56 protein-coding genes and 3 tRNA genes (2 of these 59 only partly in view) are annotated in these 56,726 nt (G+C 69.2%); 23 read left to right on the top strand and 36 right to left on the bottom strand.

Going from position 1 to position 56,726, the window contains the following annotated elements:
- Positions 1–876 carry the 3' portion of an SURF1 family cytochrome oxidase biogenesis protein gene (locus C7H75_RS15190; protein ID WP_106851545.1) on the top strand. Its footprint begins 81 nt before the window's first position, so the window shows 876 of its 957 coding nt (coding positions 82–957); its start codon lies beyond the left edge, outside the window; it ends in the stop codon at positions 874–876.
- A gap of 15 nt (positions 877–891) precedes the next feature.
- Here C7H75_RS15190 and C7H75_RS15195 read toward each other — a convergent pair whose 3' ends face one another.
- Genes C7H75_RS15195 through C7H75_RS15225 form a run of 7 tightly spaced genes read right to left on the bottom strand, consistent with a single transcriptional unit; the run spans position 892 to position 5,759 of the window.
- Complete coding sequence (locus C7H75_RS15195) at positions 892–1,167, bottom strand: putative quinol monooxygenase (protein WP_106851546.1); 276 nt, start codon at positions 1,165–1,167, stop codon at positions 892–894.
- Positions 1,164–2,150 carry a cobalamin biosynthesis protein gene (locus C7H75_RS15200; RefSeq protein WP_106851547.1) on the bottom strand — a complete coding sequence of 329 codons (987 nt, stop codon included), beginning with the start codon at positions 2,148–2,150 and terminating at the stop codon, positions 1,164–1,166. The genes C7H75_RS15195 and C7H75_RS15200 overlap by 4 nt, the downstream gene beginning before the upstream one ends.
- A 46-nt stretch (positions 2,151–2,196) precedes the next feature.
- Entirely contained in the window at positions 2,197–3,762 is a 1,566-nt protein-coding gene (locus C7H75_RS15205) for a polyamine aminopropyltransferase (protein WP_106851548.1), read from the bottom strand.
- Complete coding sequence (locus C7H75_RS15210; protein WP_037085118.1) at positions 3,759–4,229, bottom strand: DUF350 domain-containing protein; 471 nt, start codon at positions 4,227–4,229, stop codon at positions 3,759–3,761. Before C7H75_RS15210 ends, C7H75_RS15205 begins: the two co-directional genes overlap by 4 nt.
- A gap of 32 nt (positions 4,230–4,261) precedes the next feature.
- Complete coding sequence (locus C7H75_RS15215; RefSeq protein WP_005512381.1) at positions 4,262–4,675, bottom strand: DUF4247 domain-containing protein; 414 nt, start codon at positions 4,673–4,675, stop codon at positions 4,262–4,264.
- Entirely contained in the window at positions 4,663–5,166 is a 504-nt protein-coding gene (locus tag C7H75_RS15220) for a DUF2617 family protein (RefSeq protein ID WP_013416441.1), read from the bottom strand. Before C7H75_RS15220 ends, C7H75_RS15215 begins: the two co-directional genes overlap by 13 nt.
- Positions 5,163–5,759: a DUF4178 domain-containing protein gene (locus C7H75_RS15225; RefSeq protein ID WP_005512379.1), complete on the bottom strand. Its 597-nt coding sequence runs from the start codon at positions 5,757–5,759 to the stop codon at positions 5,163–5,165. Before C7H75_RS15225 ends, C7H75_RS15220 begins: the two co-directional genes overlap by 4 nt.
- A 134-nt stretch (positions 5,760–5,893) precedes the next feature.
- Between C7H75_RS15225 and C7H75_RS15230 the strand changes: the two genes are divergently transcribed.
- Positions 5,894–6,640 carry a VIT1/CCC1 transporter family protein gene (locus tag C7H75_RS15230; RefSeq protein ID WP_005512377.1) on the top strand — a complete coding sequence of 249 codons (747 nt, stop codon included), beginning with the start codon at positions 5,894–5,896 and terminating at the stop codon, positions 6,638–6,640.
- Here the strand turns inward: C7H75_RS15230 and C7H75_RS15235 are convergent.
- The 4 genes from C7H75_RS15235 to C7H75_RS15250 form a co-directional block, all read right to left on the bottom strand.
- On the bottom strand, positions 6,617–7,162 hold the full coding sequence (locus tag C7H75_RS15235) for a protein-tyrosine phosphatase family protein (protein WP_069856522.1): 546 nt from the start codon (positions 7,160–7,162) through the stop codon (positions 6,617–6,619). The genes C7H75_RS15230 and C7H75_RS15235 overlap by 24 nt on opposite strands.
- A 110-nt stretch (positions 7,163–7,272) precedes the next feature.
- Positions 7,273–7,344 (bottom strand) — tRNA-Val (locus C7H75_RS15240).
- A 33-nt stretch (positions 7,345–7,377) separates the two neighbouring features.
- Positions 7,378–7,842: a peroxiredoxin gene (locus C7H75_RS15245; RefSeq protein ID WP_022596652.1), complete on the bottom strand. Its 465-nt coding sequence runs from the start codon at positions 7,840–7,842 to the stop codon at positions 7,378–7,380.
- A gap of 85 nt (positions 7,843–7,927) precedes the next feature.
- Positions 7,928–8,350, bottom strand: a complete 423-nt coding sequence (locus C7H75_RS15250) for a DUF3052 domain-containing protein (RefSeq protein ID WP_022596654.1) — start codon at positions 8,348–8,350, stop codon at positions 7,928–7,930.
- A gap of 387 nt (positions 8,351–8,737) precedes the next feature.
- Here C7H75_RS15250 and aceE point away from each other — a divergent pair, with 387 nt between their 5' ends.
- The 6 genes from aceE to C7H75_RS15280 all read left to right on the top strand — a co-directional run bounded on the left by aceE (position 8,738) and on the right by C7H75_RS15280 (position 17,276).
- On the top strand, positions 8,738–11,596 hold the full coding sequence (gene aceE, locus C7H75_RS15255) for a pyruvate dehydrogenase (acetyl-transferring), homodimeric type (protein WP_037085115.1): 2,859 nt from the start codon (positions 8,738–8,740) through the stop codon (positions 11,594–11,596).
- A gap of 98 nt (positions 11,597–11,694) precedes the next feature.
- Positions 11,695–13,044 (top strand): PucR family transcriptional regulator, encoded by a 1,350-nt coding sequence (locus tag C7H75_RS15260; protein ID WP_005512372.1) that lies wholly within the window; start codon positions 11,695–11,697, stop codon positions 13,042–13,044.
- Between the two features lie 127 nt (positions 13,045–13,171).
- Positions 13,172–14,089: an ACP S-malonyltransferase gene (locus C7H75_RS15265; protein ID WP_106851549.1), complete on the top strand. Its 918-nt coding sequence runs from the start codon at positions 13,172–13,174 to the stop codon at positions 14,087–14,089.
- A gap of 90 nt (positions 14,090–14,179) precedes the next feature.
- Positions 14,180–14,491, top strand: a complete 312-nt coding sequence (gene acpM, locus C7H75_RS15270; protein ID WP_005512370.1) for a meromycolate extension acyl carrier protein AcpM — start codon at positions 14,180–14,182, stop codon at positions 14,489–14,491.
- A gap of 7 nt (positions 14,492–14,498) precedes the next feature.
- Complete coding sequence (locus tag C7H75_RS15275; protein ID WP_081181899.1) at positions 14,499–15,746, top strand: KasA/KasB family beta-ketoacyl-ACP synthase; 1,248 nt, start codon at positions 14,499–14,501, stop codon at positions 15,744–15,746.
- 96 nt (positions 15,747–15,842) lie between these two features.
- Positions 15,843–17,276, top strand: coding sequence for an acyl-CoA carboxylase subunit beta (locus C7H75_RS15280; protein WP_005512368.1), 1,434 nt, complete (start codon positions 15,843–15,845; stop codon positions 17,274–17,276).
- 225 nt (positions 17,277–17,501) lie between these two features.
- Here C7H75_RS15280 and C7H75_RS15285 read toward each other — a convergent pair whose 3' ends face one another.
- From C7H75_RS15285 to C7H75_RS15315, 6 genes are all read right to left on the bottom strand, one after another.
- Complete coding sequence (locus tag C7H75_RS15285) at positions 17,502–18,011, bottom strand: DUF3145 domain-containing protein (protein WP_013416449.1); 510 nt, start codon at positions 18,009–18,011, stop codon at positions 17,502–17,504.
- 139 nt (positions 18,012–18,150) lie between these two features.
- Entirely contained in the window at positions 18,151–18,972 is an 822-nt protein-coding gene (locus C7H75_RS15290) for a serine hydrolase domain-containing protein (protein ID WP_064078957.1), read from the bottom strand.
- Between the two features lie 34 nt (positions 18,973–19,006).
- A complete protein-coding gene (locus tag C7H75_RS15295) occupies positions 19,007–20,134 on the bottom strand; it encodes an NDMA-dependent alcohol dehydrogenase (protein ID WP_005512363.1) in 1,128 nt (375 codons plus the stop codon).
- Between the two features lie 195 nt (positions 20,135–20,329).
- A complete protein-coding gene (locus C7H75_RS15300) occupies positions 20,330–21,667 on the bottom strand; it encodes a WS/DGAT domain-containing protein (RefSeq protein ID WP_064078955.1) in 1,338 nt (445 codons plus the stop codon).
- 72 nt (positions 21,668–21,739) lie between these two features.
- On the bottom strand, positions 21,740–22,465 hold the full coding sequence (locus tag C7H75_RS15305; RefSeq protein ID WP_064078954.1) for an MBL fold metallo-hydrolase: 726 nt from the start codon (positions 22,463–22,465) through the stop codon (positions 21,740–21,742).
- 582 nt (positions 22,466–23,047) lie between these two features.
- Positions 23,048–23,121, bottom strand: a tRNA-Ile gene (locus tag C7H75_RS15315).
- 165 nt (positions 23,122–23,286) lie between these two features.
- Between C7H75_RS15315 and C7H75_RS15320 the strand changes: the two genes are divergently transcribed.
- Entirely contained in the window at positions 23,287–23,973 is a 687-nt protein-coding gene (locus C7H75_RS15320) for a 3'-5' exonuclease (protein ID WP_064078953.1), read from the top strand.
- A gap of 68 nt (positions 23,974–24,041) precedes the next feature.
- Here C7H75_RS15320 and C7H75_RS15325 read toward each other — a convergent pair.
- Positions 24,042–24,114, bottom strand: a tRNA-Asn gene (locus C7H75_RS15325).
- 136 nt (positions 24,115–24,250) lie between these two features.
- On the opposite strand from C7H75_RS15325, the gene C7H75_RS15330 reads away from it, so the two are divergent.
- Entirely contained in the window at positions 24,251–24,499 is a 249-nt protein-coding gene (locus C7H75_RS15330) for a hypothetical protein (protein ID WP_005512358.1), read from the top strand.
- A gap of 19 nt (positions 24,500–24,518) precedes the next feature.
- Here the strand turns inward: C7H75_RS15330 and dnaG are convergent, their stop codons facing one another.
- The 3 genes from dnaG to C7H75_RS15345 form a co-directional block, all read right to left on the bottom strand.
- Positions 24,519–26,447 carry a DNA primase gene (gene dnaG / locus C7H75_RS15335; RefSeq protein ID WP_084844327.1) on the bottom strand — a complete coding sequence of 643 codons (1,929 nt, stop codon included), beginning with the start codon at positions 26,445–26,447 and terminating at the stop codon, positions 24,519–24,521.
- 81 nt (positions 26,448–26,528) lie between these two features.
- Positions 26,529–27,818 carry a deoxyguanosinetriphosphate triphosphohydrolase gene (locus C7H75_RS15340; RefSeq protein WP_106851550.1) on the bottom strand — a complete coding sequence of 430 codons (1,290 nt, stop codon included), beginning with the start codon at positions 27,816–27,818 and terminating at the stop codon, positions 26,529–26,531.
- Positions 27,815–28,510, bottom strand: coding sequence for a YdcF family protein (locus tag C7H75_RS15345; protein WP_106852022.1), 696 nt, complete (start codon positions 28,508–28,510; stop codon positions 27,815–27,817). The genes C7H75_RS15340 and C7H75_RS15345 overlap by 4 nt, the downstream gene beginning before the upstream one ends.
- A gap of 67 nt (positions 28,511–28,577) precedes the next feature.
- On the opposite strand from C7H75_RS15345, the gene C7H75_RS15350 reads away from it, so the two are divergent.
- Positions 28,578–30,629, top strand: coding sequence for a TPM domain-containing protein (locus C7H75_RS15350; protein ID WP_106851551.1), 2,052 nt, complete (start codon positions 28,578–28,580; stop codon positions 30,627–30,629).
- A gap of 82 nt (positions 30,630–30,711) precedes the next feature.
- On the opposite strand, the gene C7H75_RS15355 is transcribed toward C7H75_RS15350, so the two are convergent.
- Positions 30,712–32,103, bottom strand: a complete 1,392-nt coding sequence (locus C7H75_RS15355) for a glycine--tRNA ligase (protein ID WP_013416457.1) — start codon at positions 32,101–32,103, stop codon at positions 30,712–30,714.
- A gap of 198 nt (positions 32,104–32,301) precedes the next feature.
- On the opposite strand from C7H75_RS15355, the gene C7H75_RS15360 reads away from it, so the two are divergent.
- The 7 genes from C7H75_RS15360 (at position 32,302) to C7H75_RS15390 (ending at position 37,574) form a co-directional block, all read left to right on the top strand.
- The gene (locus tag C7H75_RS15360; protein WP_037085107.1) at positions 32,302–32,667 is read left to right on the top strand and encodes an ArsR/SmtB family transcription factor; all 366 of its coding nucleotides are present in this window, start codon (positions 32,302–32,304) and stop codon (positions 32,665–32,667) included.
- A complete protein-coding gene (locus tag C7H75_RS15365) occupies positions 32,664–33,110 on the top strand; it encodes a Fur family transcriptional regulator (protein WP_013416459.1) in 447 nt (148 codons plus the stop codon). The genes C7H75_RS15360 and C7H75_RS15365 overlap by 4 nt, the downstream gene beginning before the upstream one ends.
- Before the next feature lie 224 nt (positions 33,111–33,334).
- Entirely contained in the window at positions 33,335–33,898 is a 564-nt protein-coding gene (locus C7H75_RS15370) for an alternate-type signal peptide domain-containing protein (protein ID WP_081120477.1), read from the top strand.
- Positions 33,899–33,928: 30 nt separating this feature from the next.
- On the top strand, positions 33,929–34,489 hold the full coding sequence (locus C7H75_RS15375) for a hypothetical protein (RefSeq protein WP_084923008.1): 561 nt from the start codon (positions 33,929–33,931) through the stop codon (positions 34,487–34,489).
- Positions 34,486–35,034, top strand: a complete 549-nt coding sequence (locus tag C7H75_RS15380; protein WP_005512345.1) for a signal peptidase I — start codon at positions 34,486–34,488, stop codon at positions 35,032–35,034. Before C7H75_RS15375 ends, C7H75_RS15380 begins: the two co-directional genes overlap by 4 nt.
- Before the next feature lie 3 nt (positions 35,035–35,037).
- Complete coding sequence (locus tag C7H75_RS15385) at positions 35,038–35,649, top strand: TasA family protein (protein WP_005512344.1); 612 nt, start codon at positions 35,038–35,040, stop codon at positions 35,647–35,649.
- Complete coding sequence (locus C7H75_RS15390; protein ID WP_106851552.1) at positions 35,646–37,574, top strand: S24/S26 family peptidase; 1,929 nt, start codon at positions 35,646–35,648, stop codon at positions 37,572–37,574. Before C7H75_RS15385 ends, C7H75_RS15390 begins: the two co-directional genes overlap by 4 nt.
- Positions 37,575–37,697: 123 nt before the next feature.
- On the opposite strand, the gene C7H75_RS15395 is transcribed toward C7H75_RS15390, so the two are convergent.
- The 3 genes from C7H75_RS15395 to recO are packed head-to-tail and all read right to left on the bottom strand — an operon-like array spanning position 37,698 to position 39,680.
- Positions 37,698–38,099, bottom strand: coding sequence for a YbjN domain-containing protein (locus C7H75_RS15395; protein WP_106851553.1), 402 nt, complete (start codon positions 38,097–38,099; stop codon positions 37,698–37,700).
- The gene (locus tag C7H75_RS15400) at positions 38,096–38,908 is read right to left on the bottom strand and encodes an isoprenyl transferase (RefSeq protein WP_013416463.1); all 813 of its coding nucleotides are present in this window, start codon (positions 38,906–38,908) and stop codon (positions 38,096–38,098) included. Before C7H75_RS15400 ends, C7H75_RS15395 begins: the two co-directional genes overlap by 4 nt.
- Entirely contained in the window at positions 38,865–39,680 is an 816-nt protein-coding gene (recO, locus tag C7H75_RS15405) for a DNA repair protein RecO (protein ID WP_013416464.1), read from the bottom strand. The genes C7H75_RS15400 and recO overlap by 44 nt, the downstream gene beginning before the upstream one ends.
- A 123-nt stretch (positions 39,681–39,803) precedes the next feature.
- On the opposite strand from recO, the gene C7H75_RS15410 reads away from it, so the two are divergent.
- Both C7H75_RS15410 and C7H75_RS15415 read left to right on the top strand, forming a co-directional pair.
- The gene (locus C7H75_RS15410; RefSeq protein WP_106851554.1) at positions 39,804–41,231 is read left to right on the top strand and encodes an amidase; all 1,428 of its coding nucleotides are present in this window, start codon (positions 39,804–39,806) and stop codon (positions 41,229–41,231) included.
- A 3-nt stretch (positions 41,232–41,234) separates the two neighbouring features.
- Positions 41,235–41,804: a TetR/AcrR family transcriptional regulator gene (locus tag C7H75_RS15415; protein WP_081120480.1), complete on the top strand. Its 570-nt coding sequence runs from the start codon at positions 41,235–41,237 to the stop codon at positions 41,802–41,804.
- 34 nt (positions 41,805–41,838) lie between these two features.
- Here C7H75_RS15415 and C7H75_RS15420 read toward each other — a convergent pair whose 3' ends face one another.
- From C7H75_RS15420 to C7H75_RS15445, 6 genes are all read right to left on the bottom strand, one after another.
- Positions 41,839–42,369, bottom strand: a complete 531-nt coding sequence (locus C7H75_RS15420; RefSeq protein ID WP_106851555.1) for a DUF6790 family protein — start codon at positions 42,367–42,369, stop codon at positions 41,839–41,841.
- 155 nt (positions 42,370–42,524) lie between these two features.
- Positions 42,525–43,442, bottom strand: coding sequence for a GTPase Era (gene era, locus C7H75_RS15425; protein ID WP_106851556.1), 918 nt, complete (start codon positions 43,440–43,442; stop codon positions 42,525–42,527).
- Position 43,443: 1 nt separating this feature from the next.
- Positions 43,444–44,766, bottom strand: coding sequence for a hemolysin family protein (locus tag C7H75_RS15430; RefSeq protein ID WP_005512334.1), 1,323 nt, complete (start codon positions 44,764–44,766; stop codon positions 43,444–43,446).
- 24 nt (positions 44,767–44,790) lie between these two features.
- The gene (gene ybeY, locus C7H75_RS15435; protein WP_106851557.1) at positions 44,791–45,333 is read right to left on the bottom strand and encodes an rRNA maturation RNase YbeY; all 543 of its coding nucleotides are present in this window, start codon (positions 45,331–45,333) and stop codon (positions 44,791–44,793) included.
- Between the two features lie 58 nt (positions 45,334–45,391).
- A complete protein-coding gene (locus C7H75_RS15440) occupies positions 45,392–46,483 on the bottom strand; it encodes a PhoH family protein (protein WP_005512332.1) in 1,092 nt (363 codons plus the stop codon).
- Between the two features lie 97 nt (positions 46,484–46,580).
- Positions 46,581–47,237 (bottom strand): TetR/AcrR family transcriptional regulator, encoded by a 657-nt coding sequence (locus C7H75_RS15445; protein WP_005512331.1) that lies wholly within the window; start codon positions 47,235–47,237, stop codon positions 46,581–46,583.
- Between the two features lie 135 nt (positions 47,238–47,372).
- Between C7H75_RS15445 and C7H75_RS15450 the strand changes: the two genes are divergently transcribed.
- Complete coding sequence (locus C7H75_RS15450; RefSeq protein WP_013416468.1) at positions 47,373–48,983, top strand: MFS transporter; 1,611 nt, start codon at positions 47,373–47,375, stop codon at positions 48,981–48,983.
- On the opposite strand, the gene C7H75_RS15455 is transcribed toward C7H75_RS15450, so the two are convergent.
- From C7H75_RS15455 to hrcA, 4 genes are all read right to left on the bottom strand, one after another.
- On the bottom strand, positions 48,974–49,729 hold the full coding sequence (locus tag C7H75_RS15455; protein WP_069856533.1) for an alpha/beta hydrolase family protein: 756 nt from the start codon (positions 49,727–49,729) through the stop codon (positions 48,974–48,976). The genes C7H75_RS15450 and C7H75_RS15455 overlap by 10 nt on opposite strands.
- A gap of 92 nt (positions 49,730–49,821) precedes the next feature.
- Positions 49,822–50,583 carry a 16S rRNA (uracil(1498)-N(3))-methyltransferase gene (locus C7H75_RS15460; RefSeq protein WP_005512326.1) on the bottom strand — a complete coding sequence of 254 codons (762 nt, stop codon included), beginning with the start codon at positions 50,581–50,583 and terminating at the stop codon, positions 49,822–49,824.
- A gap of 15 nt (positions 50,584–50,598) precedes the next feature.
- Positions 50,599–51,750 (bottom strand): molecular chaperone DnaJ, encoded by a 1,152-nt coding sequence (dnaJ, locus tag C7H75_RS15465; protein ID WP_005512325.1) that lies wholly within the window; start codon positions 51,748–51,750, stop codon positions 50,599–50,601.
- Positions 51,751–51,849: 99 nt separating this feature from the next.
- A complete protein-coding gene (gene hrcA / locus C7H75_RS15470; RefSeq protein ID WP_022596695.1) occupies positions 51,850–52,893 on the bottom strand; it encodes a heat-inducible transcriptional repressor HrcA in 1,044 nt (347 codons plus the stop codon).
- A gap of 227 nt (positions 52,894–53,120) precedes the next feature.
- Between hrcA and C7H75_RS15475 the strand changes: the two genes are divergently transcribed.
- On the top strand, positions 53,121–53,429 hold the full coding sequence (locus tag C7H75_RS15475) for a type II toxin-antitoxin system VapB family antitoxin (RefSeq protein ID WP_013416472.1): 309 nt from the start codon (positions 53,121–53,123) through the stop codon (positions 53,427–53,429).
- 12 nt (positions 53,430–53,441) lie between these two features.
- Here the strand turns inward: C7H75_RS15475 and hemW are convergent, their stop codons facing one another.
- Positions 53,442–54,629, bottom strand: coding sequence for a radical SAM family heme chaperone HemW (gene hemW / locus C7H75_RS15480; RefSeq protein WP_081181944.1), 1,188 nt, complete (start codon positions 54,627–54,629; stop codon positions 53,442–53,444).
- Between the two features lie 393 nt (positions 54,630–55,022).
- Here hemW and C7H75_RS15485 point away from each other — a divergent pair, with 393 nt between their 5' ends.
- On the top strand, positions 55,023–56,726 hold the 5' portion of the coding sequence (locus tag C7H75_RS15485) for a nitrite/sulfite reductase (RefSeq protein ID WP_081181949.1). 6 nt of this gene lie beyond the right edge of the window; 1,704 of the gene's 1,710 nt are visible here — the first part of the coding sequence; the start codon lies at positions 55,023–55,025; the stop codon falls past the right edge of the window.

The raw sequence follows: 56,726 nt of genomic DNA on the forward strand, positions 1-56,726 counted from the left end.
ACCGTGCTGGCCCCGTGGCAGCTCGGGAAGAACACCCGGACCGAGCAGCGCAACGGGCTGCTCGAGCAGTCCCTGAACGCCGAGTCCGTGTCGATCGACACGCTGCTCGACGGGGGCGGACCCACCGAGAACGACGAGTGGCGCAGGGTCCTCGTCACCGGCACCTACGTACCGGACAGCGACCTGCTGGTGCGGCTGCGCTCGGTGGAGGACAAGCCGGCCTTCGAGGTGCTGACCCCGCTCAGGATGTCCGACGGCGACACCCTGCTCGTCAACCGCGGCTACGTCCGCCCCGAACAGGGCACCCAGGCTCCGCCCATCCCGGCTCCGCCCACCGGCGAAGTGACGGTCGAGGGGCGGATCCGGATGTCGGAGGGCACCGTCCCCGGTAAGGAGCCGATCAACGAGGCCGGCACCCGCCAGGTGTACTACATCGACTCCGGCCAGATCGGACAGTTCATCGGCACCGATCTGGTGACCGGCTACCTGCAACTCGACGACGCCCAGCCGGGCGGACTCGGCACGATTCCGCTGCCGCAGATCGACGCCGGGCCGTATCTCTCGTACGGCCTGCAATGGCTGGCATTCGGCATCATGGCCCCGCTCGGTCTCGCGTACTTCGTTCGTGCCGAGCTGCGCGAGCGGCGGAAGGCGAAGCAGCGCACCGCGCCGACTGCGGCGCCCGACGCTCCCCCCGTGCCCGCCCCCGTGGAGGCGGCTGCGGAACCGTCGCCCGCGCCCGGGACGGCGGTTCACACAGCCGACGACTTCCAGCTGCCGTCCCGACGCGGACTGCGCCGCAAGAAGAAGACCGAAGAAGCCCCGGTCACGGCGTCGGAAGCGAAGCTCGCCGATCGCTACGGCAAGCACCGCTGACGGAGCGTCGGCCGGTCACGGCCGCTCGCACTCGAATTCGCGGACGTCGATCGCGAGGATGCGCTCCGTCAGATCGTCGCCCGGCCCGTCGCCGCGGAAGTCGTCGAGCGCGGACCGCGTCGTCCACATCTCCAGCACGTTGATACGGTCCGGTTCCAGAAGGTCGGCGCCGAGCGCGTACTCGATGCAGCCGGAGGCTGAGCGGGCCCGCGAGACGACGTCCCTGCACGAGTCCAGGTAGTTCGCGCGGTCGTGCGCTGCCACCGTCAGATGTCCCGCCACGATGATCATCGTTGCCTCCTCTCCGACATTCTTCCGCAGACGAGGACCGTCAGTGCAGCAACGAGCGCTGCCCCCGCCTGGACCGCCGACGACAGACGCGCGGCCCGCTGGAGGTCCGCGATCACCGGTGCCGGACCCGAGCCGAGCGTGGGCCGCATCTCCACGCCGTGCGCGTACTCGGTTCGGCCGCCCAGTTGCACGCCGAGCGCACCGGCCGCCGACGCCTCCGCCACTCCCGCGTTGGGGCTCGGATGCGCGGCCGCATCCCGGCGCCACGCCTGCACCGCGGCGCGCGGCGAGCCACCGACGACGGGGGCCGCGGCGACCGTGAGGGCTCCCGCCAGCCGCGCCGGAGCGAGGTTCACCACGTCGTCCCAGCGCGCCGCGGCCCAGCCGAAGCGGCCGTACCTGTCGTTGCGGTAGCCGATCATCGCGTCGAGCGTGTTGGACGCCCGGTACGCGAGCAGACCGGGTACCCCCGCGACCGCGCCCCAGAAGAGCGCGCCGACGGTGGCGTCGGAGGTGTTCTCCGCGACGGATTCGAGGCTGGCGCGCGCCAACCCGTCGGCGTCGAGGACACTCGGATCCCGCCCGCACAGCGACGGCAGGAGCGCCCGCGCGGATTCCAGATCGTCGGCGTCGAGGTGCAGGGCCATCGTGCGCCCCGTGTCGGCGAGTGATGTGCCGCCGAGGACCGTCCACGTCGCCGCGGCCGTCACTGCCGTCTGCCCCACCCAACCTGCGCGCCTGCCGCTGCGCTCGGCGAGCACGCCCAGCGCAGCGGTCGCGCCCACCAGGATCGCAGTGTGCGTGGCACCGGAGAGTCGGCTGTCCGCGTAGGTGCGCTTCTCCAAAGCCATTGCCGCGAGCCCGAAACCGGCCACGGGGTGCAGGCGTCGGGGATCACCGAGAGCGCGGTCGGCGAGGTATCCGAGGACGAGTCCCGTCGCGCGGGCTGTGGGCCGGGAACCTCGGCGGGGCGAAGAAGACACGACGGTATTTCTATCAATCCGGGCGTCCCGCGACCTAGCCGGCGCTCTACCGCTCGAACCCGCGCCGCATGTCGTCGACGATCCGCGGCCGGTCGAGGGTCGACGGCTCGAGGTCGCGCCGGGGCCGGTCGAGCGGGAAGACCGCCGCCGCAGCGAGGGTCGCGTCGTCGAGGAACCTGCGCGGCGGCGCGGACGGCGAGAGCGCCAGGGTCGGGGCCGGTCCGGCCTGCGCGAGAACGTATCCCCAGTCCCCGAAGCTGGGCACGTAGGCGTGGTACGGCGTCACCCCGAGCCCCACCGATGCGACGGTGGACACGGTGCGCCAGTAGGCGTCGGGCGTCGAGTACGGGCTGCCCGACTGCACCACCATCAGCCCGCCGGGGTTCAGCGCGGCCGCGACCAGCCCGTAGAACTCGGTGGAGTAGAGCCGGCCCAGCGTCGGGGTGTCGGGGTCGGGCAGGTCGACGATCACCGCGTCGAAGCCGTCCCCGCCGCGTTCGCGCAGCCACCGGAACGCGTCGGCGGTCACGACGTCCACCCGATCGTCCTCGAGCGCGCCACCGTTGAGGTCACGCAGCTTGGTGTTCGCCAGTTCCAGGACGGCGGGATCGAGCTCCACCTGCACGATCTCGCGGACCCCTTCCTGCCGCAACACCTCTCGCGCCGCGAGGCCGTCGCCACCGCCGAGGATCAGCACACGCTGTGGATCCCGGGCGAGCGCCGGGTAGACGAGCGACTCGGTGTAGCGGTGCTCGTCGCGGCTCGAGAATTGCAGGTCACCGTCCAGGTACAGGCGGATGTCGCCGGAACGCTCGGTCACCACGATCTCCTGGTACTGGGAACGCTGCGCGTACACGACCGGGTCGGGGTAGAGCCGCTGCCGCGACGTCGTCTCGATGTCCGACGCGCGCACCAGCAACGTGCCGAGCAGTGCGGCGGCGACGAGCAGCGCCAGCATCGACGCGGCCCGCGCCACGGGCTTCAGGTGCCCGCGGAGCAGGAACAGCGCGGCGACGGCCGCAGCCACGAGATTCACCATGCCGGTGAGCGCGGTCCCGCGGATCAGCCCTGCCGCCGGCAGCAACAGGAACGGCCACGCCAGTCCACCGATGAGAGCGCCGGCGTAGTCGGCGGCGTTGAGATTGGCCAGCACCTTGCCCGTGTCGGCGGCGTCGGTGTCGCGGCCGGTCTGGAGCAGCGTCATGAGCAGCGGCACCTCGGCGCCGACGAGCATGCCGATGGCCGCGGTCGCCAGCACCAGCACCCACGTCGACGAGCCCAGGAACGTGAACGCGACGTAGAGCGCGGCGGCGCTCACGCCGCCCACCAGACCCAGTACCACCTCGACCGCGACGAACGCCGGCGCCGCCCGCGTCAGCAGCGGCTTGGCGGCCAGTGCGCCGAGACCGAGCGCCGCGACGAATCCGGCCACGATGAGCGAGGTCTCGGTGATCCCGCCGCCGGTCAGGCTCGCCGACAGCGTCAGCAGCGCCAGCTCGTAGACCAGCCCGCACGCCGCGCACGCGGCGACGGCGGCGAGCAGCAGCACCCGCGACCGTCGCCCCAGCGCGGGGGCCGCCGCGACGGTCTCCGGCGGCGCGGTCACGGTCACGACAGGGCGGCGGCGTTGACCAGGCCCACCGAGAACAGGGTCACCGCGACGGCCCACGCCGCGCCGCACATGCGGGGCTCGCCCACCAGCGCGACGAGCCGACCAGGCAGAAGCACGTTCATGATCGCCAGCGCGGCGGCCTGCAACACCACACCCACCACGCCGTAGACCAGCGAATCGGCCAGACCCTGCGCGAAGCCGTCGGAACTGGTGAGGATCGCGGTGACGACGATGATGGCGAGCGCCAGGTGGTTGGCGCCGAGCAGCAGCGCCGCGTTGGGGTTCTTCTCCACGTACACCTGATGACGCAGATTGCCCGGGGTGAGGGCGTCGAGCATCGCGAAGCCTGCCGCCAGCACGGCGACGCCCACCGCGAAGAACGCGAGGGTGGCGAGCACGCCCCCGACCATCGGCAGGAACTCCACGGTTCCGATCTCGGTGGCGGCGGCCAGGTTCGTGACGGTCATGTTCGCGCTCCCGGATTGCTGAGTGATGGTGGTCATTTCGCGTCCCCGGATCCCCCGGAGGTGTTGCCGGCGGCCGGCGATCCGGGCGTGAACCCGGGCCCGAGATAGACGAAGTGGCCGCCGCGGTATCGGCCGTCGAGGTCTTCGACGGAGATGTTGCTGCCACCGCCCGCCGCCGGGCCGACGGTGACGATGTCGTCGTTGTAGCGCAGGTACTCGTTGCCGCCGTCGGCCTTACGTGCCGCCGGTTCGTCCTCGTCGACGATCCGGGTCACGGTGGTGCCCACCGGGTCCGGTGACCAGTAGTTGGTGATGTCGCCCTGCGAGCCGCGGTGCTCGAATCGGTCGGCGAGGTGGTCCCGCACATTGCTGCCGCCGCATCCGGCTGTGAGCGCGACGACCGCGCCGAGCAGCGCGCCGGCCACGACCCGCCTCACGGCCGCCACCGGCTCTCGGTCGAGACCACGGTGCCGCCGCCGCCCCCCGGATACAGATGCCAGGTGCGCCAATGCCATTGCCCCGCACGTGCGGCCGCGGTCAGCGCGGTGAGCGCGTCGCGATCGCCCGGGAATGCCCCGCACACCCAGCCCTCCCCCGACGACTGCTCGCGCAGCGCCGCGGCGCGAAGACGGAACTCGTCCTCCGGCACCAACTCGGTTCGGGAGACGAATCGATAGCCGTGCCGCTCTTCCACTTCCGGCAACCGCATGCCACCGGAGCGGACGGCCTCACACGAGACCTGCTCGGTGAGCATCCGGCCGCCGGCCTCGGCGACCACCACGTGCGACGCGCCCAGCACGCCCAGCGTCAGCGATCCGGCGAGCCCGTCGTGCAGGTGCAGTTCCGCGAGCGTCGCGGGTACGGGAGCGTCCAGCACGAGGCCGAGGGCATCCGCGGCGACGTCCGCCGGTTCGACCTCGAGTAAGTGGACGCTCACTGCGCGGGACCGGCGTGGATCACGGTCAGTTCGCTGCGAGTGACGGCGCGTCCGGTCGACACCTCCCACGACGAGGTCCGGGCCCAACGCTCGAACGCGAGCAGGCCGGTCTTGTCGGCGGTCTCGTAGTCGGCGTAGTCCATCGATCCGGTCGGAGCGGTGCCGGTGGTGCCCTCGGCGGTGAAGCGTGCGGAGCCGGACTCGATCTTCCGGTAGACACGGTCGTCGAGGACGACGTCGCCGCCGGGTTCCAGACCGGTGCCCTCGCGGCGCATCCACAGCGTCATCTCGAGCTCACCCTCGTCGTCCTCGACGGTGAGCCAGCGGCGGCCGGTGGAGCCGTCCAGCAGGTGTTCACGCCACTGGTAGCCCTCCTCGTCGAGGACGATGGTGCCGCGCACGACGTGGTCGATGCCCGCGTACGTGACGATGTCGCCAACACCGATCTTGTGCGGGTCGTAGACCTCCGGGTAGTCGGCCAGCGGATCGACGCGGCGCGGCGCCGACTTGGGCTTCGTGCGCTGGACGACCACGACGATCCCGACGATCACAACCAGGATCAGCAGGACGACGAGAAGAATCATCACACCCATCAGGACATTTCCCCCATACTCGATGTGTTCCGGGGCACGACCCTACCTGCGCCTCGCGGGCCGCATCCAACCCACGACTTCGGACAGCCTTCCATTGCTGGTCGAGGGGACGCGGCCGCAATAGTCTTCGAGACGTGACCTCACACAAGGAGTCGCCCGAGCAAGCCGGCCCCGCCGGAGTCCACGACGCGGAACCGCACCTGGGATCGCTCTCGTCGCGGCTGAACTGGTTGCGCGCAGGCGTACTCGGCGCCAACGACGGCATCGTCTCGGTCGCCGGCCTGGTTGTCGGCGTCGCTGCGGCCACCACCGACCGTGGACCCATCCTCACCGCGGGCCTGGCCGGTCTCGCGGCCGGCGCCGTGTCGATGGCGTTGGGCGAGTACGTCTCCGTGAGCACCCAGCGCGACACCGAACGGGCGCTGCTGGCCAAGGAGAAGCACGAGCTGTCGACCATCCCCGAGGCCGAACTCGAGGAACTGGCGTCGCTGTACGAGGCGAAGGGCCTGTCGTCCGAGACGGCTCGAAAAGTGGCCGAGGAACTGACCGAGCACGACGCGTTCGCCGCGCACGCCGAGGCGGAACTCGGCATCGACCCGGACGAGCTCACCAACCCCTGGCAGGCGGCCGGCGCCTCGGCGATCTCGTTCACCGTGGGAGCGATCCTGCCGATGCTCGCGATCCTGCTGCCCCCGGCCACCGCGCGAATTCCCGTCACGTTCGTGGCCGTCCTGGTCGCACTCGCGATCACCGGCAGTCTCAGCGCCCGACTGGGCGGCGCGCGCCGGTCCCGCGCCGTGCTGCGGGTGGTGACCGGTGGTGCACTCGCGATGGCCGTCACCTACGGGATCGGTCAGCTACTCGGGGTTGCGGGAGTCTGACGCGGGTTCGACGGGTTCGCCCAGCAGCCAGGCCTCGAACGCCTCGTTGCACAGGCAGGCGGGCGAACGCCGCTCCCGCAGCACCGCGATCGCGCCGGCCGGATCGGCCTCTTCGGACAGCACCATCGCCCGCGCCGCGACCAGACTCGACCGGTTGAGCCCCACCTGGCAGTGGATCAGTACCGGGCCGGTCTCCCGGCACACGTTCACCCACGCCGCGAGTGCGTCCACCTGTTCGAACCCCTGCTCGGCGCTGTCGTACATGCGCACGTACATCTCGGAGTCGACGGTGTGCCGGATGTCGTACTGCTCCCACGGATACAGCGACACGAGGTGTTTGACGAAGTCCGGCAGGACCAGCCCCTCCCGACACCCGCCCTGCCACAGATTCCGCGAAATCTCACTGATCACCGGAACGTCGAACGGCAGCTGCTTGTGCGCGGTGATCCCGATCAGATGCTGCCGCATCGGGTCCAGCGCGATGTCGATCGCTGTCGGATCGACGGTGGGGTCCGTCGCCATCTTCGTCCGTTCCGTCGTCGTCCTTCCAGTATCGACTCGGCACGCTCCGGATTCGGGGCGAACGCACGCGAAAACCCCGCATCGCAATTCGCGAGTGCGGGGTTTCGATGTGGGCGCGGAGGGTTTCGAACCCCCGACCGCTGGTGTGTAAAACCAGAGCTCTACCACTGAGCTACACGCCCGAAATCCGGCGACCGAGGTCGCCGGATTTGCCTTCAGGACTTTAGCGCGGTGAGCGCTTTCTCCCAAGCTGCCTGGTCACGGGGTTCGCCGGGGCCGTTCATCTCGGCGAACCGGATGACGCCTTCCTTGTCGATGGCGAACGTGCCGCGGTTGGCGAAGCCGAGTTTGTCGTTGAAGACGCCGTAGGCCTCGGCGACGGCTCCGTGCGGCCAGAAATCCGACAGCAGCGGGAAGGTGTATCCCTGCTCGGCGGCCCAGATCTTGTGGGTCGGCGACGGGCCGACGGAAACCGCGAGGATCTCGGCGTCGTCGTTCTGGAACTTCGGGAGCTCGTCCCGCACGCGGCACAGCTCGCCCTGGCAGACACCGGTGAACGCCAACGGGTAGAACACGAGCAGAACGTTCTTCTTCCCGCGGAAGTCCGACAGCGTGACTTCCTGGTTGTTCTGGTCCTTGAGTGTGAAATCGGGCGCGACTGCGCCCACCTCGAGAGGCATGCCTGTTCCTAACGTCGGGTACGGCAGCACGTCCGTCACGACCAAAGTACGCCGTGCGGAAGTGCGTGGATGAGGCTTCGAGCGGTCAGCGCTTGGGGGCGCGGGCCTTGGGCTGCACCAGTCGGCTACCGCTCCACATGCCGAGGTTCGCTGCCGAGGTCTGGGTCAGACCTGCGGTGGGCGCGGATTCGGCGATCTCACTGGGCTCGACGTGCCCGGGCTGCCCGGTCTTCGGGGTGAGCACCCACACGAATCCGTCGTCGGATAGCGGTCCGATCGCATCCATCAGCGCGTCGACCAGGTCACCGTCGCCGTCGCGCCACCAAAGCAGCACGACGTCCATGACCTCGTCGGATTCCTCGTCGACCATCTCGCCACCGATGGTCTCCTCCACCGCCGAACGAATGTCGTCGTCGGTGTCCTCGTCCCAGCCCAGTTCCTGAACCACCATTTCGGGGGTAATGCCAAGCTTCTGAGCGTAGTTCTGAGCGTCCGCCGCGGCGACCACGGTGGTGTCCTCCTCTGTTCGGTCGGCCGCAGCATCCGCGAAACCCTCCGCGAGGTGCTGCTGACCTTGGTGGCGATCGAGCGTCCGTCGATCAATAGGTGAAAGCGAACATGGTCGGAAGCTTTCGCGCAAGCCGACGAACCCGAAAACCTCGAGAAAGTCCGCGCGAATTCCTGAGAATCGCCGCGAACTGGACGTTCTCCGACCGAACCGTCGGACCGCGACGCGCCGGGTACCGGACAACAGGAGCGGGGGTGCCTCCGGAGTCCGGATGGGGAAAGATGAGGGCTGCGCCATATTCATATGGAAAGTCGGACGGTCCTAACAAGGACCGCCCGGATGGAGCGGACGCGATACCGCGCGTCCCACCACAATGAGGAGCACACCTTGTCAGACCTGATCCAGGGGCCCGCGTCTCAACCGAACGCCGACACACCGGGCGTTTCCGGAGCGGTCCAGCCACCTGCCGCGAACGCGCAGCCCGGAGCCGACGGCCGGGTCCGCGTCATCCGCGAGGGCGTGGCGTCCTACCTGCCGGACATCGATCCGGACGAGACCACCGAGTGGCTCGAATCTTTCGACGGTCTGCTGGACCGTTCGGGTTCCGCCCGTGCCCGCTACCTGATGCTGCGCCTGCTCGAGCGCGCCGGCGAGAAGCACGTGGCGATCCCCGCCCTCACGTCCACGGACTACGTGAACACGATCCCGACCGAGAACGAGCCGTGGTTCCCCGGTGACGAGGACGTCGAGCGCCGGTACCGCGCCTGGATCCGCTGGAACGCCGCGATCATGGTGCACCGCGCGCAGCGGCCCGGTGTCGGCGTCGGCGGCCACATCTCGACGTACGCGTCGTCCGCCGCCCTCTACGAGGTCGGCTTCAACCACTTCTTCCGTGGCAAGGACCATCCGGGCGGTGGCGACCACATCTTCGTGCAGGGCCATGCCTCGCCGGGCATCTACGCCCGCGCGTTCCTCGAGGGCCGCATCCCGGCCGAGCAGATGGACGGCTTCCGCCAGGAGGCGAGCCACGCCCAGTCCGGCGGCGGCCTGCCGTCGTACCCGCATCCGCGCCTGCTCCCGGACTTCTGGGAGTTCCCGACGGTGTCGATGGGCCTGGGCCCCATGAACGCCATCTACCAGGCACGCTTCAACCACTATCTGAACGACCGGGGCGTCAAGGACACCTCGGATCAGCACGTGTGGGCGTTCCTCGGCGACGGCGAGATGGACGAGCCGGAGTCGCGCGGCCTCGCGCACGTCGCGGCCACCGAGGGCCTGGACAACCTGACCTTCGTCATCAACTGCAACCTGCAGCGCCTCGACGGTCCGGTCCGCGGCAACGGCAAGATCATCCAGGAGCTGGAGTCGTTCTTCCGCGGCGCCGGCTGGAACGTCATCAAGGTCGTGTGGGGCCGCGAGTGGGACGCGCTGCTGCACGCCGACAAGGACGGCGCGCTCGTCAACCTCATGAACGAGACGCCGGACGGCGACTTCCAGACGTACAAGGCGAACGACGGCGCGTTCGTCCGTGAGCACTTCTTCGGCCGCGACCCGCGCACCAAGGCGCTCGTCGCCGACATGAGCGACCAGGAGATCTGGAACCTCAAGCGCGGCGGCCACGACTACCGCAAGATCCACGCGGCGTACGCGGCAGCGATGGCACACAAGGGCCAGCCGACGGTGATCCTGGCGCACACCATCAAGGGCTACACCCTCGGTAAGCACTTCGAGGGTCGCAATGCCACGCACCAGATGAAGAAGCTCACGCTCGACGACCTCAAGCGGTTCCGCGACATCCAGCGCATCCCGATCTCCGACGCGGAGCTCGAGAAGGATCCGTACCTGCCCCCGTACTACCACCCGGGGCCGGATTCGCCGGAGATCCAGTACATGCTGCAGCGCCGCAAGGCCCTCGGCGGCTTCCTGCCGTCGCGCCGCACCGACGCCGCCCCGCTCCCGCAGCCGGCGGACAAGACCTACGACGTCGTGCGCAAGGGCTCGGGCAAGCAGGAGGTCGCCACGACGATGGCCGTCGTGCGCATCCTCAAGGAACTGTTGCGCGACAAGGAAATCGGCAAGCGCATCGTGCCGATCATCCCCGACGAGGCCCGCACGTTCGGTATGGACTCGTGGTTCCCGTCGCTGAAGATCTACAACCGCAACGGGCAGCTGTACACGTCCGTGGACGCCGAACTGATGCTCGCCTACAAGGAGAGCACCGTCGGCCAGATCCTCCACGAGGGCATCAACGAGGCCGGCTCGACGTCGTCGTTCACCGCGGTGGGCACGTCGTACGCCACGCACGGTGAGCCGATGATCCCGGTCTACATCTTCTACTCGATGTTCGGGTTCCAGCGGACCGGCGACGGCCTGTGGGCGGCCGCCGACCAGATGGCCCGCGGCTTCGTCCTCGGCGCCACCGCCGGCCGGACCACCCTCACCGGTGAGGGTCTGCAGCACGCCGACGGCCACTCGCTCCTGCTGGCGTCGACCAACCCCGCGGCAGTGTCCTACGACCCGTCGTTCTCGTACGAGATCGCGCACATCGTCAAGGACGGCCTGCGCCGCATGTACGGCGGAACGCCGGGCGTCGACGGCTTCGGTGGCGAGAACATCTTCTACTACCTGACCGTCTACAACGAGCCGTACCAGCAGCCCGCCGAGCCGGAGAACCTGGACGTCGAGGGCCTGCTCAAGGGCATCTACCTGTACAAGCCGGCCGAAGGTTCGGGACCGCGCGCCCAGATCCTCGTCTCCGGCGTCACGATGCCCGACGGTCTGCGCGCACAGCGGCTGCTCGCGGACGAGTGGGGCGTGGCCGCGGACGTGTGGTCGGTGACGTCGTGGGGCGAACTGCGCCGCGACGGTGTCGAGTGCGAGCGCGAAGCGCTGCACAACCCCGGCGCCGACGCCCCGACGCCGTACGTGACCAAGGCGCTCTCGCAGGCGCAGGGCCCGTTCGTCGCCGCCTCCGACTGGATGCGCGCGGTGCCGGACCAGATCCGTCAGTGGGTGCCCGGTTCCTACACGACGCTCGGCACCGACGGGTTCGGCTTCTCCGACACCCGCCCGGCCGCGCGCCGCTTCTTCAACGTCGACGCCGAGTCGATCGTCGTCGCGGTGCTCTCCGCGCTGGCGAAGTCCGGCGAGGTCGACCGGTCGAAGGCCGTCGAGGCCGCAGCCCGGTACCGGATCGACGACGTGCTGGCCGCGCCGGTGTCGATGGCGGATCCCGGCGTCGCCTGAGCCCACCGGATGACACGGCCTCGCGGCCGCTGAACACGCCCGTCGCCTGCTCGAGTGTCCCCGAGACCTCGTGCAGGCGGCGGGCGTAAGTTCCTTTCATGGCCGAGGATCAGCCCGAGACGTCGAACAGCTCGCCGGAGCTGCCCGCCCTGCGCGAGGTACCGGCGCGACGTGTCCGCTACCAGCCCCCGCCACCCGCGACGGGCGGCCGGCCCACCCGGGATTCGTTGCCGGATGCACTCCTGCGCCGGGTCAAGCAGTTCTCGGGACGACTGTCCACCGAGGCGATCGCCTCACTTCAGGACCAGCTGCCGTTCTTCGCCGACCTCGACGCCGAGCAGCGCGCAAGCGTGCAGATGATCGTCCAGAAGTCGGTCGTGAACTTTCTCGAATGGCTCACCGACTCGGACAGCGACATCCGCTTCACCATCGATGCCTACCAGGTGATTCCGCAGGACCTCGCCCGCCGGCTGACCCTGCGCCAGACGGTCGACATGGTCCGCGTGGCCATGGAGTTCTTCGAGCAGCGATTGCCCGCTCTCGCCCGCAACGACCGGCAGCTGGTGGCCCTCACCGAGGCGATCCTGCGGTACGGCCGTGAGCTGGGCTTCGCAGCCGCCTCCGTGTACGCCAGCGCCGCCGAGTCCCGCGGCGCATGGGACACCCGACTCGAGGCCCTGGTCGTGGACGCCGTGGTGCGCGGCGACACCGGCTCCGATCTGCAGTCCCGGGCCGCCACCCTCAACTGGGACGCCACCGCCCCGGCGACCGTCATCGTCGGCACTCCCCCGCCCGAGGAGGGCGTGTCGGTGATCGGGACCGTGCACAGTACGGCGCAACGGCACGGCCGGGGAGCGCTCGCGGTGATCCAGGGCGACCGGCTGGTCCTCGTCGTCAGCGGCGAGTTGCACGGGAGCAAGGCGGCGCGCGAGTTCATGGCCGACCTGATGGACAAGTTCTCCGACGGGCCCGTCGTGATCGGACCGACCACCCCGAGCCTGGGCGCCGCCCACTTCAGTGCTGTCGAGGCGTTGGCCGGGATGGAGGCCGTCGTCGGCTGGCGTGGTGCGCCGCGCCCGGTGTTCGCGGCGGAGTTGTTGCCCGAACGTGCCCTGCTCGGGGACACCGCGGCGGTCGCCGCCCTGACCGAGCGTTTGATCCAGCCACTGACCGGCTCGGGGACCGCCCTCGCCGACACCCTCGACGCCTACCTGGACTCCGGCGGCGCTGTCGAGGCCTGTGCCCGTCAGCTGTTTGTTCATCCAAATACGGTCCGATACCGCTTGAAGCGAATTTCAGAAATCACAGGGCGCGATCCGACGAACCCGCGAGACGCGTATGTGCTCCGCGTCGCAGCGACGGTGGGCCGACTTGCCCAAACGCCCGTTCAAACGTCGACTTCCGACACATCCGTCACAAACTTCACAATCCGGAGGGTAGGAACGTAACGCTGGGGTGCCCGAATTCGATAGGGAGCGCCCACGTGCATTTTTGTAGGAAACCTACAAAACACGTGTCCGGGTTTCATCCCCGACAACATCTCGCAGCACCGCGGGAGGGTGTTCCCTTGAATGCGTGATTTCGTTGCTAGCCCCGGGTCAGGGCTCTCAGACACCCGGCATGCTCAGCCCCTGGCTGGACCTGCCGGGCGCGCACGATCGCGTGACACTGTGGTCGAAGGCTTCCGGTCTCGATCTCGTCCGGCTCGGCACCACCGCCACCGCCGAGGAGATCACCGACACGGCGGTCACCCAGCCACTGGTCGTCGCCGCCGCACTCCTCGCTTACGAGGAGCTCGAGCGACGCGGCTCACTTCCTGCCGACGCGATCGCTGCCGGGCACTCGGTCGGCGAACTCGCCGCGGCCGCGGTCGCGGGAGTCCTCACGTCCGACGACGCCGTAACCCTCGCCGCGATCCGCGGCGCCGAGATGGCGAAGGCGTGTGCCCTGGAACCGACCGGAATGTCGGCGGTCCTGGGGGGCGACGAGGACGCGGTGCTGTCCCGGCTCGAGGAGCTCGACCTCACGCCGGCCAACCGCAACGCGGCCGGTCAGATAGTCGCGGCCGGGCGGATCGAGTCTCTCGAGCAGCTCGCCGCCAATCCTCCGGAGAAGGCCCGCGTACGGGCCCTCCCGGTGGCCGGGGCGTTCCACACCCGGTTCATGGCGCCCGCGCAGGACGCCGTCGCCGCCGCGGCCGCACGGATCACCCCCGGGGATCCGACGCGGACGCTGCTGTCCAACTCGGACGGCGCGCCGGTCACTTCCGGCGCGGACGCCCTGACTAAGCTGGCCGCGCAGGTGACCCGACCTGTGCGCTGGGATCTGTGCACCGCGACGTTGCGGACCGCTCAGATCTCGGCCATCGCGGAACTTCCTCCGGCAGGCACCCTGATCGGGATCGCCAAGCGTGAGATGCGTGGCACCCCGACCGTGGCGCTGAAATCTCCCGGGGACATTCCCGCCCTGACCGAACTCACCGAAATCGGTTAGCTCCGTGCGCGCACACCACGCGCGCACCGGTCCGGCGTCCGTCGGACCGAAAGCCGAGACACGAACATCGAAAAAGAAGGGAGCCACCTAGTGGCCGCCAACCAGGAAGACATCATCGCCAACCTCGCCGAGATCATCGAAGAGGTCACCGGCATCGAGCCGTCCGAGGTCACCATCGAGAAGTCGTTCGTCGACGACCTCGACATCGACTCGCTGTCCATGGTCGAGATCGCGGTGCAGACCGAGGACAAGTACGGCGTGAAGATCCCCGACGAGGATCTGGCCAGCCTGCGCACCGTCGGCGATGTCGTCGCGTACATCCAGAAGGTGGAGGCCGAGGGTGGCGAGGCCGCCGAGACCGTCAAGGCCAAGCTCGAGGCCACCAAGAACGACGACGAGTGAGCCAACCGTGACTTCCGCTTCTGCCCAAGGGTTATTACCGAACATCGTCGTCACCAGCCTTTCGGCTACGACGTCGGTTGCCGGAGATGTGGATGGCACGTGGAAGGGCCTGCTGGCCGGTGAGAGCGGCATCGACGTTCTCCACGGCTCCTTCGTCGAGGAATTCGATCTGCCGGTGCGTTTCGGTGGCCAACTCAAGGTCCCGTTCGACGATGCACTGAGCCGGGTCGAGATCCGACGCATGAGCTTCGTGGAGCGCCTCGCGCTCGTACTCGGTCGCCAGGTCTGGCAGAACGCCGGCAGCCCCGAGGTCGACAAGGATCGTCTCGGGGTTGTCATCGGCACCGGACTGGGCGGCGGCGAAGCACTCATCGACGCCGTCGACAGGCTGCGCGAGGGCGGGTACCGCAAGGTGTCGCCGTTCGCGGTCCAGATGGTGATGCCGAACGGTCCGTCGGCCACCGTCGGACTCGAACTCGGCGCGCGCGCCGGGGTCATCACGCCGGTATCGGCGTGTTCGTCCGGGTCGGAGGCCATCGCGCATGCGTTCCGCATGATCGCGATGGGCGACGCGGACATCGTCGTGACGGGTGGCGTGGAGGGGGCCATCGGCTCGGTTCCGATCGCGAGCTTCGCCATGATGCGCGCGCTCAGCACCCGCAACGACGACCCGAAGGCGGCCTCGCGCCCCTTCGACAAGGACCGGGACGGATTCGTCTTCGGTGAAGCCGGAGCCTTGATGATCCTCGAGACGGAGGAGCACGCGAAGGCGCGTGGGGCGACCATCCACGCGCGTCTGCTGGGCGCCGGCATCACCTCGGACGGTTTCCACATCGTGGCACCCGATCCGGAAGGCACGGGCGCGGCACGCGCCATGACCCGCGCCATCGAGACCGCAGGTCTCACCAAGTCCGACATCAAGCACGTCAACGCGCATGCGACCGCCACCCCGATCGGCGACATCGCCGAGAGCACCGCCATCAAGGCAGCGGTCGGCACGCATCCCGCGGTGTACGCGCCCAAGTCGGCCCTGGGCCACTCGATCGGCGCCGTCGGCGCACTCGAGGCTGTGCTCACGGTCCTCAGCGTGCGGGAGGGCGTCATTCCTCCCACACTGAATGTGGACAACCAGGATCCGGAGATCGATCTCGACGTCGTGAAGGGTGAACCCCGCTACGGCGACATCGATTTCGCGATCAACAACTCGTTCGGTTTCGGTGGGCACAACGTCGCGCTCGCCTTCGGCCGGGCATAACCCAGCCGAACCTTGCTGGATCGCCAGGTGGGGACCCGCACCCGGGTCCCCACCCCCCGACCTTTCGCCCCAGGTGGGCATGCTCAGGAGGACATCATGACCGTCTTGGCTCCCGCGACGCAGTCTGAAGCATCGACCGATCCGCGCGATCCGCTCGCGCGTCTCGCCAAGCTCTTCGATGCCGGCACCGTCGCACCGCTGCACGACCGCGACAAATCCGGAGTGCTCGCCGCATCGGGCGAGATCGACGGCGTTCGCACCATCGCCTACTGCTCCGACGCGACCGTCATGGGCGGCGCGATGGGTGTCGACGGCTGCAAGCACATCGTCGCCGCGATCGACACGGCGATCGCCGAGAAGGCCCCCGTCATCGGCCTGTGGCATTCCGGCGGTGCACGCCTCGCCGAGGGTGTCGAGGCGCTGCACGCCGTCGGACTCGTCTTCGAGGCGATGGTCCGCGCCTCCGGTCTCGTCCCGCAGATCTCCGTCGTCCTCGGCTTCGCTGCCGGTGGTGCCGCGTACGGCCCCGCGCTCACCGACGTCGTGATCATGGCCCCCGAGGGCCGCGTGTTCGTCACCGGACCGGACGTCGTGAAGAGCGTCACCGGCGAGCAGGTCGACATGGCGACCCTCGGCGGCCCCGACACGCACAGCAAGAAGTCCGGTGTGGCCCACATCGCCGCCCGCGACGAGGACGACGCCTACCACCGCGCTCGCCGCCTGGTGTCGATGTTCTGCGAGCAGGGCGAGTTCGATCTCGCCGCTGCCGAGCGCGGCGACACCGACCTCCGCGCGCTCATGCCGGAGTCGGCCAAGCGCGCCTACGACGTTCGCCCGATCGTGCACGAGTTCCTCGACAACGTCGAGGGCGAGTCGAGCTTCGAGGAACTGCAGGGCAACTGGGCTCGCAGCATCGTCACGGGCGTCGGTCGTCTCGGCGGCCGCACGGTCGGCGTGATCGCGAACAACCCGCTGCGTCTGGGTGGTTGCCTCAACTCGGAGAGTGCCGAGAAGTCGGCGCGCTTCGTGCGCCTGTGTGACGCGTTCGGCATCCCGCTGGTCGTGATCGTCGACGTCCCCGGCTACCTGCCCGGCGTCGGCCAGGAGTGGGAGGGCGTGGTGCGCCGCGGCGCGAAGCTGCTGCACGCCTTCGCCGAGGCCACGGTCCCCCGTGTCACGCTGGTCACCCGGAAGATCTACGGCGGCGCCTACATCGCTATGAACTCGCGGGCGCTCGGTGCGACCGCGGTCTACGCGTGGCCCGACTCCGAGGTTGCCGTCATGGGCGCCAAGGCCGCCGTCGGAATTCTGCACAAGCGCGCTCTCGCCGCGGCGCCCGAGGAGGAGCGGGAAGCCCTGCACGACCGGCTCGCCGAGGAGCACGAGGCCATCGCCGGTGGCGTCGGTCGGGCGATCTCGATCGGCGTCGTCGACGAGACGATCGATCCCGCCAAGACGCGCAGCATGATCAGCCGCGCACTCGCCGCGGCGCCCGCGAATCGCGGACAGCACAAGAACATCCCGCTGTAAGCCTCACGGGCACAGTCGAACACCGCGAAGCCGAGGCCTCCCGCACCTGCGGGAGGCCTCGGCTTCGTTTCCGGCGGACCTCCCCGGACCGACGGCCGGACGCGCGCCGAAGGACGCTATCGACGTGAACCTGGCACACGACTGGACTTGCAGAAACGAATGCCCGACAACGCATTTCGGCCGTCGATGTGACACTTCGAGTGAGGCGCCCCAGATTTCGGAACGTCAGCCGACGTCGCGGTGGAGCCACGTCACCTCGGCGCCCTCACCGCCGCTGCGGTACGACTCGAGCACCTCGTCCCACTCGGTCCCGAGAGCGTGCTCGATCGCCTCGGCCAGACCGCTCCCGCCCGCGAGCAGCGACCGCAGGCGCATCTCCCCCACCACCACGTCACCGCACGCGCTCGTCGCGCCGTGCCACAGGCCGAGGCCGGGGACGTGACTGAACCGCTCGCCGTCGACGCCCTCGCTGGGGTTCTCCGTCACCTCGAAGTAGAGCAGCGGCCATGCCCGCAGCGCCGCGGCGACCCGGGATGCCGTGCCGACCGGGCCGATCCAGTCGCAGGTTGCCCGCAGTGTGCCGGCGGCGGCCGGCTGCGCGGTCCACTTCAGGTTGGGCCGCGCATCGAGGATCGAGGTGAGCGCCCACTCGACATGCGGGCACAGCGCGGCGGGCGACGCGTGGACGTAGACAACTCCGGCCGTCGCATCCGCGAACTGGTTCAACGAGCGCACTGCAACACCTCCAGCTTCGACGAGGGACGTCTTCCCCAACGACCTCGGCCGATACGTGGAGCCGGATGCGCCGCAACGGGACACACCGACGACCAGTGTGCCTTGTGATGCCACTGTTACGCCAGTGGTAGCTGTAAATTTATCTGCCGCGACCGCGAAGTTCGGTGGCGACCGCGTCGCTCAGGTCGGTCCACAGCGGCTTGGCCCAGTCCCCGAACGCCCGGTCCGTGAGCACCACACATGCGGCGTCCAGCGCCGGGTCGACCCACAGGAAGGTCCCGGACTGCCCGAAGTGACCGTAGGTGGCGGGCGAGTTGCCGGTGCCCGTCCAATGCGGCGACTTGCCGTTCTTGATCTCGAAACCCAGGCCCCAGTCGTTGGGGCGCTGCGGGCCGTAGCCGGGGAGCAGTCCCGCCAGCCCCGGGAACTGCACGGCGGTGGCCTCGGCCAGCATCTGTGGGGAGACCAGCGTCGGCCTGAGTAGTTCGGCCGCGAATCGGCTCAGGTCGTCGATGCCGGCCTGCGCGCCGTGGCCGGCCGGCCCGACGAGAGCGGCCGTGGCCATCCCGAGCGGTTGGAACACGGCCTCGGCCACGTAGTCCGGGAACGCAATGCCCGTCTCGGCCTCGACGAAGTCCGCCAGTACCTCGAAGCCCGCACTCGAGTAGATGCGCTTGGCGCCCGGCTCCGCCTGCACCCGGTTCTCCCCGAAGGCGAGACCCGACGCATGCGCGAGCAGGTGCCGCACGGTGGCGCCCGGTGGGCCGGCCGGCTGATCCAGCTCCACCGCGCCTTCCTCCACCGCGACCAGGGTGGCGTACGCGCACAACAGCTTCGTCACCGACGCGAGCGGGTAGATCCGCTGCCCGTCACCGAAATGCGCAACGCCTCGGCTGCCGTCGACGACGGCAGCCGAGGCGTTGTCCACCGGCCATTGCCCGATCCGATCGAGAGTCTGCACCCGATCAGACTACGAGGGCGGTCTGGTCAGGAATTCACCAGTCTGCTTCGGTGTAGCGGATGACACCGCGGATGTTCTTGTTGTCGAGCATGTCCTGGTAGCCCTCGTTGAGCTGCTCGAGCGAGTAGGTGTTGGTCACCATGTCCTCGAGGTTCAACAGCCCGGCCCGGTACAGATTCAGCAGGTTCGGGATGTCGACGCGGGCGTTGCAGCCGCCGAAGATGTTGCCCTTGAGATCCTTCTGCAGCATCGACATCAGGAACGTGTTGAGCTTGACGTCCATGTCGGCCATGTGACCCATCGCGGTGACGACGCAACGGCCGTTCTTCGCGGTGAGCGTCATGGCGGGATCGATGTACTCACCCTTCATCTCGCCGACCGTGATGATCGTCTTGTGGCACATGCGGCCCCACGTGATCTCCATGATCGGTGCGATCGCCTCTTCCATCGACGGGAAGGCGTGCGTGGCACCGAACTTGAGGGCCTGCTCCCGCTTGAAGGGCGACGGGTCGATCGCGAACACGTAGCGTGCGCCCGACGCGACGGCGCCCTGCAGTGCGCTCATGCCGACGCCGCCGACTCCGATGATGGCCACCGACTCACCCGGCTTGACCTCGGCGATGTGCGTCGCCGAACCCCAACCGGTCGGGACACCACAGCCGACGAGGGCCGCGAGCTCGAACGGGATGTCCTTGTCGATCTTGACGACGGAGGACTCGTGCACCGTCATGTACGGAGCGAACGTGCCGAGCAGGCACATCGGGATCACGTTCTGCCCGCGCGCCTGGATGCGGTAGGTGCCGTCGGAGATGGCCTGGCCGCTGAGCAGCCCCATGCCCAGATCGCACAGGTTCGAGTGCCCCTCCGAGCACGACGGACAGCGTCCACAGGCCGGGATGAACGACAGTACGACGTGGTCGCCGACCTCGACGCCCGTGACGCCCTCGCCGACCTTGGTGATGACGCCGGAGCCTTCGTGGCCACCCATCGCGGGGTAGGACGGCATCGGCGTCGCACCGGTCACGATGTGGTGATCGGAGTGGCACATGCCGGCAGCTTCCATGCGGATCTGCACTTCACCGGCAACCGGGTCACCGAGTTCGATCTCCTCGATCGACCACTTCTCGTTGACACCCCACAGCAGCGCGCCCTTGGTCTTCATTGCTTCCGCCCTTCGATACCGACTACCAATGGCTGTGACGATAGCCACAAATCTTCCAAATTGAAACATGTTCTAGGTGTCGAGTAGTGAAACCACCCGCTGAGCGGGAGATTTACAGCGCGCTCGTCGGTGTAACGCGTGTCGGTGAGTCGGTCGGTCGACCAGTTGCGAGCGCACGCGACCCGGATCGACGGATCACGTGAGGGCCCGGAACGCGGCGTACTCCTTCGCCAGCAGATCCATGTAGTGGTCGATGTCCGGCAGCATCCCGGTGTCGCAGGACACCGAGAGTGTGAGCGCGTCGCCGATCGACGTGGCGACGTGGCCCACCCCGCGGCCGTCGATCACGTCCCCCACGCTCACCGTCGTGTGCACCGGGATTCCGAGGAACTCGAGGTCCGCGGCACCGCGGGGCACATTGCTGACGATCGTGTTCGGATGCCCGATCACCTCCGTATCCGCGCCGGGACGCGCGGACGGGGCGGTCAGCCGCCGGAGGAGCGGAGCCGGAAGTGAATCGAGGATCTGCATCCGGTCGGATCCGGATCGCTCGGCGCGGCCGCGTTCGCGGCCGGCGGAGTCGGAGATGGCGGCGAGACGCTCGCAGCGATCCTCGAGATCGGTGTGGAGATCGACGATCATGGAGACGATCTGGTTACCGACGGGCGGCCCACCCGCGCGAAGCGACAGCGGCACGTGGGCGGCCAGGGACGCGGCCGGCAGCTCGCCCGCCTCGACGAGGTAGGCGCGCTGGGCGCCCGCCACGACCGCGACCAACAGTTCGTTGATCGTGTACTCCCCCAGAGCTTTCGCGGTGGACTTGGCCTCACCGACCGTGAGATTGAGAAATCGATGCGCGCGGCCACCGTCTGCGCGGCCGTTGAATCGGGTGCGCGGGTGCAGCGGGGCCGGCATCGGGACGTCGTCGGCGCGCCGCGCCGCAGCCCATTGCCGGACACCCACTCGACCCGTGCGGGCCAGCAGCGCGGGAAGGCGGACCGGCGCCGCGAGCCACCACGGCACGCTTCTACCGAATCGCCATTGCGTGGTGGCACTTTTGCCGAAAAGGGAACGGAGGAGATGAACGAACCCGAGACCGTCCGTCACGGAATGGTGAAGCCGGAGAGCGAAGACGACCGCTCGATCCGGGAACCCGTCCACGCCCGTGACACCGGTGAAGACCGAGGCCCGCCACGGCGGCATGTTCGGAGGGAGGCCGTCCGCGGTCATCTGCACCAGCTTCTCCCCCAACGTTTCCCACCCGGAGTCGGTGTGTTGCTCGACCGAGACGTGTCGCGCGACGTCGACGTTGCCCGGCACCCAGCGTGGGTGATCGAGCGACCACGGCACCGGGGCCAGTCGGTGGGTGAGGATGGGCGAGCGGTCCAACCGCTGCGCGATCCATCGTTCGACCTCGGCCTGGCCGATGCCACCGGTGTCCTCGAACACCAGTACACCGACCATCGTCGGTCGGTTCCACAAGTAGAAGATGGTGTCCGCCGCCGAAAGTCGAGCAGGTGCGATGAATGCCATGCCCGAACCGTACCGCTCGGTCGGTCATCCGACCGGGCACGGACTAGGTCGGCGATGCACGCGCGTGCTCGTTCACGTGCCGGGCGCGAACGGGTCCGTCGCGGCCGCGATCCGCCCGGACGCGTTCACCAGCACGGCTTCGCCGTGGCCGAAGCCCGCGATCCGGGCGCCGGTACCGGCGAGCACGGTCAGGGACCGGGCCGCCGCCGCCCGGTCCGTGTCGAACACACCCAGAATGACGTCGCCGTCGAACTCGGCCACAGCATCGCCCGTCAGGAGGGCCGAGACGTCAGGCAGGAACACGGCGATACTCCCCGGAGTGTGGCCGGGAGCAGCCAAGACACGCGCCCCACCGGCGAAGTCGAGGACGTCGCCGTCGCGCACCAACCGGTCGACACGACACGGCGGACCGTGGGACGGCTCGTCGGACTCCGCGTGGATCGTCTTCTCCGCTTCGGTGAGGACGGGGAGTGGACCTCGCTGCGTACCCGTCACGAAGGGCGCATCGAGCTCGCCGGCGATCACCTCGACGGGCGCCCAGGTGGCGATCTCCGCCGCGGACCCGGCGTGGTCCTCGTGAAAATGTGTGAGCACGATGCTCCGGACATCGGCGCGGTCGCGTCCGAGCGCCGCCAGCGCCGCCGCGATCAAGTCCGCACTGTCCGGCCATCCTGTGTCGACGAGCGTGACGCCGTCCTCGCCGAGCCAGAGGAAACAGTTCAACAGGTGCGCCGGACCCGTGGGGATCCGCAGCCCGAACAACGCGGGGGCCAACTGCTGAAGATCAGGACTGGACATGCCGGAACACTACGTCGACAGGCGCGGGAGGACGTTCTATTTCGTTCTCGGCGAACATGTTCCGGACATTCAGACCGCGCTGTCGCCCCGAGTCCTCCACTGACCGCGTACCGAACCTGTTGATTTCCGAACAGTGGAAACAGGTATCCGAACAGGTATTCGTGCCCTGGGCCACCCCGGTGACCCGCGTGCACACTGAGCCGGTATCGATCAGCAGGATCTGCGGGAGAGTGCCTCGTGACGCTTCGACTTCGATCTGCGGCCGGCAGACCATGACGTGCTTCGGATACCGCTTCGCGACCGCCGACTCCGGACTGCTCCGAACCGCACGCGCCCTCGCCGGCGTCCTGACGAACCCGGTCCCGACAGGATCCGTCGTCACGGCTCGTCCGGTGATCCGTGGACTGCGAACCTGGGACCACGCGCCGAGAACGATCGCGATCATCGCCCTCGACAGTGGCGTGTGGTGCTACGCGTGGCTCCTCGGCGGGAACGGCGCCCGAGGTGCGCGGGCCAGACTCCTCGGTCGCGCACCCGGCGACAAGTACCCGACCTTTGCCACGAATTCGGCGCCGGCCTGTGTGGGGCGGGCGGGGCTCGAACCCGCGACCAATGGATTATGAGTCCACGGCTCTAACCGACTGAGCTACCGCCCCGTACCGCGGCGTGTGTCGCCGACCGCCGAATGTTACCGCCCGAGCCCGGCGGCGCGGCGGCGCGGGTGCCGTGTGTCGCGGCCCGAGGCGCGCTGTCGGTACCTGCGAGCAGACTGACCGGCGAACAACCGAGCAACAAGCTCGGACGAATGCCGAAGGACCGCAATGACCCACTGGACCACCCGACCGATCTGCGCTTTCGATCTGGAAACCACAGGCCGAGACCCACTCTCGGCCCGAATCGTCACCGGGTCGGTGGTCACGGTCGGCGGCGAGGGGCACCGGACCCGGAACTGGATCGTCGATCCGGGCGTCGAGATCCCGGTCGACGCGGCCGCCGTTCACGGCATCTCCACCGCGCAGGCACGCGAACGCGGCCAGGACTATGCGTCGGGCTACCGGGAGATCCGCAGCGCGCTCACGGACGCGTGGGCGGCCGGCCATGTCGTCGTCGCCTTCAACGCGGCCTACGACCTCACCGTCCTGGACACCGAGGGGCGCCGGCTCGGGTGGCCGCCGCTGTCGGGCTACGGTCTCGTCGTCGACCCCTACGTCATCGATCGGGAGATGGATCGTGACAGGCGCGGCAAGCGCACACTTGGCGCACTGTGCGAGCACTACGGGGTGGTGCTGGCGGCTGCGCACGAGGCCGAGTCGGACGCCCTGGCCGCGGCGGAGCTGGCCCGGATCCTGCCCCGGCGGTTCCCCCACCTCGCGGCCCTCGACGACGTCATGACCAGCCAGGCCGCGTGGCACGCCGAGCGTCAGCGTGACCTCGTCGAGTACCTGCGGAGCGAGGGCCGCGACGCGTCCGACGTCGACGGGCGGTGGCCCATCCGCGGCGCGGCGTGACCGCCCGCATCACGGCCGAAAACGACCGAAGGCCCCTCACCCGCTAGGGTGAGAGGCCTTCGTTCGGGCTCCCCCGGCTGGACTCGAACCAGCAACCGTTCGATTAACAGTCGAATGCTCTGCCAATTGAGCTACAGGGGATTGTCCTGCTCGGCGCTGCCCTTTCCGGCGGCGCCTGAGAAACTGTAGCCCATACCCCCACCCGAGTACCAAATCGCCTGAACAGAGACCGATCAGGCAGGATGTACACAGGCACTTCGACGGGAGGAATCCGGAAATGTTGCGGTTGTTGGTAGGCGTCGCTGCGGGCTACGTCCTGGGTACCCGGGCCGGCCGGGCCCGGTACGAACAGATCAGTAAGGCAGCCAAGGCCGTGGCGACCAGCCCTGCCACCAAGAAGGCGATCGAGGTGGGCCGGCAGAAACTCTCGGACTCCCTCAGCACACAGCCCAAGCTCGAACCGATGAAGCCGATCGACGAGCAGACGACGATCCTCGTTCCCCAGGACCAACTGCGCCGCAATTGAGCCGCGGATGCGGCGGGGGTCAGGCGATGCCCTCGCCGCTGGTGTCGCCGATCGCCTGATCGAGCAGGCTGCGCCGGTACTGCTCGAGCGCGACCAGATCCCCCAGGAGGGAATGGAACTCGTCGGAGTCGGTGGTCGGTGAGATGCGCTGCAACTTCGACTTCAACTCGGCCACCTGCTCGCCCACCCACACCTCCTGCAGACGCGCGAGCACGCCCCGGATGTACCGCGGGGCGACGTCCTCGTCGGTGGGCAGTGGATCGACTGCGAGTTCCATCACGATCGAGTGCACGGTGCCCTCACCGGCAGCGCGGCCGACCGCGTCCACCCACTCGGCGCCGCCGAGGCCCGCGCTCGTGCCGCCGGCCGCGGCGACCGCCTCACGGACCGCCGCGTAGGCGGGATGGGTGAACGATTCCGGCGGCAACGAGTCGAAGACGGTGCCCGCGATGGCGGGATACTGGAGCGCCGCCTTGAGGGCGTCGCGCTGCGGCCACAGCGCCGGGTCGTTGGGCCGCGGACGCGCGATCCCCGGCGCCGGCGCGGGGAACGCCTCGACCTGCGCGGGATCGACGGGACGACGTTTCGCGGCGGGGGCACCGCCGCCGCGGGCGAACTTGCGCGCCTCGTCGCGCACCCGACGTCGAACGGCGGGGATGTCGTCCCAGCCCACCCAACCGGACAACTGCACCGCGTACCCGTCCCGCAGCGTCGGTTCCTTGATCCGGGCCACCACTGGGACGGTGCGGCGCAGAGCTTCCACGCGCCCCTCCGCGGTGTCCAGATCGTGTTCGGCAAGAAGGGATTTGACGACGAACTCGAACATCGGAGTGCGGCGCGCCACGAGGTCGCGGACCGCGGCGTCCCCGGACTTCTGCCGCAGTTCGCAGGGATCCATCCCGTCCGGCGCGATCGCGACGAACGTCTGCCCCGCCATCTTCTGATCGCCCTCGAACGCCTTCATAGCGGCCGCCTGACCCGCGGCGTCGCCGTCGAAGGTGTAGATCACCTCACCGCGAAAGTAGCTGTCGTCCATCAATAGTCGGCGCAGCATCGCGAGATGTTCGTCACCGAAGGCGGTGCCGCACGAGGCGACGGCGGTCTTCACCCCGGCCAGGTGCATCGCCATGACGTCGGTGTAGCCCTCCACCACCACCGCTTGATGGCCCTTGGCGATATCCCGCTTGGCCAGGTCCAGACCGAACAACACGTTCGACTTCTTGTAGAGGATCGTCTCGGGGGTGTTGACGTACTTGCCGGGCATGGTGTCGTCGTCGAACAGCTTGCGCGCTCCGAAGCCGATGACATCGCCCGCGAGGTTGCGGATCGGCCACAGCAGCCGACGGTGGAACCGGTCGATCGGGCCGCGACGCCCCTCTTTCGACAGGCCTGCCGCCTCGAGTTCCTTGGCCTCGAATCCCTTCGCCATCAGATGCTTGGTGAGCGTGTCCCACCCGTCCGGGGCGTAGCCGCAGCCGAATTGGGCGGCCGCGGCGGCGTCGAAGTTGCGTTCGGTGAGGTAGTCGCGGGCGGCCTGCGCGTCGGGTTCCTTCAACCGGGCCGCGTAGAACTCCTGCGCGGCGGCGTTGGCCGCGACCAACCGCGCTCGGGTGCCGCGGTCGCGCTGGACCGACGGGCCGCCGCCCTCGTACGAGATCTGGTAGCCGACGCGGTCGGCGAGCTGCTCGACGGCCTCCACGAAGCTGACGTGCTCGATCTTCTGCAGGAACGAGTAGACGTCGCCGCCCTCGCCGCAGCCGAAGCAGTGGAAGTGGCCGTGATTGGGGCGGACGTGGAACGACGGCGACTTCTCGTCGTGGAAGGGGCACAGCCCCTTCATGGAATCGCCGCCCGCGCGCTTGAGCGAGACGTACTCGCCGACGATGTCCTCGATCCGGGTGCGCTCGCGAACGGCCGCGATGTCTCTGTCAGGGATTCGGCCGGCCACCACGACAGTCTAGGCGCTTCGCGCCCGTGCGCCTTTCCGGTAGCCCGCACCACCGAAAAGGCGCACGGGCAGCTCCGCTGCCTACCCCCAGCTCGCCTGGGCCCCGAGGCTCTGCTTGTCGATCCGCTCGAGGCGGGTCTCGGTGCACGACGCGATCTGGTCGACCACCACCCGCACCCGGGCGGCTTCGTCTGCGGCCCGTTCCCAGGCGGGAAGGAACAGCGGATCGAGGCCGGCGGGTGCGGTGCGCAGGAGCCATTCGGCGACGCGGTGGATCCGCTCCCGCTGCCGGCCCTGATGCTTGAGATGTCCGGCGTCGGACATCACGTAGTACAGCGCGACCGTCTTCAGCAGCACCACCTCGGCCGCGACGATCGGAGGCACCTCCAGGTCGGCCTGATACCGCGCGAGCGGTCCGGGCCCGGTCACCACCCGGGTCCCCGCGACCGCCGCGGACGCGAAGCGACCCACCAGTTCGCTGGTGAGATTCTTCAGAGCGACCGCGCTCGTCAGGGTGCCGTCGTAGCTGCCGACCGCCGCGACCACCGGCAGCCGCGACAACCGGGACGCGGCCTCCACCAGTTCGTCGACGGCGGGCCCCGGGAAGCGCGCCGCCCCCAGTTCGGCCAGCGCCCGGACCTCCGCGGCGTCGGCCAGCGCCCGCAGATCGATGCGTCCGGCGATGACGCCGTCCTCGACGTCGTGGACCGAGTAGGCGACGTCGTCGGCCCAGTCCATCACCTGCGCCTCGAGGCACTTGCGGCGCTCCGGTGCGCCCTCGCGGATCCACGCCAGGATCGCGGCGTCGTCGTCGTACGCACCGAACTTGGCGCCCGGCCGCGGACGGGTCCACGGGTACTTGATCGCCGCGTCGAGCGACGCCCGCGTCAGATTGAGCCCCACGCTCCGCCCCTCGGCGTCGAGCACCTTGGGCTCGAGGCTGGTGAGGATGCGCAGATTCTGGGCGTTGCCCTCGAAGCCGCCGCACACCGCCGCCACCTCGTCGAGCGCTTTCTCCCCGTTGTGCCCGTACGGCGGGTGGCCGATGTCGTGCGCCAGCCCCGCCAGATCGACCAGGTCGGGATCGAGCCCGAGTCCGTCGGCGATGCCGCGGCCGATCTGCGCCACCTCGATCGAGTGGGTGAGCCGGGTGCGCGGGGTGTCGCCGTCCCGCGGCCCCACCACCTGCGTCTTGTCCGCGAGCCGGCGCAGCGCAGCGGAGTGCTGCACCCGGGCACGGTCACGGGAGAAGGGGCTGCGGTGCTGCGCCCCGTCGACACCAGACGTGAGGTCGGCCGTCTTGGGCGCCTCGGTGACACGGCGTTGCAGGTCGTGCGCGGTATACGTCGCACGGTTGAAGGAGTCCGTCATTGACCCGCCGTGTAGCCGAAGTCCGCCGAGAAGTGCGTCAGCTGGTACCACAGCAGAGCGCCTGTCTCCCTGACGATTCCGTGCAGTTGCGACTCGCGGGTCATTACAGCGGGACCTTGCCGCGTGGGCGCCGTCCAGGCGTCCAGCCCCGCGTCGCGGGCCATCGTCCGGGTGCGCAGCGAGTGCCACGGGTCGCTCACGAGGACCGCGGAGTGCAGGCCGCGCGCGCCCATCTCCCGGCTGACCGCCTCCACGCTCAGCAGGGTGTCGGACCCCTCTTCGACCGCGACGATCGCGCCACCCGGCACGCCCTGGTCCATGAGGTAGTTGCGGCCGGACGCGGCCTCGGTGTACTCGTCGCCCTCCTGCTTGCCGCCGACCGTCACGATCGTCGCGGCGACGCCCTGCTCGTAGAGCTTGTGGGCCTGGTCGAGCCGGGCCTCGAACACCGACGACGGGGTGCCGTCGTACTGCGCGGCGCCGAGCACGACGATCGCGTCGGCGGGTGTGGTGTCGGTGACCCGGGCCACCTGCCACACCCGGAGCGCGGTCCCGCCGACCAGCACCACACCGATCAGCAGTGCGCCGAGCCCGATTCTGGTGGTCCATCGGGCGAGCGCGGCACCGAAGGACCGGCGCGGCACGGGACGTGACGACAACTCCGGCGGGTCGTAGCTGGGCGCGGTACTCACTCCCCGATTCTGCCAGTCGCCCACCGGGGCCGCCGATGACGACGCGCCAAGCGGATAGATTCGTCACATGGCCCAGGCTCTGTCGCGTCCCCTCCCCCGCCTCTGTGTCGCCCGACGGCCCGCCGCCGTCGTCGGGGCGCTGTTCGTCCTACTCGCTCTCGTGTTCGCACCCGCGACCGCGACGGCCGAGGCGCCGCTGCGGCTGCCGGACCACATCACCGATACCGCCGGGGTCCTCGACGCCGGGCAGCGGGCAGACGTCCAGAACGCCCTCGACACGCTGTACGACGAACACAAGGTCAGTCTCTGGGTGGTCTACACCGCGGACTTCGACGGCCTGTCGCGTGAGGCATGGGGCCAGCAGACGGCGAAGCTGAGCGCTCTCGGAAACCGGGACGCGCTCCTCGCGGTCGCGACGAACGCCGGCGACTACGACTTCGACGTCCCCCAGGCACTCTCGGAGGTCACCGACTCCGAGCTCGAATCGATTCGTCAGGACTTGGTGCAACCCGCTCTGCGCGAGGGCGATTGGGCCGGTGCCGCGATCGCCGCGGCGGGCGGGCTGGGGGACGCGATGACCGCGACCAACACGTCGTTGAAGGTCCTCGGCGTCGGTATCGGCGTGGTCGTCGTGGCCGGTGCCGGCGTCTACCTGTACTCGCGCAAGAAGCGAGGTGACCGACTGGAGTCGTCGATCGCGCAGGCACGGCAGGTCGATCCGACCGACGCCGCCGCGCTGTCGGCGCTGCCGATCCCGGCGCTCGACGCGCTCGCGAAGGACGAACTGGTGGAGATGGACAACGCCATCCGCACCAGCGAGGAGGAACTGAACCTGGCCGTCGGCGAGTTCGGGGCGGACGCGACCGCGCCGTTCACCGCCGCGTACGACCGGGCCAAGGCGACGCTCGCGTCGGCGTTCGCGATCCGTCAACGCCTCGACGACGACATCCCCGAGACGCCCGAGCAGCAGCGACAGATGCTGGTCGAACTCATCACGACCTGCGAGCGCGCCGACCGCGAGCTCAATGCCCGTGTCACCGAATTCGATGCGATGCGCGACCTGCTGCTCGACGCCCCCGCCCGACTCGACGCCCTCACCCAGGCCGTGGTGGCCCTCACCGTCCGCATCCCCGAGGCCGAGGCCACGCTCGCCGCACTCGGCGGTCAGTTCCCGGCGTCGGTGCTGGCGACCGTGCACGACAACCCGGCCATGGCACGCGAACGGATCACCTTCGCGGAGCAGAACATCGAGGCCGGCCGTAAGGCCGCGACGCTTCCGGCGGGCAAGCAGGGCCCGGCAGTCGTCGCGATCCGCGCCGCCGAGGGCGCGCTCGACCAGGCTCGCCAACTGCTCGACGCGGTCGATCGCGCCGACACCGACATCCGGCACGCCATCGCGACCCTGCCCGCAGCGATGGCCGACGTGCAGGAGGGCATCGACGCCGCCGGACCGCTCGCGGAAAAGGGCGGACCGGAGCTCGCGGAGGCGAAGGCCGCCGCGGAGGCGGCGTTGCAGAATGCGCAGTCCGCCAAGGACACCGACCCGCTCGGCAGTTTCACCAAGGTGGTGGAGGCCGATGCCCGCCTGGACGCCGTGCTGGCCCAGGCACAGGAGGCGAACCGGCAGGCCGAGCGGGCACGCGCGCGTCTCGATCAGGACCTGACGGCAGCGAAGTCCCAGGTGTCGGCGGCCGCCGACTTCATCTCCACCCGGCGCGGCGCCGTCGGCGCGGAGGCCCGCACCCGCCTGTCGGAAGCGCAGCGGCACCTCGAGGCGGCGCAGCAACTCGCCGAGTCGGACCCGTCGAAGGCGTTGCAGCATGCACAGTCCGCCACCCAGCTGGCGTCGCGGGCACTGTGGGCCGCGCAGGCCGACGTCAACCGCTACCAGGACAACCAGCGTCCGCCGAGCGGCGGCGTCACCGGCAGCGGCGGCAACGCCGCCGGCGCGATCCTGGGCGGCATCCTCATCGACAGCATGCTGCGCGGCGGATTCGGCGGCCGCGGCGGCAACTGGGGCGGACGGGGGGGCGGCGGCTGGGGTGGGCCGGGCCCCGGCTCCTTCGGCGGCCCGAGCAGCTCGGACCGCATCGGCCGGGGCGGCGGCGGCCGCTTCTAGACCCGAAACCTCCGGCTCCGGAAACGCCGAATGTCACATGCGTCCAGTCGAACTGAACGCATGTGACATTCGGTCGGGGAAACTAGGAGCCGATCAGGCGCTGGGCGAGGTAGCCCTCCACCTGGTCGAGGGAGACGCGCTCCTGCGCCATGGTGTCGCGCTCACGGATCGTCACGGCCTGGTCTTCGAGAGTGTCGAAATCGACCGTGATGCAGAACGGGGTGCCGATCTCGTCCTGGCGGCGGTAGCGGCGGCCGATGGCACCGGCGTCGTCGAACTCGATGTTCCAGTGCTGGCGCAGCGTGGTCGCCAGGTCCTTCGCCTTGGGCGAGAGGTCGGCGTTGCGGCTGAGCGGCAGCACCGCGGCCTTGACCGGTGCGAGACGACGGTCCAGCTTGAGCACGGTGCGCTTGTCGACGCCGCCCTTGGCGTTGGGCGCTTCGTCCTCGGTGTACGCGTCGACCAGGAAGGCCATCAGCGAACGGGTCAGGCCGGCCGCGGGCTCGATGACGTACGGCGTGTAGCGCTCACCGGACGTCTGGTCGAAGTAGCTCAGGTCGGTGCCCGACGCCTTGGCGTGCGTGGCGAGGTCGTAGTCGGTGCGGTTGGCGACGCCCTCGAGCTCGCCCCACTCGCTGCCCTGGAACTGGAAGCGGTACTCGATGTCGACGGTGCGCTTCGAGTAGTGCGACAGCTTCTCCTGCGCGTGCTCGTACAGGCGCAGGTTGTCCTTGTTGATGCCGAGGCCGGTGTACCAGTCCATGCGGTAGTCGATCCAGTACTGGTGCCACTCTTCGTCCTCGCCGGGCTTGACGAAGAACTCCATCTCCATCTGCTCGAACTCGCGGGTGCGGAAGATGAAGTTGCCCGGCGTGATCTCGTTGCGGAAGCTCTTGCCGATCTGGCCGATGCCGAACGGCGGCTTCTTGCGCGACGTGGTCAGCACGTTCGCGAAGTTCACGAAGATGCCCTGCGCGGTCTCGGGGCGCAGGTAGTGCAGGCCGGTCTCGCTGTCGACCGGGCCGAGGTAGGTCTTGAGCAGACCCGAGAACGCCTTGGGCTCGGTCCACTGCCCCTTGGTGCCGCAGTCCGGGCACACGATCTCGGTCATCGCCACGGCGTCGGGATCGTCGAGCTTGTGCTTCTCCGCGTACGCCTCCTGCAGGTGGTCCTGGCGGTGGCGCTTGTGGCAGTTGAGGCACTCGACGAGGGGGTCGGTGAACACCTCGACGTGGCCCGACGCCTCCCACACCTGGCGGGGCAGGATCACCGACGAGTCGAGGCCGACGACGTCCTCGCGGCTGGTGACCATGTTCCGCCACCACTGCTTCTTGATGTTCTCCTTCAGTTCCACGCCGAGCGGACCGTAGTCCCAGGCCGACTTGGTACCGCCGTAGATCTCACCGCATGGGTAGACGAGGCCACGGCGCTTGGCGAGGTTGGCGACGGTATCGATCTTGGACTTGGGTGCCACTTGGCTGCTCTCCATCTGGGTAATAGATGCGTGGTTCACGTGCGGATTTCGCCCGTCCAGCCTATCGGTAGCGACGGAGGCGTCCCACGTGCCCGGTTGACATGCATATTCATGCATATCAAAATGGAATTGATTTGCAATAAGGTGGCATGTCCGGGCCCGATCGGTGCCCGTCCGATCGCATGGGAGGAGGCGCACGTGAGTGTCGCCGACGCGGGCCACCTGCACCCCGGAACCGCCGATCACGGCGCCTGCTCCGAGACGGCCCCGGCACCGCTGCCGCCCAAGGAGACGCTCACCGCCGCCGGTGAGATCCTGCGGGCCCTCGCCGCGCCGGTCCGTATCGCGATCGTGCTGCAGTTACGGGAGTCGCAGCGCTGCGTCCACGAACTCGTCGCCGCACTCGGGGTCACCCAGCCACTGATCAGTCAGCACTTACGCGTACTCAAAGCCGCCGGCGTCGTGCACGGCGAGCGCAACGGACGTGAAGTGATGTACCGACTCGTCGACGACCATCTCGCCCACATCGTCGTCGACGCCGTCGCCCACGCGGAGGAAGCATGACCGAGAACGTGACCGACCCGACCGATCAGCGCGAGCGGGCCGGCCGGGCCGTGGTCGGCGTGCGCTCGACCAAGCAGCGCAGCGCCATCTCCGCACTACTCGACGACATCACCGAGTTCCGTTCGGCCCAGGAACTGCACGACGAACTGCGCCGACGCGGCCAGGGCATCGGGCTCACCACCGTGTACCGAACGCTGCAGACCCTCGCGGAGGCCGGCACCGTCGACGTGCTCCGCACCGACACCGGCGAGTCCGTGTACCGACGCTGCTCCTCCGGGCACCACCACCATCTCGTGTGCCGCGCCTGCGGATTCACCGTGGAGGTCGACGGGCCCGCCGTCGAACAGTGGTCGCAGACCATCGCCGACACCAACGGGTTCACCGACGTCAGCCACACGGTCGAGATCTTCGGTACCTGTCGGGACTGCGCGCAGGCTCGCTGACCGCGGCACTCCGCCGACCGACCGAACCTTCACGGCGCGGCCCTCCGACACGTCGATCGGTGTAGCCCCTCACCTCGTGGCCACCTCGAGGTACTCGCACTGCGCTGAGCGCTGTCGAATCCGATTCGACGAAAGCGTGCATACCAAACAACTGGTTTGGGTACGTAGTCCACAACAGCGCTCGATCGCCAATCGTCGGGGCGGAGCGCGGAGGGGAGGACACCATGAATCGGAAAGCAAAGGCCGCGTTGGCCGCCGGAGCCGCTGCCATACTGCTGCTGGGTGGTGCCGGAACGTTCGCCTTCTGGCAGGACCAGACAGAAGCGGGCGGCGGCACGATCACCTCGGGCACGCTGGCACTCAGTGAGTGCACCCCTACGTCGGGCTCGGGCTGGCGCGACGTCTCCGGTGGCCGGTCCGTCGCTGTCGACCTGCCGGATTTCCGGATCGTTCCGGGCGACACACTCGAGTACTCGTGCACCAGCACGGTCACGGCCAGCGGCACGAATCTGTCGGCGACGCTGGCCGCCGACACCTCCGAAATGTTCTCCGAACTCAGCGATCCGGCGCTGCAGGCGCAGCTGATCGACACATCTCTGACCGCCACCACGAGCAGCGGAGCCGTGCTACCCGATGCGCAGGTGACCGACCAGAACGACGGGGAAACCCTCACCATCGCAGCCCGACTCACCTTCGACCCGGAAACCTCGGGCACGATTGCCCAGGGCACCAGCGTCACCCTGAACAACGTGCTGATCACGCTCACACAGAACTTGAACCCCGCGTAGTAACCAGTCGAATCGCAGTGGGGGTGAAGAGTGCGCAGCTTCAGGTGGCTCGCCGCCGCCGGTGCGGCGGTGGCGATCGTGGCGTTCGGGGCAGCCGAGCAGACGGGTGCGCTCTGGCGCGGTGAGACGCGGATCGACGGCGGCATCATCCGGTCCGGCACGCTCGCGTTGCGGGTCGGTGGTGCGGCTCTACCGACGCAGGTTCAGAACTACCAGTTCACCAGTTTCGGGGGCACCGACCTTGGGCCGGGATCGGTGGTGCAGCGCGCCTTGACCGTTCGTAATGCCGGTGACGTCGATCTGCAGTATCGATTACAGTCGGCACGGCAGAGCTCGGCGTCGCTACCGCTCACACTCGGGGTGTGGACGGTGGCGAGCGAGAGCGGTTGTCCCGCATCGTCACCGCCCGTCGGTGCCTCGCTCTACGAGGGGCCGCTCCCCTCCGCCCAGGCGCCACCCGCGCCGCAGTGGGCGCCGGTACTGCGACCGCAGGAGACGATGGTCTGGTGCCTGCGCGCCACGGTGGGTGCGGACGCCTCACCCAACGTGTCCACCGCGGTGTCTCTCGATTTCGCAGCGAGCTCGGTATGAGCGCGTCGGCGTCGGTCGACACCGACGAAAGTCGCACCCGGTGGCTGCGGAGCGTCCTCGGGTGGGTAGTCGCGCTGGCAATGTTCGCGCTGCTGGCGGCCACCGTCCTGGTTCCGGCCGTGGCGGGAGCGGAGCGGTTCACGGTCCTCACCGGATCGATGCGCCCGACGTATCCGCCCGGCACACTTGTGATCGTGCGGCCCTCCGAGGTCGACGGACTGGCCGTCGGAACTCCGATCACCTATCAACTGGAATCGGGTCGACCCGATGTCGTGACGCACCGCATCATATCGGTGCGCCACAATCCGAAAGGCGAGGTCTCGTTCCGCACCCAGGGCGACGCCAACGACAGCCCGGACCCGAAACCGGTACGGACCGAACAGATCCGCGGACAGGTCTGGTACAGCATCCCGTATCTCGGCTACGTCAACAACTGGCTCTCCGGGCAGAAGCGCGCCGTCACCGTTGCGGGCGCCATCGTCGTGCTCGTCGCCTACGCCCTGTTCAATCTCGTCCGAGACATCCAAGTCCGCCGGAAGGGGTGACCGGTGCGCCTCTTCCCCGCTCCGCGCAGGCACCGGATCGGCATCCGGGTGCGCGCACTGCTCTGTCTCGGCGGGCTTCTCGGGATCGGTGCGGTGGGCACCCTGGCCGCGTGGAGCGACAAGGCGACAGCCACGTCCGGCACGTTCGCCACCGGCACGATCAACCTTCAACTCGACAACACGAAGACCCTGGCGTTGAACACACTCGCCGCGCTCAACCTGCTGCCGGGTGAGAGCGTCGCGGCCGCCGTGACCGTGCAGAACAGGGGCACTCTGCCGCTCACCTACACGATGGCGGCGACCACCCCCACAGGGAGCTCGGAGGTCGCCGCGCACGTGGTGGTGGCCGCGTACTCCGGCGGTGCGGCGACCAACGGCGCCACCAACGGTTTACGCGCCGGTTCCTGCAGCGGCACCAAGATCGCGGAGTCCGCGCTCACGGCCGGCGGTTCCGCGCCGATGGTGTCCACGCCACGCCCCGTCGCCGCGCGCACCGGCACGGAAGCGCTGTGCGTGACCGTCCGACTGGCGCCGTCCGCACCGGTGAGTGTGCAGAACCAAATGCTCAACACAGTGCGCCTGGTGTTCACGGCCGCCGCCGGGAGGCAATCATGAGACGGGTGATCCGCATAGCGCTGTGGGTGGGCGCGGTAGTCGGCAGCCTCTGCATCGTCGCCGCAGTGGCGGCGCTGGCGTTCGGGATCAAGCCACTGATCTTCCGCTCCGGCTCCATGGAACCCGAGATCGGCACCGGTGCACTCGCCTTCTCGCGCACCGTGGCGGCCTCCGATCTCCACCCGGGCGACATAGCGTGCGTCGAAGACCAAGCCGGGCAGCGGATCACGCACCGCGTGGTGGCGGTGGACGCGGTCGCGGACGACACAGCCACGTTGCGGCTGAAGGGAGATGCGAACGCAGACGAGGACGTGCAGCGGTATCACGTGGAGACCGCGGGAAGGGTCTTCCTCCACGTCGAGAAACTCGGATATGCGGTGGTGTGGTTGTCGAGCCCGCCGGCCGTGTTCGCCGGTGGGATCCTGGTGGGCCTACTGGTCGCAGTGGCCGTCAAACCCGACTGGCTCGATCACCGCCGGGGGGCTCGGGACGAACGGGGCAGCAGCCCGGCGCTCACGGCGGGAGCCGTGCTCGCGGCGGCGACGCTGACGCTCACCGGAGTGGTGCGGGTGCCGACCACCGCCGCGGCCTATGCCGACACCGCAACGGCGGTCACCGGCGGATTCGGAACGAAGGCGGCCTTCGTGCCTCGTATTGCGGCGACGAGCGGTACCAACACCTATGTCACCTGCAGCGACAAGAGCGTCTCCGGGCCGGACCCCGTCACCCTGTCGTGGTCGCATCTGGGCGCCCCGTACCGGTACCGGATCATTCTGCGGGACCTGGACGGGATGATCTGGCGCACATGGGACGTCACCCCCGCGAGCGGCAAGACCGGTGATCCGGTGTCGTTCACCATCGACGGCGCCGGCCTGCCCTCACACGCCGCGATCTGGCAGTACAACGCCGAGATCCACACGATGCTGCCGGGCCCGCCCGTCTCCTCGGGCGCCGTCTCCACCGACTGGCGCGGAATCGGCGTCTCACAGCACCTCCAACTGGGCAACGAGGACCTGTTCTGCAGCAACCGCGGCGAGCAGTCCGGCTCGCCGGCGTACGTTCCGCCCCCGGCGTCGGTGACGTGTGTGTCCCAACCGGCCGGGGCGCAGCCGGCACGCGCGGTCCTGTCGTGGCCGCACCTGGGACCGCCGTACACGTACACCGTCTCGGTACGTAACGAGAACAACCGCAACATCGTGCTCAGGCGGACGGTGACCTCGGTACCCGCACAGCCCGGTCAACTGGTCAACACCACCGTCTCCGGTTCGGACCTGGATTCCGGGACACTCTCCGGCACCGCTGCGGTCGCGGAGATCCGGACCCTGAGCGGCTCCGCGGAATCCGCGGAATTCGTGACCCAGCGGCTCACCGTGAGCAGGACTGCGACCGCCTGCGCCGCCGCAGCTCTCACCAGATCGGCACCCGACGCGACGACCGGGACCTCGGCCCCCGATACGACGCCCCCGAGCACTTCACAGATACGCCCGACACGGACCTCGGACGCCGAACCGACAATCGGTACGTCACAGTCTCCGGCGTCTTCGACCACGACGCCCCCTGTTCCCGCGACTCCCCCATCGGAGCCGGAGTCGACCCCGCCGCCCACCGAACCGACAGCCGAAACCACCGTGCCCCCGATGCCTTCCACCACCGAACAGGTCGGTGCCACAACCACGTCGGACAGCGGACGGCAAGCTCGGCTCGTGCACGACGACCGGTGGTGGGTCCAGGTCGTCGACGGTTCCGGCGTCGAGGTCACACGTGTCTCGGCGGAGCCGGACACCCGGATGCACTGGTTGAGGGGAACCGACCAGCTGTGGCTCTCGTGGGCCGCCGGCCCGGTCTACCTGGACGGCACCACGAGTTGGAAACCGACGCAGCCGCAGAGTCCGGTCCCCGCAGAGATCGAGGAGGCGTTCACGTGACCGGCCGGCCGTGCGGCGCGAGTAGGGGGACTTTCGGTGGGGAACAACTGCGCGGCGATCGCCGCATTCGCCGTCTCCGCAACGACGGACCCTGGCCGAGATCGGCACTCGGCCGCGGAACCCTTACGCCAGCAGTCCCCCACGCGCGTCCTCGATGCCCGACAGCACGAGCAGCAGCATCGTCGCGAGTGGTGCATCGGTCAGGCCCGTGGCTGGGAAGGTGTAGCGCAGCACGACGTCCGCCAGATTCCCGCGCGTGATCATGCTGATCGATCCGAACTGCGCCTGCGCGTTACGCTCGGCGACCCGCTCGAGCAGCGCCGCGGTGTACGTCCGGTCCCACGCCAGCACCCCGGTCAGCGACAGTACGTCCAAGCCGTCGGCGAGAGTGACGGCGCGCAGCGAGCACAACGCGCCGCCGTACTCGAACCGCAGGGAACCGTCGTCGGATTCGACGGCGACGAAACCCGCGAGCGCCGCCCGCGCCCGCTCCTGCAACGCCTCGGCCGCGTCGGGGGCGCTCACTGGTACTTCACTCCCCCGAAGCGACGATCGCGGGACGCATACTCGACGCACGCAGCCCAGAGGTCGCGGCGGTCGAAGTCCGGAAACAGCTTCTCCTGGAACACCAGTTCCGCGTACGCCGCCTGCCAGATCAGGAAGTTCGACGTCCGCTGCTCGCCGGACGGTCGCAGGAACAGGTCGACGTCGGGCATATCCGGCTCGTCGAGGTACTTCGCGAACGTGGCCTCCGAGATCTTCTCGGGATCGATCTCCCCCGCCGCGGCGCGACGGGCGATCTCCCGGGCCGCGTCGGCGATCTCGGCGCGGCCACCGTAGTTGACGCACATGGTCAGCGTCATCACGGTGTTGTCCTTGGTGAGTTCCTCCGCGATCTCGAGTTCCTTGATGACGCTGCGCCACAGCCGAGGTCGGCGCCCCGCCCACCGCACCCGCACACCCATCTCGTGCATCTCGTCGCGGCGGCGCCGGATGACGTCCCGGTTGAAGCCCATGAGGAACTTGACCTCCTCGGGGCTGCGCTTCCAGTTCTCGGTCGAGAACGCGTACGCGGACAGCCACTTCACGCCGATCTCGATGCACCCGGCGACGGTGTCCATCAGGACGTCCTCGCCGCGCTCGTGTCCCGCGGTGCGCGGCAGCCCGCGATCCTGCGCCCACCTGCCGTTGCCGTCCATGACGAGCGCCACGTGGTTGGGGATCAACTCGGGCTGCAGGATGGGCGGGCGGGCGCCCGAGGGGTGCGGGAACGGCGGGCGGATCTCCCGATCAGGCTGAGCTCGAGGTTCGCGTCGTCGAATCACGCTCCCCATCCTGCCTGACCGCCTCATCGTCCCCGACCGCCGCATGGGGTCGGTGACGTTCGATCAGCGGAAGGGTGCGCAACTGCCGTTCGAGGTGCCATTGCAGGTGCGCGGCGATCAGTCCGCTGGCCTGGCTACGCATCGCCGGCGTCGCGAGCTCGGTGTCCTTCCACTGCCCGTGCGCCAAGGCGTCCATGAGATCGAGCACTCCGGGCGACGGCGTGGCCGCACCGGGCGGTCGACAGTGCACACAGACGGCGCCACCGGCGGCGACATGGAACGCACGGTGCGGACCGGGCGCTGCACACCGCGCGCAGTCGGTGAGCGCCGGCGCCCAGCCCGCGTAGCCCATCGCCCGCAGCAGGTAGGCGTCGAGGATCAGTTCGACGGGCCGTGTCCGGTCGCCCACCGCCCGCAACGCTCCGACGGTGAGGCTGTGCAGCCGCGGGACCGGCGCCTTCTCCTCACCGGCCAGCCGCTCCGCGGTCTCGAGGATCGCGCACGCGGTGGTGTAGCGGCCGTAGTCGTCGACGATGTCGGCGCCGAACGCGTCGACGGTGCTCACCTGGGTGACGATGTCGAGGTTGCGCCCGGGATGCAACTGCACGTCGATGTGCGCGAACGGCTCGAGCCGGGCCCCGAACTTCGACTTGGTGCGGCGCACGCCCTTGGCGACCGCGCGGACCAGTCCGTGCTGCCGGGTCAGCAGGGTCACGATGCGGTCGGCCTCGCCCAGCTTGTGCTGGCGCAGCACCACCGCATAGTCCCGGTACAACCTCACGTGCCCAGTCTCCCACGCGGCACCGACGCTCACCCACAGGCGCGTCCGCCGAAACCACCCCGCAAAAAACTGCAACGCGTTACTGTTCGTTCGAACGAACGGAAGCGGCGTGAAGGGGCGACAGTGAGCACGGAACTGCGAGAACAGTGCGTCGAGCAGCACGCGCCCGGCCTCGAAGACCAGGTCACGGCCCTGGCTACGGGCCGCGGCACATCCGTCGCCGCGGTGACCGCCGCGCTCGACCGGATCGACGCCGGTCAGGCCACCCTCAACGCGTTCCGGATCGTGCGCCGCGCCGCGGCACTCGCGGAAGCGGCCGAGGCCGACCGCCGCCTGGCCGCCGGGGTACGCCTCCCGCTGCTCGGTGTCCCGATCGCTGTCAAGGACGACGTGGACGTCACGGGTGAGCCCACTGCGTTCGGATGCCCGGGCGACTTCCCGGCCAAGACCGCCGACTCCGAGGTGGTGCGACGACTACGTGCGGCCGGTGCGGTGATCGTCGGCAAGACCAACAGCCCCGAACTGGGCCAGTGGCCGTTCACCGGCGGCGCGTTCGGTCACACCCGCAATCCGTGGGGCCGCGACCACACGCCGGGCGGGTCGTCCGGCGGCAGCGCGGCTGCGGTCGCGGCCGGCATGGTGCCCGCGGCCATCGGATCCGACGGTGCCGGTTCCGTCCGCATCCCGGCGGCGTGGACCCACCTCGTCGGCATCAAACCGCAGCGAGGCCGCATCTCGACGTGGCCCGAGCCCGAATCGTTCCACGGCATCACCGTCAACGGCCCGGTCGCCCGCTCCGTCGCCGACGCCGCCCTGCTGTTCGACGTCGTCGCCGGCAACCACGACGGCGACCTGCACAAGCCACCGCCGGTCACGGTGCGCGACGCGGTCGGCCGCGATCCCGGCCGGCTGCGGATCGCGCTGTCGCTTCGCATCCCGTTCACCGCCACCCCCACCGCGTTGCACCCGGAGATCCGGACCGCGGTGGGCCGCACCGCGCACACTCTGCGCCGGCTCGGCCACGACGTCGTCGTCGACGACCCGGAGTACGGCATCCTGCTGGGCCTCAACTTTCTTCCGCGCTCCCTGGCCGGCATCGAGGTGTGGCTCGACCGCCTTCCCGATCGCAGCCTGGTGGATCCGCGCACCCGCGCCAACGGGCGCACCGGGCGCCTGCTCTCCGGGTGGCCGTTGCGCGCCGCGCGGGCCGCCGAACCGCGGATGAGGCGGCGGATCGGCGCGATCTTCGACGACTACGACGTGGTCCTGGCGCCCACCACCGCCACGCCCCCGCCGCGCGTCGACGCGATGGACGGCATCGGCGGTGTCGCTACCGACAAGGTGATCACCGCGGCATGTCCGTACACGTGGCCGTGGAACATCCTCGGCTGGCCCAGTGTCAACGTCCCCGCAGGCTTCACCACCGACGGGCTGCCGATCGGGGTGCAACTGATGGGCCACGACAACACCGAACCCCTGTTGGTTTCCCTTGCCGCGCAACTCGAAACCGTCGGCCGCTGGCACGAGCACCGGCCCGTTCGGTGGTGGTGACGGATGGGGGCGACGGCGGTGCGCGACCGCATTCTCGCGGCCGCGCTGCAGATCGTCGGCACCGAAGGCGTGCCGGCGCTGACGAACCGGCGCATCGCAGCCGAGGCGGGCGTGGCGCTGGGCTCGATCACCTATCACTTCGCGACGCAGTCGGAGTTGCTGCACGCCGCTCTGACAGGTTTCGTGGCCGAGGAGACCGCGCGGCTGCGTGAGATCGCGGAAAGCTACCGCGACAACGGGATCAGCCTCGAGGACGCCGCGGCCGTCACCGAACGGGTCGCGCACGATCTCGGGTTCTCCGCCGAGCGGATCGCACCGTTCGAGCTCTACATCCAGGCCGGCCGCGACCCGGCACTGCAAGCGGCCGCGACCGCGTGCTTCGCGGCCTACGACGAGCTGACCGTGACGATCCTGACCGCACTCGGCATCCCGGACCCGCAGTCACTCGCCGCCACACTGGTGGCAGTCATCGCGGGCCTGCAGTTGCGCCGCCTCGCCACCGGCGACGGCGGACAGGAGATCTCGGTGGCGGTGCTCCGACTGATCCGGGGCGCCTTCCTCCCGGCGCCGTGACGCGGGATCACTCGACGACGGGGGCCGAGGAGCCTCACCTCGCCCCGAGACGGTCGGTACCCCGCCACAGTTGCGGATGACGTGGACCCATATGTCGCGACAGCACGAGGAAGACAACGGCGATCAGGGGCAGCAGGAAGTCCGTGGGGAGCGCCCACACGTTCATCGGTTCGGTGTTGTCGTGCGCGGCCCACTGCATGATGTGGCCGATTCCGTCGCCCCAGAACGAGACGAGCAGGACGAACACGGCCGCACTCATCCAGCCGCCCCGGTTGGCCTTCCACGCGCACGCGACGCCGGCAGCGCCGATCGCGATGTCCGCCCAGCCGACCTCCCACTGGAACATCGACTGCGTGTAGCCGATGCCGTCGGCGATCTCGTCCGACGTCGGCCCGATGTGGCCGATTCCGCCGACCACGGTCCACACGCCGCCCCCGACGACCGCCCACAGCGCGACCAGTCCGCACATCCGTCTCGGGGTGCGCCGCTCCGGGTGCCGGTCGAGCGCGATGTGCACCGCGGCGCCGAGGACCAGCACACCCCACTGGATCAGGAAGAACCCCATGACATCACCTTCTCGATCCGAGAGGCCTGTGCAGGTCGACGGTTCGATCGTCGCACGCGCCGGGGCACCGCCGGGCCGAAAACAGTCGTGCCGAAAACAGTCGTGCCGCTCCCCCGACCGGGAGAGCGGCACGACGAGAACCGGAGCGACGGACGCTAGAAGCCGAGGCGCCCCAACTGCTTCGGGTCGCGCTGCCAGTCCTTCGCGACCTTGACGTGCAGTTCCAGGAAGATCTTGACGCCGAGCAGCTTCTCGATCTGCTTGCGGGCCGCAGTGCCGACTTCCCGCAGCCGGGCCCCACCCTTACCGATCACGATGCCCTTCTGGCTGGGCCGCTCGACGTACAGCAGTGCGTGGACGTCGAGAAGTTCGCCCTGCTTCTCGGTGCGCCCCTCACGCTCGCGCACCTCCTCGATGACGACGGCCAGCGAGTGCGGCAGTTCGTCGCCGAGACCCTCGAGCGCCGCTTCCCGGATCAGCTCGGCCATGAGCGTTTCCTCGGGCTCGTCGGTGAGCTCGCCGTCGGGGTAGAACGCCGGACCGGGCTCCATCAGACCGGCGAGGACGTTCACCAGCAGTTCGACCTGCTCGCCGGAGACCGCCGACACCGGGATCACCTCGGCTTCGGGGCCGAGAAGCTTGGAGAGCGCCATCAGCTGCGCGGCGACACCGTCCTTGCTGACCTTGTCGATCTTGGTGACGATGCCGACCAGCTTGGTCTTGGGCGCCATCTGACGGACCTGCTCGAGGATCCACCGGTCGCCGGGGCCGATCTTCTCGTCCGCCGGGATGCACAGGCAGATGACGTCGACCTCGGAGTAGGTGTCGCGCACCAGGTCGTTGAGGCGCTGACCGAGCAGCGTGCGCGGCCGGTGCAGGCCGGGGGTGTCGACCAGAATCAACTGGGCGAAGTCGCGGTGCACGATGCCGCGGATGGTGTGGCGTGTCGTCTGCGGGCGCGACGACGTGATCGCGATCTTCTCGCCGACCAGCGCGTTCGTCAGCGTCGACTTGCCCGTATTGGGTCGGCCCACGAAACAAACGAAGCCGGAACGGAATTCGTTGTCGGTCATATCACTCCTGGTTCACGTTTCCGTCTTCGTCCATCTGGCCGGTGTCGCGGTGTTCGTCCGGTATCCGTTCGACGTGCACGGTGCTGATCCGCACCCGACCCCGCACGTCCGCGCCGCCCTCACCGCGCATCCGCAGCCCGGCCGTCTCGATCTGCGAGCCGGGCAGCGGTACCCGGCCCAGTTCGTAGCCGAGCAACCCGCCCACGGTTTCGACCTCGTCGCCGGGGATCTCCACGTCGAACAGTTCACCGAGATCCTCGACCGGCAGCCGGGCCGAGACCCGGTATGTGCCGTCACCGAGATCCTCGATCGGCGGAGTCTCGTCGGTGTCGTACTCGTCGGCGATCTCACCGACGATCTCCTCGATCACGTCCTCGATCGTCACCAGCCCGGCGATGCCGCCGTATTCGTCGACCAGCACGGCCATGTGGTTGCGGTCGCGCTGCATCTCGGCGAGCAGGCTGTCGAGCGGTTTCGAATCGGGCACGAACACCGCCGGGCGCATCACCTGCGCCACCTTCACACTGCGGCCGCCATCGGACGAATAGTACGTCTGCTGCACCAGGTCCTTGAGATACACGACGCCGAGGACGTCGTCGACGTTCTCGCCGATCACCGGGATCCGGGAGTGGCCGCTGCGGACCGCGAGCGTCGTCGCCTGCCCGGCCGTCTTGTCGGCCTCGATCCACACCATCTCGGTGCGCGGCACCATCACCTCGCGTGCCGAGGTGTCGCCGAGTTCGAACACCGACTGGATCATCCGGCGTTCCTCGTCGGCGACGACGCCGCGCTCCTGCGCCAGGTCCACCAGCTCGCGCAACTCGATCTCCGACGCGAACGGGCCGGCCCGGAATCCCCGGCCCGGGGTGAGTGCGTTACCCACCAGGATCAGCAGCCGGCTCACCGGGCTGAGCAGCGTGCCGAGCGCACCGAGCGGAACCGCCGCCGCCAACGCCAACGGGTAGGCGTGCTGCCGGCCCAGGGTGCGTGGCCCCACACCGATCGCCACGTAGTCGACGAGGACCATCGCCACGATGGTCACCGCCATACCCCACATGGGGCCGAGCAGGTCGATCAGCGCCCCCGCGAGCAGGACCGCGGCCGCGATCTCGCACAGGATCCGCAGCAGCACCATGAGATTGACGTACCGCGGACGGTCCGAGACGATCCGGACCAGCCGCATCGCTCCCGGCCGTTCGTCCTTCGCCATCTCCTCGACGCGCGCCGGTGACAGCGTGTTCAGCGCCGCGTCGAGCGCCGCGAAGAGACCGCCGAGCGGCACCAGCACGACAGCGACGAGCACCAGGACGACTGCGTCGTTCACGTGTCGATCACCGTCCGCCGAGCGTCACTGCTCGGTGCCGTCGAAGAAGCCGGCCTTGCCGAGCAGCCGCTGATCGCGCGCCGCGAGTTGCGCCTCGCGCTCGGCACGTCGCAGGTCTTCGTACCAGTCGGCCAGCAACTGGTTCTGCAGGCCGAACATCTCCTTCTCCTCCTCCGGCTCGGCATGGTCGTAGCCGAGGAGGTGCAGGACGCCGTGCACGGTGAGCAGCGCCAGTTCGTGATCGAGCGAGTGCCCGGCCTTCTCGGCCTGCTCGAGCGCGAACGACGGGCACAGCACGATGTCGCCGAGCATCGACGGGCCGGGTTCCGGGGCGTCCGGCCGTCCACCGGGCTCGAGTTCGTCCATCGGGAAGGACATGACGTCGGTGGGACCGGGCAGATCCATCCACCGCATGTGGAGGTCGGCCATCGTCGACGAATCCACGAGCACCATCGACAGCTCCGCCGCGGGATGCACGTCCATGCGCGCGATCACGAACCGGGCGACGCTGATCAAATCCTCGTCGGAGACTTCCATCCCCGATTCGTTGGAGATCTCGATACTCATCTACGTCGTTCCTTCGTCGGCCGCGGGCATGCGGGAGCCGTTGTTCGCGGAGACAACCCTACCGCCGGTGCGAGCGCGGCTGGACCGCCCGCCGCTGTGCCCGATTGCCCAGCGGGAGATCCCCGTTCCGGGTCGACTCGAACCGGTCGTAGGCATCGACGATGTCGGAGACCAACCGGTGCCGGACCACGTCGGAGCTGTCGAGTACCGCGAAGTGGATGCCGTCGATGTCACCCAGGATCTCGGTGGCCGCCCGCAGCCCCGACCGTGCCCCACCGGGCAGATCGACCTGGGTGATGTCGCCGGTCACGACGATCTTGGACCCGAAGCCGAGCCGGGTGAGGAACATCTTCATCTGTTCGGCGGTGGTGTTCTGCGCCTCGTCGAGAATGATGAACGCGTCGTTGAGGGTGCGACCCCGCATGTACGCCAGCGGCGCGACCTCGATGACGCCGGCCTGCATCAGCTTCGGGATCGCCTCGGGATCCATCATGTCGTGCAGCGCATCGTGCAGCGGACGCAGGTACGGGTCGATCTTCTCGTGCAGCGTGCCTGGCAGGAAGCCCAGCCGCTCACCGGCCTCGACCGCGGGACGCGTCAGGATGATCCGCGTCACCTGCTTGGTCTGCAGCGCCTGCACCGCCTTGGCCATCGCCAGATACGTCTTACCGGTACCGGCGGGCCCGACACCGAACACGATGGTGTTCTCGTCGATCGCGTCGACGTAGCGCTTCTGATTGAGCGTCTTGGGCCGGATCGTCTTGCCCCGACGGGACAGGATGTCCAAGCTCAGCACGTCGGCCGGAGAATCCGACAGCCCCTGCGTGAGCATGCCGTGGGTGCGCCGTACCACGTCCGGGGAGATCGGCTGATTGCGACGCACGAGGGACGTCAACTGCTCGAGCACCCGCTCCGCGAGCGCGACGTCCGCAGGCGTTCCGGTGAGCGTGACGGCGTTCCCCCGCACATGGATATCGGCGTCGAGCACCTGCTCGAGAGCGGTCAGATTCTCGTCGGAGGACCCGAGCAAGGGCGGGACCACCTCGGGCGGAAGTTCCATGCTCGAGCGCACATTGCGCTGAGCCGGCTGTGCGGGATCCTGCGGGGTGTCGCGCAAACGCGACCTGCCGTTCTCGACTTGTTCACTCACGTGCGCGCTATGGCCTTCTTCCAGGTCCGATGGGTCGACGACCGGGTCGTCGCGTGTGCCCAAAGTCTAGCGCCAGCCGCCGACGGCGCCCACCGAGTTACCCGCCGGCCTCCTCACCGGGTGCGTCGGCGTCCGCGAGCCAGTCCGCCGCCTCCGAGACGACGGCGACGGCGTCGTCCGGCGGCAGCCCCAGCAACACCAGCCCAGCGGTGGCGAACGTCTCACCCCGGTCGGAGATCGCACCCCGGTTCGCGTGCTCGAGGAGCGTGAGCGTCATGCCCTCGTACATCGCGACCAGGAGCTCGGCGGACAGGTACGACGAGAACATCCCCTCGCGCTGTCCACGCTCGACATTGCCCACCGAGATCGTGCGCAGCGGTTCGAGGAGGTCGTGGATGCGCTCCTCCCCGAGCTCGCGCCGGGCGAACGACAGCAGCACCCGGAACCGGTCCCCGATCGGCCAGGTCCGCAGCGCCAGGACCGCGACCGCCAGGTCGGCCCGCTCCGGTGCAGGCGGCCCGGACGCCAGGCTCGAACAGATCGCCCCGGACGCCTCGGCCACCAGACCCTCGATCAGGGCTTCCCGGTTGGGGAAGTGCGAGTACACCGTGCGGCGAACGACGCCGGCCGCCTTCGCCACGTCGTCCATGCTCGCGTCCGGATCCGCCGCGAACGCGGAGATCGCCGCCTCCAGGATGCGGGCGCGATTGGCGCGCGCCTGGGAACGGACCGGCACCGGAGACTGGGAACTCACCGAACCATCCTCCCCCGAAGGCGCCGTGTGATGTGCACCACCGCGGCATTGCACACCGGTGTGCAACTAACTAACTTGCACATCAATGTGCAACATCGCCGGCGTGCTCGCGCCTGGGCGGGAGGGAATTCGAGGATGACGATCACACTGTCTCGGCTGCCGGGAGTCGCCGGCACTCCGGTCGAACGGATGGATCAGCCGTACCCACGCCGCTGGGCCGCCCTCGGGGTGCTGTGCCTGAGCCTGCTCATCGTCGTCATGGCGAACACCGCGCTCATCGTCGCCGCGCCGGACATGACCCGCGACCTGCAGCTGACGAGCTCGGATCTCCAGTGGGTCATCGACGGTTACACCGTCCCCTACGCCGCACTGATGCTGCTGTTCGGCGTCATCGGTGACAAGTACAGCCGACGCGGGGCCCTCTTCGCCGGCCTGCTCGTCTTCGGCGGTGGCGCGGTGTTCGGAAGCCTCGCCGACAGCACCACGTCGGTGATCGCGGCCCGGATGGTCATGGGCGTCGGCGCCGCGATCATCATGCCCGCGACGCTCTCCCTCCTGGTCGCGACGTTCCCTGCCGCCGAGCGCGCCCGCGCCATCGCCGCGTGGGCGGCCACGTCCGGTCTCGCCATCGCCCTGGGACCGCTGCTGGCGGGGTGGTTGCTCGAGACCCGCTCGTGGCACTCCACCTTCCTCATCAACGTCCCGATCGCGGCTCTCGCGATCGTCGCCGCGCTGGTTCTGGTGCCGCCGTCGAAGGCCCACGGACTGGGTCGCATCGACTGGATCGGCGGATTGCTGTCGGTCGTGACGATCGGCTGCCTCGTCTTCGCGATCATCGACGGGTTCCACTTCGGCTGGGGTGCATCGGCACTCATCGCGTCCGCGATCTCGGTGGTCGGCCTGATGCTGTTCCTCGCGTGGGAACTGCGGCACCCGCAGCCACTGCTGAACGTGCGCAAGCTCGGCGAGCGGGCCGTGGGCGGCGCGTCACTGGCGGTGATGCTCGTGTTCCTGACGGCGTTCGGCGCGATGTTCTTCGTCGCCCAGCAATTCCAGTTCGTGCTCGGCTTCGGCCCCCTCGACACCGGTGTCCGGCTCCTGCCGCTGGCCGCCGCCGTCTCCGTCGGTGCCGCGGCCAGCGCCCGGCTGACGCCGCGCATCGGCGCCCGGGCCGTCGTCGCCGGCGGCATGCTCGTCGCGGCGGCGGGCGTCCTGCTGCTCGTCCGCGTCGACGGCGCCTCGACGTACCTCGACTTCGTCCCCACCCTGGTGCTCCTGGGCATCGGTGTGGGCCTGGCGGTTTCACCCGCGACCGACGCCATCATGGGGAGCTTCCCGGACAAGGACCTGGGCGCCGCCGGCGGACTCAACGACACCGCGATCGAGCTCGGCGGGTCGCTCGGCATCGCGATCCTCGGCTCGGTGCTCGCCTCCGCCTACAAGGATGGGATCGCCGGCTTCCTGGCGGCGCTACCGGTTCCGAAACTCACCGGGGCGCAGGCAGATCTGGTCGCCCAGGGGTTGCAGGCGTCGGGCGAATCGGTGGGCGGCGCAGCGATCGTCGCCGAGGAACTGGCGAAGAACCCGTTCGGCGCCGCCCAGGCACAGCCACTCATGGACGCCGCGACGGTCGCGTTCGCCGACGCGATCTCCCGGGCGAGCCTCGTCGGCGGTCTCGCCCTCGCGGTCGGCGCGGTGGTGGTCGCCGCGATCCTGCCGAGCCGAACCGCCCCGGGTCAGGACTGAGTGCCCAGCAGGACCTCGCGGGAGAGCTTCCAGCTCCGCGTGTTCGGGTCGAGGAAGGCGAAATGATCCTCGCCCTCGACCAGCGTCAGCTCCACGGGGTCGCCGGCGGCGCGGGCGGCGTCGGCGTACCGGGACGCGATCTTCGCCGGCACCTGGGCGTCCTCGGTGCCGTGGAGGACGACGACGGGAACCCCGATCGGCACGCGATGTTGCGGTGACGCCGACCGGTAGAGCTCGGGATCGACGTCGAACGGCACCCCGAACAGGTCCTCGATGTAGCTGATCCGGCGGCCGCGCTCGGCGGCCGACGCCAGATCCAGCGCACCGGCCTGCGACACGAACAGCTCCGGCCGGACCGCCGTATCACGTTGCCCGGCAAGCCACACCGCGAGCTGACCGCCCGCCGAGTGACCGACTACGCGCACGCGGTCCAGATCCAACGGCACGGGCGACGCTTCGGCGACCGGTCCGGCGATCGCGTCCAGCGCGGCCACGACGTCGGCCGACATTTCGGGCCACCGTCCGCCCGCGCCGATCCGGCGGTACTCGATGTTCCACACCGCGACGCCGCTGCGGGCCAGTTCCACCGCGAACGAGGTCCCGAGATTGAGGTGGTACTGCCCGCTCCAGTAGCCGCCGTGGATCACCATGACGACCGGCACCGGACCGTCCCCCGCGCCCTCGGGCGCGTAGAAGTGACCGAACTGCTGCGGTTCGGGTCCGTACTCGATGCGCGTCCGGGGCATGGATCTCACTCCTGTGTCGTGGGCGGCTGCGCCACCCGTGCGCCTTTTCGGTAGCGGGAGGTACCAAAAAGGCGCACGGGCACGAAGTGCCTTCAGTCGATGGGCGCGGACGACCAGCGGTCGGTGAGCACGCCGATCGCCCCGAGCGCCACCGCGGCCGCCGTCGAGGTGCGGAGCACCGTCGGCCCGAGCAGGACGGCGGTGGCTCCCGCACCGGTGAGGGCGGCGATCTCGTCGTCGGACAGTCCCCCTTCGGGGCCGACCACCAGCATCACCTCGGGCGCGTCCCGCAGCGGCAGCGACGCGAACGGCGACTTCGCCGACTCGTGCAGCACTGCCACGACGCCACCGCGTCCGACGACCTCCCGCACCCGCTCCAGTACCTGCTGCGTGTGGTGCAGGTCGGCGACCTCGGGCACGAACGAGCGCCGGGCCTGCTTCGCCGCCGCGATCGCCGCGTTGCGCCAGCGGGTGACGCCCTTGTGGATCTTGGCGCCCTCCCAGCGGGCGACGCAGCGCGACGACTGCCACGGCACGACGACGTCGATCCCCGCCTCGGTGGCAAGTTCGACGGCCAGTTCGGAGCGTTCGGCCTTCGGTAGCGCCTGCACCAGGGTCACCTGCGGCGTGGGCGGCTGCTGGTCGAGTCGGGCTGTCACCTCGAGGTCGAGGCGGTCCTTCCCGGCGGCGGTGACGACGGCGTCGGCGAGACCGCCGCGACCGTCCGCGAGCAGTAGACGCTCACCCGGCTTGATGCGCCGCACTGTCGCGGCGTGCCGGCCCTCCGGCCCGTCGAGCACTGCGGGACGGCCGACGTCGGGCAGGGGGTCGAGATAGAAGACGGTCGCAGCCATCGGGTCCGACGCCGATCAGCGGCCGCTGAAGGCGTCGCGCAGCCGGGAGAACAGGCCGCCGCTGTTCTGCGATCCGGTCGAGACGACCTCGGCCTGATCGCGGTCGCGGTGATTCTTGAACTCCTGCAGCAGCTTGCTCTGCTTGCCGTCGAGCCTCGACGGGATGACCACCTCGAGATGCGCATGGACGTCGCCGCGCACCGTGGAGCGCAGCTTCGGCATGCCGTGGCCACGCAGGACCGACACCGATCCGGGCTGCGTGCCGGGGTCGACGGTGATCTCGGTGGGACCGTCGATGATGGTGTCGAGCGTGACGGTGGTGCCGAGGGCCGCGTCGACCATCGGGACCCGGATGGTGCAGTGCAGATCGTCGCCGTCGCGGACGAACACCTCGTGCGGCTGCTCGATGACCTCGACGTAGAGGTCACCGGCGGGGCCGCCGCCGGGGCCGACCTCGCCCTGCGCGGCGAGGCGGATGCGCATGCCACCCGAGACACCGGCCGGGACCTTCACGGTGATGTCGCGGCGGGCGCGGACGCGGCCGTCTCCACCGCACTTGTGGCACGGATCCGGGATGGTCTCGCCGACGCCACGGCACGTCGGGCAGGGACGCGAGGTCATGACCTGGCCCAGGAACGAGCGCTGCACGGACTGGACCTCGCCGGCGCCGCCACACGTCTCGCAGCGGACCGGCTGGGAGTCGCCGTGTGTGCCCGAACCGGTGCACCCGTCGCACAGGATCGCGGTGTCGACGGTGATCGTCTTCGTCACGCCCGTGGCGCACTCGGCGAGGGTCAGCTTGGTGCGCAGCAGGGAGTCCGCGCCGGGCTGCACCCGCCCACGCGGGCCGCGCGCGGTTCCGCCGCTGCCACCGAAGAACGCCTCGAACACGTCGCCGAGACCACCGAACCCGGCCCCGCTGAAGCCGCCCGCTCCGGCCGAGGCGCCGGACTCCATCGGGTCGCCGCCGAGATCGACGATGCGGCGCTTCTCGGGATCCGAGAGCACCTCGTAGGCCGTGGAGACCTCACGGAACCTGGCCTGCGCCGTCTCGTCGGGATTGACGTCCGGATGCAGTTCACGGGCGAGCTTTCGGTATGCCCGCTTGATCTCCTGATCGCTCGCCTTCGGTCCGACGCCGAGCGTGCCGTAGTAATCCCGTGCCACTTTGGGTATCTCGTCCTTCTCTACATCGTTCGCATCAAACGGTGAGCGTCGCCCGGCACCGGTCGGTCCCGGCCCGGCCACGTGGCGCCCGTCCGCGCCCTATCGCTCGGCGAGTACTTCGCCGATGTACCTGGCAACGGCAGCCACCGAGGCAATTGTTCCCGGGTAGTCCATCCGGGTGGGACCGAGGACCCCCACACCGCCGAACACGGTACCGGCCGTGCCGTAACCCGTGGAGATCACCGAGGTGCCCCGCATCTCCTCGACCTGTGTCTCCTCACCGATACGCACGGTGACGCGACCGGCGTCCTGCGTCGCCGCGATCAGCTTGAGGACCACCACCTGCTCCTCGAGCGCCTCGAGCACGGAGCGCAGTGAGCCGGGCAGCCCCGCCTGCATGGTGAAATCGGCCGCGTTGCGTGTCAGGTTCGCGGTCCCACCCAGGACCAGGCGATCCTCGGGGTGTTCGACCAGGGTCTCTACCAGCACCGTGGCCGAGCGGATCACCGCATCGCGCAGATTCTCGGGCGCATCCTCGGCCAGTTCGGACACCGCGATGGAAGCTGCGGCCAGCCGCTTCCCTTCGAGCGCACCGCCGAGCAGCGCCCGCAGCCGGGACAGGTCCTCGTCGTCGATCACGTCGCCGAGTTCGACGATTCGCTGGTCGACGCGTCCGGAGTCGGTGATCAGCACCATCAGCAGGCGCGCCGGCGTGAGGGCCACCACCTCGAGGTGACGCACCGACGATGCCGACAGCGTGGGGTACTGCACGACGGCGACCTGCCGGGTGAGCTGCGCGAGCAGCCGCACCCCGCGCCGAAGGACGTCGTCCAGGTCGACACCGGACTCGAGAAACTCGAGGATCGCGCGGCGCTCGGCCGCCGAGAGCGGCTTGACGTCGGCGATCCGGTCGACGAACTGGCGGTAGCCCTTGTCGGTCGGTACCCGGCCCGAACTGGTGTGCGGCTGGGTGATGTACCCCTCGGCCTCGAGGGCCGCCATGTCGTTGCGGATGGTGGCACTGGAGACGCCCAGGTTGTGACGTTCGACCAGGGCCTTCGACCCGATCGGCTCCTGCGTCGAGACGTAGTCGGCGACGATCGCCCGGAGTACCTCGAATCGTCGTTCCTCCGTGCTCGCCACCGCCACCCACCTCCGTTTCGCGCTGCGGCCCGGGCCGTCCCGGAGCCGTGCCTCCCGCCCTGCGCGGGATCCACCTCGGTACCCAGTCTAATGGCCCCGCCCGGACGGAACTTCGCAGGCCGCGCCGGACATTCGAGGCACACGGAACAATTGCCTCGTAGGCCGTACTGTGGTCACCGGTCGGGCCGCAGGACCCGTCCTACGGTCGAGAACTACGGGCGGTGAACATGATCTTCAAGGGTGTCAGGGAAGGCAAGCCGTATCCGGATCACGGATTGACGCTGCGCGACTGGGCCCAGATACCGCCGCGGCAGGTGCGCCTCGACGAGATCGTGACGACCACCCGGGTGTTGCAGCTCGACCGGCTGCTGGACGAGGATTCGACCTTCTACGGCGACCTGTTCCCCCACGCTGTGCTGTGGGAGGGGACCATCTACCTCGAGGACGGCGTCCATCACGCCGTACGCTCGGCCCTGCGCAACCGCGTCGTGCTGCACGCACGGGTCTACGACTACGACGCGGCACCGACCGAGTAGATCGGCCCCGGGTCAATCCAGGATGTCCCGGACCACGGCGTCGGCGAGCAGCCGCCCACGATCGGTGAGCACCAGGTGGGCGTTTTCGACGCGCGCGAGTCCGTCCGCCACCACCCGCTCGGCGGCACCGCGTTCACTGTCGCCCAGATCCGACAGCGGCAGCCCGGTGCGTAGCCGAACGGTCAGCATGACGCGTTCCACGTGCGCGTCCTCAGCGGTGAGCGTCTCGCTGCCCCCGACCGGGAGTTCCCCCGCCGACAGCCGGTCCGCGTAGCGCGCGGGATGCTTGACGTTCCACCACCGCACCCCACCGACGTGGCTGTGCGCGCCCGGGCCGGCACCCCACCAGTCGCCGCCGTCCCAGTAGCCGAGGTTGTGGCGGCAGCGCGACGCATCGTTCGCGGCCCAGTTCGACACCTCGTACCAGTGCAACCCCGCGTCGGCGAGACGCGCGTCGATCCGTTCGTAGCGGGAGGCCAGAACGTCGTCGTCGGGTGCGGGCAGTTCGCCACGTCGCACCTTGCGGGCCAGCGCGGTGCCGTCCTCGACGATCAGCGCGTACGCGGAGACGTGGTCGACGCCCGCGCCGAGGACCGCGTCGAGCGACGCGTCGAGGTCGCGATCGGTCTCGCCGGGGGTGCCGTAGATGAGGTCGAGGTTGACGTGGTCGAACCCGGCGGCCCGCGCCTCACGTGCGGCGGCCACCGCCCGGCCCGGAGTGTGGGTGCGGTCGAGCACCCGCAGCACGTGCTCGGCGGCCGACTGCATGCCCAGCGAGATCCGCGTGAAACCCGCCTCGCGCAGCCTGGTGAAGAACTCCGGCGACGTGGACTCCGGGTTGGACTCGGTGGTCACCTCTGCGCCGTCGGCGAGGCCGAAGCTCGCCAGTACAGCCCCGAGGACCTCGGCGAGGCCGTCGCCGCCGAGGAGCGAGGGCGTACCGCCGCCGACGAACACCGTGTCGACCTTCGGAGCGCCGGTGATCTCGGCCGCCGACGCGAGCTCGCGCTTCAATGCCTCGAGCCAGGACTGCGGCGACGCCGACGTGCCGAGTTCCCCGGCCGTGTAGGTGTTGAAATCGCAGTACCCGCACCGCGTGGCACAGAACGGGACGTGGACGTAGATGCCGAACGGCCGTGTCCCCACTCCTTCGAGCGCCGACACGGGAAGTTCCAGGCGTGTCGATTCGACATCGACCACTGATCCACTCACGTCTCCAGTGTCCCAGCCATCCGATCTGCCGCCACGAACGCCCGCCCATCAGGACATTTCCCGGAATTTTCGGGGAAATATGCTCCCGGTGGTCGGCAGACGGCAAATCCCGTGGCAGAATGGCCCGCATGACAGATACCGGGGTGCGATTGGTGGCGCGGCGCCACGTCGACCTCAAGCGTGTCTGTAGCTGTTGTTGTCTGTCCTGCGGCGTGTAGCGGCCAGCGTTTCCCTGCCCTGAAGCAGCGGCGCTCGCCTGCGTTCGTCTCCCCCCGTTAGGCCCGTAATCCGGCCGGCCGAGGACGACCCCGCGAGGAAGCAGCCCTCCTCTCCCTGTCTTCGACCGGTGCACCGTGAGATTCACGAAATTCAGGAGCACCCATGACGTCGACCACCGACGCCGAATCTGCCGTGAGCCCGCCGGCGCGCACCGCGCGTCCGAAAAAGCGTGTCTCCGAGGGCCAGTGGGCCCTCGGCTACCGCGAGCCGCTCAACGCGAACGAGCAGATCAAGAAGGACGACAATCCGCTCAACGTCCGCACGCGCATCGAGAACATCTACTCGAAGCAGGGTTTCGACAGCATCGACAAGGCCGATCTGCGCGGCCGCATGCGCTGGTGGGGCCTGTACACGCAGCGCGAGGAGGGCTACGACGGCACCTTCACGGGTGACGAGAACATCGACCTGCTCGAGGCGAAGTACTTCATGATGCGGGTGCGGTGCGACGCCGGCGCCCTCACCGCCGCGCAGTTGCGCACGATCGGCGAACTCTCGACCGAGTTCGCCCGCGACACCGCCGACCTCTCGGACCGCGAGAACGTCCAGTACCACTGGATCGAGATCGAGAACGTCCCCGAGATCTGGCAGCGGCTCGAGGCCGTCGGTCTCAAGACCACCGAGGCGTGCGGCGACTGCCCTCGCGTCGTGCTCGGATCCCCGCTGGCCGGCGAGTCGTTCGACGAGATCCTCGACCCGACCCCGGCGATCGACGAGATCGTCCGCCGCTACATCGGCGATCCCGAGTACTCGAACCTGCCGCGCAAGTTCAAGACCGCGATCTCCGGGCAGCAGGACGTGGTGCACGAGATCAACGACGTCGCGTTCGTGGGCGTGAACCACCCCGAGCACGGTCCGGGCCTGGACCTGTGGGTGGGCGGCGGCCTGTCGACGAATCCGATGCTGGCGCAGCGCGTCGGCGTGTGGGTGCCGCTCGACGAGGTCCCGGACGTGTGGGAGGCCGTGGTTTCGATCTTCCGCGACTACGGCTACCGCCGGCTGCGCGCGAAGGCGCGGCTGAAGTTCCTGATCAAGGACTGGGGCATCGAGAAGTTCAGGGAAGTTCTCGAACAGGAGTACCTGAAGAGGCCCCTCATCGACGGCCCCGCGCCGGAGAAGCCCGAGCGCCCGATCGACCACATCGGCGTCCAGAAGCTGCGCAACGGCCTCAACGCGATCGGGTTCTCCCCCATCGCCGGCCGCGTGTCGGGCACCATCCTGACCAAGGTCGCCGCCGCGGCCGAGGCGGTCGGCTCCGACCGCATCCGCTTCACGCCGTACCAGAAGCTGATCGTGCTCGACGTGCCCGACGACAAGGTCGAGGAACTGATCGCCGAACTGCAGCCCCTCGGCCTGCACGCCCGGCCGTCGCACTGGCGTCGGAACCTGCTGGCCTGCAGTGGTATCGAATTCTGCAAGCTGTCGTTCGTGGAGACCCGCAAGCGCTCGCAGGTGCTCGCGCCGGAACTCGAGGAGCGGCTCGCGGACATCAATGCCCAGTTGGACGTCCCGATCACGATCAACATCAACGGCTGCCCCAACTCGTGCGGCCGGTCCCAGATCGCCGATATCGGGTTCAAGGGCCAGTTGGTCGACGACGGCGAGGGCAACCAGATCGAGGGTTTCCAGGTGCACCTGGGCGGCAGCCTCGGCCTGGACAGCGCCTTCGGCCGGAAGCTGCGCCAGCACAAGGTGACCAGCGCCGAACTCGGCGACTACATCGACCGGGTGGTGCGCAACTTCGTGAAGCACCGCAACGAGGGTGAACGCTTCGCACAGTGGGCAGTTCGAGCAGACGAGGGGGATTTG

Source organism: Rhodococcus (subgen. Prescottella) equi, from assembly GCF_003013675.1.
GTDB classification, from domain to species: Bacteria; Actinomycetota; Actinomycetes; order Mycobacteriales; family Mycobacteriaceae; genus Prescottella; species Prescottella equi.

Coding starts and splice junctions, on each gene's coding strand:
- C7H75_RS15195 (WP_106851546.1), bottom strand. CDS start 1,167: ATGATCATCGTGGCGGGACATCTGACGGTGGCAGCGCACGACCGCGCG.
- C7H75_RS15210 (WP_037085118.1), bottom strand. CDS start 4,229: ATGACCGTCACGAACCTGGCCGCCGCCACCGAGATCGGAACCGTGGAG.
- C7H75_RS15225 (WP_005512379.1), bottom strand. CDS start 5,759: ATGGGTGTGATGATTCTTCTCGTCGTCCTGCTGATCCTGGTTGTGATC.
- C7H75_RS15235 (WP_069856522.1), bottom strand. CDS start 7,162: ATGGCGACGGACCCCACCGTCGATCCGACAGCGATCGACATCGCGCTG.
- C7H75_RS15245 (WP_022596652.1), bottom strand. CDS start 7,842: ATGCCTCTCGAGGTGGGCGCAGTCGCGCCCGATTTCACACTCAAGGAC.
- C7H75_RS15260 (WP_005512372.1), top strand. CDS start 11,695: ATGGCCGAGGATCAGCCCGAGACGTCGAACAGCTCGCCGGAGCTGCCC.
- C7H75_RS15280 (WP_005512368.1), top strand. CDS start 15,843: ATGACCGTCTTGGCTCCCGCGACGCAGTCTGAAGCATCGACCGATCCG.
- C7H75_RS15295 (WP_005512363.1), bottom strand. CDS start 20,134: ATGAAGACCAAGGGCGCGCTGCTGTGGGGTGTCAACGAGAAGTGGTCG.
- C7H75_RS15300 (WP_064078955.1), bottom strand. CDS start 21,667: ATGGCATTCATCGCACCTGCTCGACTTTCGGCGGCGGACACCATCTTC.
- C7H75_RS15305 (WP_064078954.1), bottom strand. CDS start 22,465: ATGTCCAGTCCTGATCTTCAGCAGTTGGCCCCCGCGTTGTTCGGGCTG.
- C7H75_RS15320 (WP_064078953.1), top strand. CDS start 23,287: ATGACCCACTGGACCACCCGACCGATCTGCGCTTTCGATCTGGAAACC.
- C7H75_RS15330 (WP_005512358.1), top strand. CDS start 24,251: ATGTTGCGGTTGTTGGTAGGCGTCGCTGCGGGCTACGTCCTGGGTACC.
- C7H75_RS15340 (WP_106851550.1), bottom strand. CDS start 27,818: ATGACGGACTCCTTCAACCGTGCGACGTATACCGCGCACGACCTGCAA.
- C7H75_RS15350 (WP_106851551.1), top strand. CDS start 28,578: ATGGCCCAGGCTCTGTCGCGTCCCCTCCCCCGCCTCTGTGTCGCCCGA.
- C7H75_RS15365 (WP_013416459.1), top strand. CDS start 32,664: ATGACCGAGAACGTGACCGACCCGACCGATCAGCGCGAGCGGGCCGGC.
- C7H75_RS15370 (WP_081120477.1), top strand. CDS start 33,335: ATGAATCGGAAAGCAAAGGCCGCGTTGGCCGCCGGAGCCGCTGCCATA.
- C7H75_RS15380 (WP_005512345.1), top strand. CDS start 34,486: ATGAGCGCGTCGGCGTCGGTCGACACCGACGAAAGTCGCACCCGGTGG.
- C7H75_RS15390 (WP_106851552.1), top strand. CDS start 35,646: ATGAGACGGGTGATCCGCATAGCGCTGTGGGTGGGCGCGGTAGTCGGC.
- C7H75_RS15400 (WP_013416463.1), bottom strand. CDS start 38,908: ATGGGGAGCGTGATTCGACGACGCGAACCTCGAGCTCAGCCTGATCGG.
- C7H75_RS15415 (WP_081120480.1), top strand. CDS start 41,235: ATGGGGGCGACGGCGGTGCGCGACCGCATTCTCGCGGCCGCGCTGCAG.
- C7H75_RS15420 (WP_106851555.1), bottom strand. CDS start 42,369: ATGGGGTTCTTCCTGATCCAGTGGGGTGTGCTGGTCCTCGGCGCCGCG.
- era (WP_106851556.1), bottom strand. CDS start 43,442: ATGACCGACAACGAATTCCGTTCCGGCTTCGTTTGTTTCGTGGGCCGA.
- ybeY (WP_106851557.1), bottom strand. CDS start 45,333: ATGAGTATCGAGATCTCCAACGAATCGGGGATGGAAGTCTCCGACGAG.
- C7H75_RS15450 (WP_013416468.1), top strand. CDS start 47,373: ATGACGATCACACTGTCTCGGCTGCCGGGAGTCGCCGGCACTCCGGTC.
- C7H75_RS15455 (WP_069856533.1), bottom strand. CDS start 49,729: ATGCCCCGGACGCGCATCGAGTACGGACCCGAACCGCAGCAGTTCGGT.
- C7H75_RS15460 (WP_005512326.1), bottom strand. CDS start 50,583: ATGGCTGCGACCGTCTTCTATCTCGACCCCCTGCCCGACGTCGGCCGT.
- C7H75_RS15475 (WP_013416472.1), top strand. CDS start 53,121: ATGATCTTCAAGGGTGTCAGGGAAGGCAAGCCGTATCCGGATCACGGA.